Origin of the sequence: Dickeya sp. NCPPB 3274, from assembly GCF_000406205.1 — a bacterium.
GTDB classification, from domain to species: domain Bacteria; phylum Pseudomonadota; class Gammaproteobacteria; order Enterobacterales; family Enterobacteriaceae; genus Dickeya; species Dickeya fangzhongdai.
Window position 1 is genome coordinate 2,073,170 of the sequence record NZ_CM001979.1, and the last position, 57,671, is coordinate 2,130,840.

Annotated in this window: 47 protein-coding genes and 1 pseudogene (1 of these 48 cut by a window edge); 25 read left to right on the forward strand and 23 right to left on the reverse strand. The window is 56.7% G+C overall.

What is annotated here, in order from left to right; translation table 11 throughout:
* Window positions 1-52: 52 nt before the first annotated feature.
* The 3 genes from rplY to DXX3274_RS09525 form a co-directional block, all read right to left on the reverse strand.
* Window positions 53-340 (reverse strand): 50S ribosomal protein L25, encoded by a 288-nt coding sequence (gene rplY / locus DXX3274_RS09515; protein ID WP_038918788.1) that lies wholly within the window; start codon window positions 338-340, stop codon window positions 53-55.
* A gap of 157 nt (window positions 341-497) precedes the next feature.
* Window positions 498-2,288 (reverse strand): DEAD/DEAH box helicase, encoded by a 1,791-nt coding sequence (locus DXX3274_RS09520; protein ID WP_042859589.1) that lies wholly within the window; start codon window positions 2,286-2,288, stop codon window positions 498-500.
* Complete coding sequence (locus DXX3274_RS09525; RefSeq protein ID WP_013317604.1) at window positions 2,288-2,527, reverse strand: YecH family metal-binding protein; 240 nt, start codon at window positions 2,525-2,527, stop codon at window positions 2,288-2,290. Before DXX3274_RS09525 ends, DXX3274_RS09520 begins: the two co-directional genes overlap by 1 nt.
* A 265-nt stretch (window positions 2,528-2,792) precedes the next feature.
* Here DXX3274_RS09525 and rsuA point away from each other — a divergent pair, with 265 nt between their 5' ends.
* From rsuA to DXX3274_RS09540, 3 genes are all read left to right on the forward strand, one after another.
* On the forward strand, window positions 2,793-3,491 hold the full coding sequence (gene rsuA, locus DXX3274_RS09530; protein ID WP_042859590.1) for a 16S rRNA pseudouridine(516) synthase RsuA: 699 nt from the start codon (window positions 2,793-2,795) through the stop codon (window positions 3,489-3,491).
* Between the two features lie 156 nt (window positions 3,492-3,647).
* Window positions 3,648-4,772 carry a Bcr/CflA family multidrug efflux MFS transporter gene (locus tag DXX3274_RS09535; RefSeq protein ID WP_371206904.1) on the forward strand — a complete coding sequence of 375 codons (1,125 nt, stop codon included), beginning with the start codon at window positions 3,648-3,650 and terminating at the stop codon, window positions 4,770-4,772.
* 358 nt (window positions 4,773-5,130) lie between these two features.
* Window positions 5,131-5,475, forward strand: coding sequence for a YejG family protein (locus tag DXX3274_RS09540; protein ID WP_038918792.1), 345 nt, complete (start codon window positions 5,131-5,133; stop codon window positions 5,473-5,475).
* A 68-nt stretch (window positions 5,476-5,543) separates the two neighbouring features.
* Here DXX3274_RS09540 and yejF read toward each other — a convergent pair whose 3' ends face one another.
* From yejF to yeiP, 8 genes are all read right to left on the reverse strand, one after another.
* Complete coding sequence (yejF, locus tag DXX3274_RS09545) at window positions 5,544-7,136, reverse strand: microcin C ABC transporter ATP-binding protein YejF (protein ID WP_042859592.1); 1,593 nt, start codon at window positions 7,134-7,136, stop codon at window positions 5,544-5,546.
* Between the two features lies 1 nt (window position 7,137).
* The gene (locus DXX3274_RS09550) at window positions 7,138-8,163 is read right to left on the reverse strand and encodes an ABC transporter permease (RefSeq protein ID WP_042859593.1); all 1,026 of its coding nucleotides are present in this window, start codon (window positions 8,161-8,163) and stop codon (window positions 7,138-7,140) included.
* Window positions 8,160-9,254: a microcin C ABC transporter permease YejB gene (locus DXX3274_RS09555; protein ID WP_042859594.1), complete on the reverse strand. Its 1,095-nt coding sequence runs from the start codon at window positions 9,252-9,254 to the stop codon at window positions 8,160-8,162. The genes DXX3274_RS09550 and DXX3274_RS09555 overlap by 4 nt, the downstream gene beginning before the upstream one ends.
* A gap of 9 nt (window positions 9,255-9,263) precedes the next feature.
* Window positions 9,264-11,075, reverse strand: a complete 1,812-nt coding sequence (locus tag DXX3274_RS09560; protein ID WP_042859595.1) for an extracellular solute-binding protein — start codon at window positions 11,073-11,075, stop codon at window positions 9,264-9,266.
* A 251-nt stretch (window positions 11,076-11,326) separates the two neighbouring features.
* Window positions 11,327-11,902: a bifunctional murein DD-endopeptidase/murein LD-carboxypeptidase gene (gene mepS, locus DXX3274_RS09565; protein ID WP_042859596.1), complete on the reverse strand. Its 576-nt coding sequence runs from the start codon at window positions 11,900-11,902 to the stop codon at window positions 11,327-11,329.
* Window positions 11,903-12,325: 423 nt separating this feature from the next.
* Window positions 12,326-13,039, reverse strand: coding sequence for a phosphatase PAP2 family protein (locus tag DXX3274_RS09570; RefSeq protein ID WP_042859597.1), 714 nt, complete (start codon window positions 13,037-13,039; stop codon window positions 12,326-12,328).
* Between the two features lie 48 nt (window positions 13,040-13,087).
* Window positions 13,088-14,065, reverse strand: a complete 978-nt coding sequence (locus DXX3274_RS09575) for a GTP-binding protein (RefSeq protein ID WP_042859598.1) — start codon at window positions 14,063-14,065, stop codon at window positions 13,088-13,090.
* A gap of 67 nt (window positions 14,066-14,132) precedes the next feature.
* Window positions 14,133-14,705 (reverse strand): elongation factor P-like protein YeiP, encoded by a 573-nt coding sequence (gene yeiP / locus DXX3274_RS09580; RefSeq protein ID WP_038659537.1) that lies wholly within the window; start codon window positions 14,703-14,705, stop codon window positions 14,133-14,135.
* A 188-nt stretch (window positions 14,706-14,893) separates the two neighbouring features.
* On the opposite strand from yeiP, the gene DXX3274_RS09585 reads away from it, so the two are divergent.
* Complete coding sequence (locus DXX3274_RS09585) at window positions 14,894-15,148, forward strand: YkgJ family cysteine cluster protein (protein WP_042862010.1); 255 nt, start codon at window positions 14,894-14,896, stop codon at window positions 15,146-15,148.
* Window positions 15,149-15,153: 5 nt separating this feature from the next.
* Here DXX3274_RS09585 and DXX3274_RS09590 read toward each other — a convergent pair whose 3' ends face one another.
* The gene (locus tag DXX3274_RS09590) at window positions 15,154-16,335 is read right to left on the reverse strand and encodes a sugar efflux transporter (protein WP_042859599.1); all 1,182 of its coding nucleotides are present in this window, start codon (window positions 16,333-16,335) and stop codon (window positions 15,154-15,156) included.
* Window positions 16,336-16,671: 336 nt separating this feature from the next.
* On the opposite strand from DXX3274_RS09590, the gene fruB reads away from it, so the two are divergent.
* The 4 genes from fruB to DXX3274_RS09610 all read left to right on the forward strand — a co-directional run bounded on the left by fruB (window position 16,672) and on the right by DXX3274_RS09610 (window position 21,293).
* On the forward strand, window positions 16,672-17,814 hold the full coding sequence (fruB, locus tag DXX3274_RS09595; protein ID WP_042859600.1) for a fused PTS fructose transporter subunit IIA/HPr protein: 1,143 nt from the start codon (window positions 16,672-16,674) through the stop codon (window positions 17,812-17,814).
* Complete coding sequence (gene fruK / locus DXX3274_RS09600; RefSeq protein ID WP_042859601.1) at window positions 17,811-18,749, forward strand: 1-phosphofructokinase; 939 nt, start codon at window positions 17,811-17,813, stop codon at window positions 18,747-18,749. The genes fruB and fruK overlap by 4 nt, the downstream gene beginning before the upstream one ends.
* A gap of 16 nt (window positions 18,750-18,765) precedes the next feature.
* Complete coding sequence (gene fruA / locus DXX3274_RS09605) at window positions 18,766-20,460, forward strand: PTS fructose transporter subunit IIBC (protein WP_042859602.1); 1,695 nt, start codon at window positions 18,766-18,768, stop codon at window positions 20,458-20,460.
* A 122-nt stretch (window positions 20,461-20,582) separates the two neighbouring features.
* Window positions 20,583-21,293, forward strand: a complete 711-nt coding sequence (locus tag DXX3274_RS09610; RefSeq protein WP_042859603.1) for a hypothetical protein — start codon at window positions 20,583-20,585, stop codon at window positions 21,291-21,293.
* A gap of 65 nt (window positions 21,294-21,358) precedes the next feature.
* On the opposite strand, the gene nfo is transcribed toward DXX3274_RS09610, so the two are convergent.
* A complete protein-coding gene (nfo, locus tag DXX3274_RS09615; protein ID WP_042859604.1) occupies window positions 21,359-22,216 on the reverse strand; it encodes a deoxyribonuclease IV in 858 nt (285 codons plus the stop codon).
* A gap of 80 nt (window positions 22,217-22,296) precedes the next feature.
* Window positions 22,297-23,379: a YeiH family protein gene (locus DXX3274_RS09620; protein ID WP_042859605.1), complete on the reverse strand. Its 1,083-nt coding sequence runs from the start codon at window positions 23,377-23,379 to the stop codon at window positions 22,297-22,299.
* Between the two features lie 107 nt (window positions 23,380-23,486).
* Here DXX3274_RS09620 and yieE point away from each other — a divergent pair, with 107 nt between their 5' ends.
* Both yieE and DXX3274_RS09630 read left to right on the forward strand, forming a co-directional pair.
* Window positions 23,487-24,365, forward strand: a complete 879-nt coding sequence (gene yieE / locus DXX3274_RS09625; protein WP_038659514.1) for a DNA-binding transcriptional regulator YeiE — start codon at window positions 23,487-23,489, stop codon at window positions 24,363-24,365.
* A gap of 163 nt (window positions 24,366-24,528) precedes the next feature.
* On the forward strand, window positions 24,529-26,016 hold the full coding sequence (locus tag DXX3274_RS09630) for an amino acid permease (protein WP_038659511.1): 1,488 nt from the start codon (window positions 24,529-24,531) through the stop codon (window positions 26,014-26,016).
* A gap of 81 nt (window positions 26,017-26,097) precedes the next feature.
* On the opposite strand, the gene DXX3274_RS09635 is transcribed toward DXX3274_RS09630, so the two are convergent.
* Window positions 26,098-27,285, reverse strand: a complete 1,188-nt coding sequence (locus DXX3274_RS09635; RefSeq protein ID WP_042859606.1) for a sugar transporter — start codon at window positions 27,283-27,285, stop codon at window positions 26,098-26,100.
* A 750-nt stretch (window positions 27,286-28,035) separates the two neighbouring features.
* Here DXX3274_RS09635 and DXX3274_RS09640 point away from each other — a divergent pair.
* The 5 genes from DXX3274_RS09640 to DXX3274_RS09660 all read left to right on the forward strand — a co-directional run bounded on the left by DXX3274_RS09640 (window position 28,036) and on the right by DXX3274_RS09660 (window position 33,163).
* Window positions 28,036-29,061 (forward strand): 3-oxoacyl-ACP synthase, encoded by a 1,026-nt coding sequence (locus tag DXX3274_RS09640; protein ID WP_042859607.1) that lies wholly within the window; start codon window positions 28,036-28,038, stop codon window positions 29,059-29,061.
* Between the two features lie 317 nt (window positions 29,062-29,378).
* Complete coding sequence (locus DXX3274_RS09645) at window positions 29,379-31,127, forward strand: HAD family hydrolase (RefSeq protein ID WP_042859608.1); 1,749 nt, start codon at window positions 29,379-29,381, stop codon at window positions 31,125-31,127.
* 2 nt (window positions 31,128-31,129) lie between these two features.
* Complete coding sequence (locus DXX3274_RS09650) at window positions 31,130-31,369, forward strand: phosphopantetheine-binding protein (protein ID WP_038659498.1); 240 nt, start codon at window positions 31,130-31,132, stop codon at window positions 31,367-31,369.
* Window positions 31,347-32,093, forward strand: coding sequence for a 2-oxo acid dehydrogenase subunit E2 (locus DXX3274_RS09655; protein WP_042859609.1), 747 nt, complete (start codon window positions 31,347-31,349; stop codon window positions 32,091-32,093). Before DXX3274_RS09650 ends, DXX3274_RS09655 begins: the two co-directional genes overlap by 23 nt.
* Window positions 32,090-33,163 carry an alpha/beta hydrolase gene (locus DXX3274_RS09660; protein ID WP_042859610.1) on the forward strand — a complete coding sequence of 358 codons (1,074 nt, stop codon included), beginning with the start codon at window positions 32,090-32,092 and terminating at the stop codon, window positions 33,161-33,163. The genes DXX3274_RS09655 and DXX3274_RS09660 overlap by 4 nt, the downstream gene beginning before the upstream one ends.
* A gap of 184 nt (window positions 33,164-33,347) precedes the next feature.
* On the opposite strand, the gene DXX3274_RS09665 is transcribed toward DXX3274_RS09660, so the two are convergent.
* Together DXX3274_RS09665 and DXX3274_RS09670 are read right to left on the reverse strand one after the other, a co-directional pair.
* On the reverse strand, window positions 33,348-34,268 hold the full coding sequence (locus tag DXX3274_RS09665; RefSeq protein ID WP_231348873.1) for an ABC transporter permease: 921 nt from the start codon (window positions 34,266-34,268) through the stop codon (window positions 33,348-33,350).
* A gap of 83 nt (window positions 34,269-34,351) precedes the next feature.
* Window positions 34,352-35,863, reverse strand: a complete 1,512-nt coding sequence (locus DXX3274_RS09670; protein WP_042859613.1) for a sugar ABC transporter ATP-binding protein — start codon at window positions 35,861-35,863, stop codon at window positions 34,352-34,354.
* Between the two features lie 378 nt (window positions 35,864-36,241).
* Here DXX3274_RS09670 and DXX3274_RS09675 point away from each other — a divergent pair, with 378 nt between their 5' ends.
* Entirely contained in the window at window positions 36,242-37,330 is a 1,089-nt protein-coding gene (locus DXX3274_RS09675; protein ID WP_042859614.1) for an oxidoreductase, read from the forward strand.
* Window positions 37,331-37,379: 49 nt separating this feature from the next.
* Here the strand turns inward: DXX3274_RS09675 and DXX3274_RS09680 are convergent, their stop codons facing one another.
* On the reverse strand, window positions 37,380-37,592 hold the full coding sequence (locus tag DXX3274_RS09680) for a KTSC domain-containing protein (RefSeq protein WP_033568342.1): 213 nt from the start codon (window positions 37,590-37,592) through the stop codon (window positions 37,380-37,382).
* Between DXX3274_RS09680 and DXX3274_RS23705 the strand changes: the two genes are divergently transcribed.
* Entirely contained in the window at window positions 37,587-37,922 is a 336-nt protein-coding gene (locus DXX3274_RS23705) for a hypothetical protein (RefSeq protein ID WP_152495248.1), read from the forward strand. The genes DXX3274_RS09680 and DXX3274_RS23705 overlap by 6 nt on opposite strands.
* On the opposite strand, the gene fghA is transcribed toward DXX3274_RS23705, so the two are convergent.
* The 3 genes from fghA to DXX3274_RS09695 form a co-directional block, all read right to left on the reverse strand.
* Entirely contained in the window at window positions 37,923-38,768 is an 846-nt protein-coding gene (gene fghA, locus DXX3274_RS09685) for an S-formylglutathione hydrolase (protein ID WP_042859615.1), read from the reverse strand.
* Between the two features lie 20 nt (window positions 38,769-38,788).
* Window positions 38,789-39,910: an S-(hydroxymethyl)glutathione dehydrogenase/class III alcohol dehydrogenase gene (locus tag DXX3274_RS09690; protein WP_042859616.1), complete on the reverse strand. Its 1,122-nt coding sequence runs from the start codon at window positions 39,908-39,910 to the stop codon at window positions 38,789-38,791.
* A gap of 97 nt (window positions 39,911-40,007) precedes the next feature.
* Window positions 40,008-40,871, reverse strand: a complete 864-nt coding sequence (locus tag DXX3274_RS09695; protein ID WP_042859617.1) for a LysR family transcriptional regulator — start codon at window positions 40,869-40,871, stop codon at window positions 40,008-40,010.
* Window positions 40,872-41,552: 681 nt separating this feature from the next.
* Here DXX3274_RS09695 and DXX3274_RS09700 point away from each other — a divergent pair.
* The 7 genes and pseudogenes from DXX3274_RS09700 (at window position 41,553) to yeiB (ending at window position 54,327) form a co-directional block, all read left to right on the forward strand.
* Window positions 41,553-43,145 (forward strand): methyl-accepting chemotaxis protein, encoded by a 1,593-nt coding sequence (locus DXX3274_RS09700; protein WP_238556120.1) that lies wholly within the window; start codon window positions 41,553-41,555, stop codon window positions 43,143-43,145.
* A gap of 661 nt (window positions 43,146-43,806) precedes the next feature.
* Window positions 43,807-45,480: a methyl-accepting chemotaxis protein gene (locus tag DXX3274_RS09705; protein WP_042859619.1), complete on the forward strand. Its 1,674-nt coding sequence runs from the start codon at window positions 43,807-43,809 to the stop codon at window positions 45,478-45,480.
* A gap of 495 nt (window positions 45,481-45,975) precedes the next feature.
* A pseudogene (locus tag DXX3274_RS09710) lies at window positions 45,976-47,638 on the forward strand (methyl-accepting chemotaxis protein).
* Between the two features lie 793 nt (window positions 47,639-48,431).
* On the forward strand, window positions 48,432-50,093 hold the full coding sequence (locus DXX3274_RS09715) for a methyl-accepting chemotaxis protein (protein WP_042859620.1): 1,662 nt from the start codon (window positions 48,432-48,434) through the stop codon (window positions 50,091-50,093).
* A 379-nt stretch (window positions 50,094-50,472) separates the two neighbouring features.
* Window positions 50,473-52,161, forward strand: coding sequence for a methyl-accepting chemotaxis protein (locus tag DXX3274_RS09720; RefSeq protein WP_042859621.1), 1,689 nt, complete (start codon window positions 50,473-50,475; stop codon window positions 52,159-52,161).
* 200 nt (window positions 52,162-52,361) lie between these two features.
* On the forward strand, window positions 52,362-53,030 hold the full coding sequence (folE, locus tag DXX3274_RS09725) for a GTP cyclohydrolase I FolE (RefSeq protein ID WP_038659451.1): 669 nt from the start codon (window positions 52,362-52,364) through the stop codon (window positions 53,028-53,030).
* Between the two features lie 148 nt (window positions 53,031-53,178).
* A complete protein-coding gene (yeiB, locus tag DXX3274_RS09730; protein WP_193747066.1) occupies window positions 53,179-54,327 on the forward strand; it encodes a DUF418 domain-containing protein YeiB in 1,149 nt (382 codons plus the stop codon).
* On the opposite strand, the gene sanA is transcribed toward yeiB, so the two are convergent.
* Together sanA and rimO are read right to left on the reverse strand one after the other, a co-directional pair.
* Window positions 54,328-55,083 carry an outer membrane permeability protein SanA gene (gene sanA / locus DXX3274_RS09735; protein ID WP_038918829.1) on the reverse strand — a complete coding sequence of 252 codons (756 nt, stop codon included), beginning with the start codon at window positions 55,081-55,083 and terminating at the stop codon, window positions 54,328-54,330.
* A gap of 170 nt (window positions 55,084-55,253) precedes the next feature.
* Entirely contained in the window at window positions 55,254-56,657 is a 1,404-nt protein-coding gene (gene rimO / locus DXX3274_RS09740; RefSeq protein ID WP_193747067.1) for a 30S ribosomal protein S12 methylthiotransferase RimO, read from the reverse strand.
* A gap of 262 nt (window positions 56,658-56,919) precedes the next feature.
* On the opposite strand from rimO, the gene DXX3274_RS09745 reads away from it, so the two are divergent.
* Window positions 56,920-57,671, forward strand: the 5' portion of a protein-coding gene (locus tag DXX3274_RS09745) for a PQQ-dependent sugar dehydrogenase (protein WP_042859623.1). Its footprint extends 373 nt past the window's final position; only the first 752 of its 1,125 coding nucleotides appear in the window; it begins with the start codon at window positions 56,920-56,922; the stop codon falls past the right edge of the window.

A 57,671-nucleotide genomic window follows, 5' to 3' on the forward strand; every position in this document is an offset into this window, starting at 1 on the left:
ACGCGCAACATGTGCGGCGTTTTTGCTGGCTCGTCGAAGACGTTATGCGTGATTAAACGCGAACGAAGTCGATGTGAGTCAGTTTCGGCTTGAACGGGTGACGCTGAACAGCCTGGATTTTTACTTTGGTTTCTTTGCCATCGACAACCAGGACGATTTCACCGTACAGACCTTCGCTGTTACGATCTTCCAGGTTTTTAACGATATCGTGGTCCAGTTCGATGGAAACCGGTGCTTCGCTACCGCCGTAAACGATGGCGGGGAATTTACCGGTAGTGCGCAGGCGGCGGCTCGCACCCTTACCCTGCTCTTTACGTACTTCTGCGTTGATAGTAATCATTGCTTTCTCTACTTGATAAAATGAACCTGTTACAGGCGACCCAGCAACAGGCAGGATAATCATGCTTGTCATTCAAATAACGATGCTGTTATTCGAAATAAAAGCGGGCGAGATTCTAGCGGAATATGGCGGCGCGGGCAAATAAAACCGCCGCAAATTAGCCGCGTAGCTCATGGGCGCGGCGATAGCGGCCCTGATAATCGAAGATTTTTTCCCGCACCTGCCAAAATTTGCCCTGCAAACGGGCTACCACGAAATCCGGCGCACGCAGCAGCGCCTGCTGCGCGACTACATCGTCGGCACGCTGCCAGTTGAAGGGGACGCCGGGCGCGCGCTGGTGCGCTCGCAGAAAAACATGCGTAAAGGCGTTGCGCTGAGCGGCGGTGTGCAGCCGAAAACGTTCGCTGACGTCGGCGCCGTCTTCATCGTAGTAGGTGATGCGCAACCATTCGCCTTTGGCGTCGGCGCCGTGTTGCAGATTCATGCCGCTGCAACGCAGCACCAACGCGTCTTTCAGTTTTAGCGCCGCTTTCAGCATGTCGTCCGGATCGACCAGCACCGCTTCGCACGTCTGACAGCGCCGGGCGGCGATATCGTTTTCCGCACCGCAATGCGGGCAGCTTTTGAAACGGAAGCGGTAATCGCATTGTTGCCGCCGGCCCGATTCACCCGCCTGCCAGCCCTGACAACGGCGGCCATAATGCTCAATCACGCTGCCGTCATCGGTGCATTTTCCCCAGAACAGGTTGGCGAAGCCGCACTGTGGGCAGAACACCTGCACCGGCTGGCTGTCGCTGTGCGGTTTGCTGTGGCCGACTTCGGGCGTATAGAGGTCGAATGGGTTGCCGGCGTAGTCCAGAATCAGGCAGTCGGTTTTGCCGGGAAACAAGCGTAGGCCGCGGCCGACTATCTGCTGATAGAGGCTGACGGATTCCGTCGGGCGCAAAATGGCGATCACATCGACGTGCGGCGCATCAAAGCCGGTAGTCAACACCGATACGTTGACCAGATAGCGCAGCTGTTGCTGCTTGAAGGCGGCGATCAACGCATCCCGCTGCGGTGCGGGCGTTTCGCCGCTGATCAACGCCGCTTCGCCGGCCGGCAGCAGCCCTTCGACTTCCCGTGCGTGTTCAACCGTGGCGGCGAAAATCATCACGCCCCGTCGGTTAGCGGCGTACTCCGTAATCTGGCGGACGATGTGCGGCGTGACCCGTTGCTGACGCTTCAATTCCCGGTTCAGCTCAACATCGCTGAACGATCCGTTATTGAGCGATCTGTTATTGAACAGCCCGTTGCTGCGCGCCGCCAGTTGGCTGAAATCGTACTGCACCACCGGCATGTCCAGCCGCTCCGGCGGCACCAGAAAACCATGTCGGATCATGTAGCGCAGCGGCAGTTCGTAGATACAGTCGCGAAACAGGCAACTGTCGTCGCCGCGGATCATACCGTGATAGTGGTACTGATAGATCCAGCCTCGGCCGAGGCGATAAGGGGTGGCGGTCAATCCCAGCAACCGCAACTGGGGATTGGATTGCTGCAAATGCTGGATGATTTGCTGGTACTGGCTGTTTTCATCGTCGCTAATCCGGTGACATTCATCGACGATCAGCAGCGAGAAGGCGTCATCAAATTTGTCGGGGTGGCGCGCCACCGACTGTACGCTGCCAAACACCACCTTGCCTTCGCTGTCGCGCTGGTTGAGCCCGGCGGCGAAAATGTCTGCCTGTAGTCCCAGCGCGCAATATTTGGCGTGATTCTGCTCCACCAGTTCCCTGACGTGCGCCAGCACCAATACCCGGCCGCGCGCCAGCCGCGCCAGCTCGGCGATTACCAGGCTTTTGCCGGCGCCGGTGGGTAAAACGATGACCGCCGGGGCGGTATGCTGACGAAAATAGGCAAGGGTGGCGTCAACCGCTTCTTGCTGGTACGGGCGCAGTGTAAATGACATCAGTGGCGGCAGATTTTACTTTCATGTGTGGTAAACCCGTTATCTTGCGGAATGAATTTGCCTTTGTCAGCCAGAAATTGCACCAGCCCGGCGGCGGTCATGTCGGCGGCGGAGCAGGTGTGAAAACGGGCATCGCGGCCAAAACGCGCCTCAATAGCGGCAATCAGTTCATCGGTGGTAAAGGATCTGTTGGCGGCCACCATCATATGTAATACTTCATGACCGTGAATCGATGACATAATAGGGCTCCTGATAATTATCGGGCGATGAAATGCCGCCAATACGGCGAAACGTCGCGGTATACTCTCCTTTTCCTGTCCGGTGACGAGCAGGGCGGAAGAGCGGTGAAGAACAGTAAAGTTGCTTTTATTATGCTTTTTTAAACGGCGCAGAAGGGCGGGTTACATCAATATCCGGTGTGAAAGCCAGCGTCTTTTCCTATCAGGTGGCGCTCAGCGCCATGCCTGACCGGCAATTCGTGACGACCATAGGCAGTATTCATTAATGCGATTGGATAAATTTCTTTCCCAACAGTTGGGGATCAGCCGTTCGCTGATAGCGCGTGAACTGCGTGCGCAGCGTGTAACGGTAAATGGCGAGGTGGTGAAGAACGGCGCGTTCAAACTGCTGCCGGACCATGAAGTGGCGTTTGACGACAATGTGCTTGAACAGCAGAACGGGCCGCGTTATTTCATGCTGAATAAGCCGCAGGGGTATGTGTGTTCAACCGACGACCCTGACCATCCGACGATTTTATATTTTATCGATGAACCGGTGGCGCACAAGCTGCATGCCGCCGGCCGGCTGGATATCGATACCAGCGGTCTGGTGTTGCTGACCGACGACGGCCAGTGGTCGCACCGCATTACCTCGCCGAAGCACCATTGCGAAAAAACCTATCTGGTGACGCTGGAACAGCCGCTGGCGCCAGACACCGCGGAGCATTTTCAGGCAGGCGTGCAATTACACGGCGAGAAAGACCTGACCCGTCCGGCGACGCTGGAGCCGATTTCTGAGCACCAGGTACGGTTGACCATCAGCGAAGGTCGCTACCATCAGGTAAAACGCATGTTTGCCGCGGTTGGCAACCATGTCGTGGCATTGCATCGTGAACGCATCGGCGCCATTGCGCTGGATGACGCGCTGGAGCCCGGTGAATATCGGCCGCTGACGCCGGAAGAGGTGGCCAGCATCGGGCAATAGTCGCAAGACCGTTGGCTATCGCCTTGTTCTTTGTTAAGTCCTTTTGTCCGCCGCCGTCAGGTGGCGGGAAACCGTCGTCTACCTGGAGAACCGTTTTTCGTGCAACCACAATCATCCTCGCGCGTCGGTCTGATTTTTATTCTGGGGTTGATATCGATGCTGATGCCAATCGCCATCGATATGTATTTACCGGCGCTGCCGGTGATCGCAAAAGAGTTTTCGGTCGATCCGGGTCGGGTGCAGATGACCCTCAGCTCCTATGTGCTCGGTTTTGCCATCGGGCAGGTTTTTTACGGCCCGATGTCGGACAGTATCGGCCGTAGGCCGGTTATTCTGGGCGGGGTGCTGATTTTTACTCTGGCCGCCGCCGCCTGCGCGCTGTCGCAAACGGTCGACCAGTTGATTCATATGCGTTTCCTGCACGGCTTGTCGGCCGCGTCGGCCAACGTGGTGATCAACGCGCTGATGCGGGACATGTTCTCGAAGGATGAATTCTCGCGCATGATGTCGTTCGTGATCCTGGTGATGACGGTGGCGCCGCTGCTGGCGCCGATCATCGGCGGCGCATTGCTGTTCTGGCTCAGTTGGCACGCGATCTTTTGGACTATCGCCGCCGCGTCGCTGGTGGCGACCGTGCTGGTGTGGCTGTTTATCCGTGAAACCCTACCGGCGGAGCGGCGGCAGCGTTTCCATTTGCGTACTACGATGGGGAACTTTTTGCTGTTGGTGCGCCATCGTCGCGTCTTCAGCTATATGTTTGCCAGCGGACTGTCGTTTTCCGGCATGTTCGCTTTTCTGAGCGCCGGGCCGTTTGTGTATATCGACCTTAATGGCGTGTCGCCCCAGCATTTTGGCTACTATTTTGCGCTGAACATCGTGTTCCTGTTCCTGATGACATTGCTCAACAGCCGTATCGTGTCGCGTATGGGGGCGATGTTTATGTTCCGGCTGGGGCTGATTATCCAGTTTGTGATGGGGATATGGCTGGTCGTGGTCAGTAGTTTCCATTTAGGGTTTATCCCGCTGGTGATCGGTGTCGCGGCATTCGTGGGCTGTGTCGCCACGGTGGCGTCCAACGCGATGGCGGTGATTCTTGACGATTTCCCCCATATGGCCGGAACGGCGTCTTCGCTGGCCGGCACCATGCGCTTTGGGCTGGGCTCGCTGGTGGGAACGTTATTGTCGCTGGCGACGTTTCAGAGCGTATGGCCGATGGTGGGCGCGATGGCGTTCTGCTCGACAGGCGCATTCGGCTTATTCCTGTACGCGAGTCGGCGTTAAGACCTCTCTTCCGTTCTCCTCTTTCCCGCTTCTGCTGCCGGTACCTCACCGGCAGCGCTCCCGCCTGTTGTTCCTAAAATGTGAAAATATTGAATCAAAAGTGAACGATTTGAAGAAAATGATTGAGATATCGGGAATAAAAGGTTACATATAGCGCAAAACCAGTCAAAATCGTGATCTCGTTAACGTTTTGAACGGTTACCAATCTGAGCGCCATGCTTCTGGGACGGCCTCATTATGAAAACATGTTGCTTTTTTGTATCCCGATAGTGAGAAAGAAGGGTGTAGAGCAAAAAAGTTTGCTGATTTATGTTATAATTTTGTGAATTTTAAAGCAGCTTAGCTGAGGAAGACCGCTGTGAATACTCTTCAACTTTCGGTAGTTCATCGCTTGCCGCAAAGTTACCGCTGGTTATCCGGTTTTACTGGCATCAAAGTTGAACCGATTCCGCTTTGCAGCATGGATGACGACAGTTATCTGATCGGTTTTAAACTGCTCAGCCACGACGGCGAAGAAGCTCGTCAGATTATGCGCCACCTCAACCAGTCGCTGGATGATATCCAGCTGCAATGCGCAATAGTGGAGTGGGAGGGTGAGCCATGCCTGTTCCTGCATCGTCAGGATGAGAGCGCCGCCATGTGCCGCCTGAAAGACGTCGGCGTGGCGATCGCCGAATCCGTCTGCGCCCAATACCCTTTCTGAAGCGGCAGCATCGGTAACGATGCTGCTGTAACGCTTTTCCCCATGCTTTCCCGAGCGGGCGGCAATATTCAGGCCGAGAGTTGCAGTAACTGCCGGGTATAATCCTGCTGTGGGTGTTCAAACAGTTGCCGACATTCGCCTTGCTCCACCACTTCGCCGTGCCGCAGCACAATGACCTGATGACACAATGAACGTACCACGTGCAGATCGTGGCTGATGAACAGGTAGGCCAACTGGTGGGTCTGCTGCAGGGTTTTCAGCAGCGTCAGAATCTGCGCCTGTACCGTGCGATCGAGCGATGAGGTAGGTTCATCGAGAATCAGCAGTTCCGGTTGTAGGATCAGCGCCCGGGCGATAGCGATACGCTGGCGCTGGCCGCCGGAAAACTCTGACGGATAGCGATGGCGGCTGTCCGGGTCCAGCCCGACTTCCTGCATGGACTGGATCACTCGCTGCGTCTGTTCCGCCGGGCTTAACTGGTGATGCACCCGCAGCCCTTCCGCGATAATCTGCTCCACATTCAGACGGGGATTCAGCGAACCGTTTGGATCCTGAAACACCACCTGAATACGGCGACGTACCGGCAGCATTTGCTTGCGGTTAAAATGGTGCAGCGGCTGGCCGTCGAACCAGATCTCGCCACGACTGCGCAGCAGCCGCAGCAATGCCAGCCCGGTGGTGCTCTTGCCGGAGCCGGATTCGCCCACCAGCCCGATGCTTTCTCCGCGGCGCAGGCTAAAGCTGAGCGCCTGCAGCACCGATTTTTCCCCCACGGTACGACGCAGCAGACCACGCCTGATGGGGAAGCTGACGCCCAGCTCCCGAACATCCAGCAGCGTCGCGGCGGTCTGTTCCAGCGGCAAGGCTTCCCCTGTCGGCTCGGCATCCAGCAACTGCCGGGTATACGGATGCTGCGGCGCGCTGAACAGCTCACGGGTTTGGTTCTGCTCCACGCAACGCCCGGCCTGCATCACCGCCACCCGGTCCGCCAGCCGGCGCACAATGTTCAGGTTGTGGGTAATGAACAGCAGCCCCATGTTCAGTTCCTGTTTCAGCTCGTTGAGCAGATCCAGAATTTGCGCCTGTACGGTGACATCCAGCGCGGTAGTCGGTTCGTCGGCAATCAGCAAGGCGGGTTGCGTCAGCAACGCCATTGCGATCATCACCCGCTGGCGTTCGCCGCCGGAAAGCTGGTGGGGAAAATCCGCCAGCCGCCGCGCCGCCTGACGAATACCGACGCGCTCAAGACAGCCGACGATTTCGCCCCGCGCGGCTTCGTGGCGCATGCCCCGGTGCAGCGAGAGCACTTCCACCAATTGTTTTTCGATGGTGTGAAGCGGGTTGAGGGACACCATCGGTTCCTGAAAGATCATGGCAATCCGGTCGCCGCGAATCTGACGCAGCCGCTGCTCGCTGGCGTTCAGCAATGATTCGCCGGCAAACAGAATGTCGCCGTTCGGGTAGACCACCGGCGGCGAGGGCAACAAACGCAGCACCGACAGCGCGGTCACGCTTTTGCCTGAGCCGGACTCGCCGACCAGCGCCAGCGTTTCTCCGGCTTCAATGCTCAGCGAGACCTGGTCGACCACCTGCCGCTGCTGGCCGCCGTTGCGAAACGCAATGCTCAGGTCCCGGATTTCAAGTAAAGGTTGTGCGGACATATCAATGCGCCTTGCTAGGGTCAAAAGCGTCGCGAACCGCTTCGCCGATAAAGATAAGCAGTGACAGTACTACCGCCAGTACCATGAAGACCGTGATGCCAAGCCACGGCGCCTGCAGGTTGTTTTTCCCTTCCAGCAACAGCCCGCCGAGCGAAGCGGACCCCATCGGTAGACCAAAACCGAGAAAGTCGAGCGAGGTCAGGGTGGTGATGGAGCCGCAGAGAATGAACGGCAGGTAGGTGAGGGTGGCGACCATCGCGTTGGGCAACATACAGCGAAACATGATGGCGCGATCGCTGACGCCCATCGCCTGTGCCGCGCGGATATAGTCGAAATTGCGGGTACGCAGGAATTCCGCCCGCACCACGCCGACCAGCGCCATCCAGCCAAACAGCACGGTAATGCCCAGCAGCCACCAGAAATTCGGCTGGATCACGCTGGAGAGCAGGATAATCAAAAACAGCGTCGGCATCCCGGACCAGACTTCGATAAAGCGCTGTCCCCACAGGTCAACACGTCCGCCGTAATACCCCTGAGATGCGCCCACCACGATGCCGATCAGGCTGGACAACAGCGTCAGCGCCAGCCCGAATAGAATGGAAATGCGAAAGCCATACAGCACCTGCGCCAGCACATCGCGCCCCTGACTGTCGGTGCCGAGCAAATTCTGGCGCGACGGCGGCGACGGAAACGCGCTCTGGGTGGCGTAGTTGATGGTGTCGTAGCGGTAGTGAATCAGCGGCCACAGCGTCCAGCCGCCTTGCTCCAGCCGCTGCTCCAGCCAGGGATCGCGGTAATCCGCCGGCGTCGCCAACTGGCCGCCGAAGGCGGTTTCACTGTAGTCCACCATAAACGGCGCGTACCACTGCCCCTGGTAGCGCACCAGCAACGGCCTGTCGTTGGCGACCAGCTCCGAACACAGGGTAACGACAAATAACACCAGAAAAATCCACAGCGACCAGTAGCCGCGACGATTAGCGCGAAAGCGCGCCCAACGCGCCTGATTAATGGGGCTTAGACGGCTCATTGGCGCTCCTCGAAGTCGATACGCGGGTCAACCAGCGTATAGGTCATGTCGCTGAGAATGTTCAGCAGCAGGCCGATGAGGGTGAAAATGTACAGGGTGCCGAACATCACCGGGTAATCGCGCTGCAGGGTGGCGTCATATCCCAGCAGCCCCAGGCCGTTGAGGGAGAACATCACCTCAATCAGCAGCGAGCCGGTAAAAAACATGCTGATGAACGTGGCGGGGAAACCGGCGATCACCAACAGCATGGCGTTGCGAAATACGTGGCGATAGAGAATCCGCTTTTCATCCAGCCCTTTGGCGCGGGCGGTGACCACGTACTGTTTGCGGATTTCATCCAGAAACGAGTTCTTGGTCAACATGGTCAGCGTGGCGAAACCGCCAATCACCATCGCCAGCACCGGCAGCGCAATGTGCCACAGATAATCGGTAACCTTGTCAAACCAGGACAGACTGTCAAAATGCGGCGACACCAGCCCGCGCAGCGGGAACCAGTCGAGATAACTGCCGCCGGCGAACAGCACGATCAGCAGAATCGCGAACAGGAACGCCGGGATAGCGTAGCCGACGATAATCAGCGTACTGCTCCAGACGTCAAAGGCCGAGCCGTTGCGCACCGCTTTTTTGATGCCGAGCGGAATGGAAACCAGATAGATGATCAGCGTGCTCCACAGCCCAAGAGATATCGAAACCGGCATACTTTCTTTAATCAGCGCAATGACCGACGAGCCGCGAAACAGGCTGTTGCCGAAGTCGAACCGCATGTAATCCCAGATCAATTTGAAATAGCGCTCGTGCAGCGGTTTATCGAAGCCGTAACGTTTGGTGATTTCCGCGATGATTTCCGGGTCCAGCCCGCGAGCGCCGCGATAGGTGTTTTCCACCGACGGCTTGCCGCCCGGCCCACGCGCCAGCCCGCCGCCGCCGTCCCCGCCGGCGCTAAAACCGCTGCCCTGGCCCATTTCAATCGAGGCGATGGCCTGATCGACCGGGCCGCCCGGCGCGACCTGCACAATAAAAAAGTTGATGGTGATGATTGCCCACAGTGTGGGGATCACCAGCAATAGTCGACGTAACAGGTAAGTTCCCACATCGGCTCCTTATCGACGCGCTGCCGGCAGGGTGGCCGCTTTATCAGCGTCATACCACCAGCTGTCGATACCCAGCGTATAGGCCGGGCGGGTTGCAGGCATGGCAAATTTGTTCCAGTAGGCGAAACGGTCGTGATTGGAATACCACATCGGTATGGCGAACTGGTTCCAGGTCAGCACTCTGTCCAGCGCCGGTCCCAGCGACAATAGCGCCGGTTTGTCGCCCTGATGGCGAATAATGTTGTCAATCAGCTGGTCGATGGCGGCGTCCTGCACTCCCGGCGAGTTATAGGAGGAATTGATATACCCGGAACTCCAACTGACGGCAAGGTCGGAGCTGGGGTAGGGCATCGCCGGGTACAGCTTCGGGATCATGTCGAAATCGCGCTTGCGAAACCGGTTGTTGAACTGCGGGCTATCGACGCTGCGCACTTCCATGCGGATACCCAGTCGCGCCAGACTATGCTGGAGCGGCAGCACATAGATGGAGTTGGCGGCGCTTGGCAGCAACAGTTCGAAACGGAAAGGCTGACCGGTTTGTTTATTCACCAGCACCTGATTCTTCAGTTCCCAACCCGCCTGTTGCAGCAGTTGCAGCGCGTTAAGCAGGCCGGCGCGGTCGTAACCGCTACCGTCGGAGCCTTCCGGCCGGTATGCCGGGCCGAAGACTTCGGTGGGGATCTTGTCTTTCAGCGGCGTCAGCCAGGCCAGTTCTTCCGCCGATGGCGTTCCCTGCGCCGCGTACTCGGTGTTCTGGAAAAAGCTGTTGGGGCGCTGATAGCTATTAAAAAACAGCGCCTTGTTCATCCAGTTGAAGTCAAAGGCCAGCGCCAGCGCCTGACGCACCCGGCGATCGCTAAACTGCGGCCGCTGGATGTTAAACACCAGCCAGCGGGTATCCTGCGCCGCCTGATTGGTTTCATCTTTCTTTAGAATGTAGCCGCGGGCGAAATTGCCGCCTTCGTACTGGGTCGCCCAGTGCTTGGGTGAACCCTCTATGCGCAGATCAAACGCGCCGGCCTTGAAGGCTTCCAGCGCTACGCTGTCGTCCAGATAGTAGTCATAACGCAGCTGGTCAAAGTTGTAACGGCCGCGGTTGACCGGCAGGTCGGCAGCCCAGTAGTCGGTCACGCGCGAATAAATCACGTACTGGCCCATGCGGTAATCGGTAATGCGATAGGGGCCGCTGGCCAGCGGCGGGGTGTTCAGCGGGTCGCTGAGTTTGTGGTCGCGCCAAAATTTCTCCGGCATGACCGGCAAGGTCAGCATCCCCAGCATCTTTTCCTTGTCTGGCTCAGGGAAAGTAAAGCGGACGGTGTGCGAGGTGACGGCTTTGACTTCGGCGCCTTTGTAGTACAGACGGAACTGCGGCACGCCCTGCGTCATGAACATATTGAAGGTGAACGCCACGTCGGCGGCGGTAATCGGTGAGCCGTCATGAAAACGCGCGGCGGGATTCATTTCCACTTCAATCCAGCTGTAATCGCTGGCGTAACGCGCGGTAAGCGCAATCAACGGGTAGTAACTGGCGGGTTCGTCTTCCGAACTGACGTAAAGGGCGTCGTACAGGCTTTCGGTACGGGCGGCGGCCAGACCGCGCAAGGCAAAGCGGTTAAAGTTATCGAAGGTGCCCAGCGCGCTGAGTGTGGCTTTGCCGCCTTTGGGGGCCGATGGATTGGTGTAATCGTAGTGGGTAAAGCCCTGCCGGTATTTCGGTTCGCCCAGCGTGGCGAATGCATAAGTCTGCTGTGTGGTCGGTTCCGCATAGGCCAGCCAGGCGCAGGCAGACAGCAAGGCGGCGATAAGTGCACGTGTAAACATCGAAATGGCGGACTCCTGATAACCTCATGTTTCCCCGAACGAAAAGCCGGTTTACCGGAGAAAGTGCCTGAAATTCCTGGCAATCACGATGCCGGACGCTATGGTGTTCTGTTTTACCATGAAATAAGGCGTCAAACCTACTGTTAATCGATCCGAGTTGTTACCGGGAAGGAGAGTGACGCAATAAAAAACGCCGCTGTCTGACGAGCGGCGTTTTGAATTTGTTTGGACGACATCAAGGGAAAAGAAAATCAGCTGTGCGAATCCTGCTTCAGCACCCGACGCGCTTCGCGGTAACGGGGTTTCCAGTAGCTATCATCCATACTGGAAATGGTCACGCCAATGCTGGTGGACGCGTGGACAAACTGCTGGTTGCCGATGTAGATGCCCATATGACGGCCGGTAGAGCCGGCATGGAACACAACCAGATCACCCGGGCGCAGCTTATTGCGCTGGATTTGAACGCCAATGTCCTGCTGTTCATAGCTGGAACGCGGCAAATCCATACCGAATTGTTCACGGAAGGTTCGCTGAACGAAACCGGAGCAATCAATGCCTTTCCGGCTGTCCCCGCCGAGGCGATAACGCACGCCTTTCCAACTGGCGTATTGTTCAAGCAACTTGGATTTGACTTCCACGTTGCGAACCATCGCTTCGAATTCATCCTGAGAGGCTTGTAGTGAAGGGTCACCACCGTTAACCACACGCCTATCAGTTTGATTATTAACACTTGCAATATTGCCGGTACAGGCGGAAAGCATCACCGCTACCGCCACGGCAGGCAAGGCCCGCCAGATATATCTCAGAGTCGGTTGAGATTTGACCATTGTTGTTATGTTCCCTTGATGTCCTTAACGATTCAATCGCTATCGCTGTGTTTATGAACGATGTATCTATGCCAAACAAAACGAGTGTCAGACTAAAGCACTACTTTTAATGGGACAATTATCCGTCAACCAAATTGTGCAATAACGCACATTATTATTGGTGTGGCAACAGTTGTTTAACTGGCCGGATGTCTGCCCATAAATCATGAACCTCGGTGACCATACCTTAACGAATATCAGATTGCGAGTTTTTTTGTCTCTTTTGTTTATACGATTTCCTGATGAAATCTTTCACGCCAGCCCTATAAAAACCTGCGGTGGGAGAGAGGAACGAGAAAACGTGCGCAAAATGACCAAAAAAATTGAATAGGCGGGTAGACGTGACCACAGCGGGCGATACACGTTTGCTGTGGTCACCGCCAGTCAGGCTTGCCGACTGAGCGACTTTTTGCCAGGTAGCAGGCGGTCAATGCGGCTAATCAGGGCGTCGCAGGCAGGGGTCAACAACCACCAGCTTAACCCCACCAGCACCACCGATAGCGACCCGACGGCGACATCGGTAAACCAATGTGCGCCGATCATGATACGCGGCGTGGCGAACACCAGCAGAATCAGCATGCTGACGGCAAAGGCGGCCCGGCCAAAGTAGCGCAGCATAAATACGGCGAAGATCATCAGCATCATACCGTGATCGCCGGGGAAACTGTCGCTGGACGCATCTTTGGTGGGAATGCCGGTCAGCTCGCCCACCCGGTTGATGCCGCTGAAAAAGAGCGTCGGGCTACTGTGCTGCACCGGTATCAGATGCCCCAGTTGGTTGAGCACTACCGCGGTCGCCAGCATGGCCAGGCCGATAAGCAGCATCTGACGGCGTGCGTCATGGGAGCGACGCAGGTAATAGAACAGATAAAGCAGTCCCATCGCCAGCAGCGCGCAGGCGTCAAAGGCGCGATTGTTGGTAATCGCCACCAAATGGAGAAACGCGCTGGATGTCGCCAGGCGCTGGTTGAAATAGAAAAACAGCGATGTGTCTATGTCGAACCAGAACCCGTGCTGTGCTGGTAAATACCAGGAGAAGAACAGAGCAAAACCCAGAAGATTGAAGAATAGAATAAGTAGTGTATTACGCTTTGACATACATCCTGACTCACTGTCAAATTTGTCCAGGCGTGTAACTTACACCGCTTACATTAAACGGGAATTTAACAACTGCTTTTGCAACGTGTTCCATTCCGCTTCAGATTCATTAATGATTTCGATGCGGCTGTCCGGCGGCGGGGCCGATTGTGTTTCAATGCGCAGGTCGAATCCCTGGCGGTTGACCACCAGCGTGCCTTCCGGGATACGCATCACACCTTTAACGCGGCTTACCGGTGCCAGGCGCACCCAGTCAAGCAGACTGGCGGTGTTGAACTGGGTATCGCCATCGAAAATCCAGCCACAGGCATAATAGCCCTGGCCCTGATTCAAGGCTCGACGCCAGCTTTCACGGCCGGTCAGTTTCAGTGCGGCCAGCCCGGTTTTGGCGACGGCGGAGTGATGGTGGTGGCGGGCATCCGGCAGCGCATTGTGGTTTTCCCGCGGCAGGTCCAGCACCGCAGTATCCAACTGCCCCTGAGCTAACGTGATCAGGCGACGATCCTGCCCCTGCTGTTGATACCATGCCATCAGGGCTTCACGGTCGCTGTCCTGCCAGGTATCTTGCTTATTAGCGACAATCACGTCCGCGGCGGCCAACTGGTCGCGAAAGTTTTCATTTTCCAGGCAACGTTTGTCGCCGAGCTGACGCGCATCCAGCAGACACAGCGTAGCCTGCAACTGGAGCCACGGTTGATAGGCTTCTGCGGTCAGCAAGTTCAGAATCTGTTTTGGATGACCGAGACCGGTGGGTTCGATCAGCAAACGGTGGGGCTTTTTCTGCAGCAACATATTGAGCCCCACCTGCATCGGCAAGCCATTCACACAGCACATGCAACCGCCGGGGATCTCTTTGAGCAGTGCGCCGGTATCGCTCAGCAATGCGCCGTCGATACCGATTTCACCGAACTCATTGACCAGCACCGCCCAGATTTCGTCTTCGGGCTTACGAGATAGCAGGTGCTTGATGGTGGTGGTTTTGCCGCTGCCGAGAAAACCGGTGATCAGGTTTACTTTCGTCAACACAGGAGCCTCCTTGAGTCTGCGGGGAAGCGTCTGGCGTGCCCGCCAGACGCGGGTATCACCGGCGGGGTTAGTCCGCGCGACCCATGTAACGGCGCTCGGCGATATGAATACGAATTTTTTCGCCGGCGCTCAGGTATTCCGGCACCTGAATCACCAGACCGGTGGTCAGCGTGGCCGGTTTGTTGCGGGCGCTGGCGGACGCGCCTTTGATGCCCGGTGCGGTTTCCACGATTTCCAGATCGACTGTCTGCGGCAGTTCCAGCGCCAGCAACTGTCCGTCCATAGTTAATACCTGAATGCCCGGCATGCCGCCTTCAGGAATAAACAGCAGTTCATCTTCGATCTGCTCTTTCTTGAAGGTATACGGGGTATAGTCTTCCTCGTCCATAAAGATGTATTCGTCGCCATCAATATAAGAGAAGGTCACGGAACGGCGGGTCAGGGTGATGGTGTCCAGGATGTCATCGCCCTTGAAGCGTTCTTCCACTTTCAGACCGGTGCGGACATCGGAGAAACGCATTTTGTACAGCGTACTGGCGCCGCGGGCGCTGGGGCTCTGGATATCGATATCTTTTACCAGCAGCAGCTTACCGTTGTAATTAACGGCCATGCCGCGTTTGATCTCATTCGCTCTTGCCATGAAACATACCTTAAATAAAGAAGAGAAATTTTTGTGGCGACACGTTACCCGTCAGGATGGGTTCAGGCAAGCGGGATTTGCGGCAGCCGGACGCCAAACAAACCGGCGGGAAATATTGGCCTTGCGAGCGACAGCCTGTTAGGCTCTGCGGCCTGAAAGAGTAACGGGAATCCCCGGAGGTTATGCTGATGGAATGTCGTCCTGATTGCGGCGCCTGCTGCACCGCGCCTTCTATCTCCAGCCCGATTCCCGGCATGCCGCAGGGAAAACCGGCCAATACGCCCTGCATCCATCTGGATGAACGTATGCGCTGCGGCCTGTTCCATTCGCCGTTGCGCCCGGCGGTGTGTCGTGGCCTGCAACCGAGCCGCGATATGTGCCGAAATCACCGTGATGAAGCGATGCTGTACCTTATTCAACTGGAAGAGGCTACCGCGCCCTGACGGAATCAGGCGTCGCGGATGCGCCACATGCAGACGGCGGCGCCGGCCAGCATGACGATGGCGATGACAAAGCCCGCATGGTAACTCCAGACTTCGGCCACGATGCCCGCCAGTGAACCGGAGATGATCCAGCCTACCCGGGTGGTGTTGGTGAACAGCGTCGTGGCGGCGCCCGCCTGACCCGGCATCAGATCCTGAAAATACAGCATCCCCATCCCGGCCAGAATGCCGATGAAAATCGCGTTCAGCAGTTGCAGCGCCAGCAAGGCCCACGAACCGTTCAGCAGCGTCAGCCCGACATAAAAAATCAGCCCGGCGATCACCGCCAGCCGCATCAGCAGGCGCTTGCCTAACCGACTGGTCAGGTAACCGGCCAGCAACATCACCGGAATTTCCAGCCCGGCGGCGGTGCCCATCATGACCCCGGCCAGCTTTTCGGGTAACTGCAATTCATTGACCAGATACAACGGCATATTGATCAGATAGATGCCGTTGCAGGTCCACATCAGCGTACAGGCGGTAAACAGCAACAGCGTGTCGCGTCGGTTCTGGCGGGGCGATTCCAGCGTCGCGGCGGATTTAACCCGGGTTTTGGGCATTGACGGCAACAGCAGCCACACCAACAGCCCGCACAGTACGAATACCACCGCGGCCGTCAGATACATCGCCGGGAAACCGAAGCCCAGCACCAGCGCGAAGGCGACCGGCGGCCCGATCACCCAGGATAACGAAATCTGCGCCCGCATCACCGAACTGAACATGGCTGCGCCGCGACCGGTGCGGTCGGCGTGTTCCCGCGCCAGCGCAAACAGTTGCGGGTTGGCGGTGGAGCCGAAACTTGACAGTAGTACGCCGATAAACAGCAGAACAAAATAGTTGCGGTTCCAGGCATACAGCAGACACGACAGCGCGCCCAACAGGCAGCACTGCAATATCAGCGTTTTGCGGTCGCCCTGACGATCGGAATAGGTCGCCAGGATCTGGCTGACGACGATGCCGATCACCGCGCTGCCGGTATAAAACAGCCCGACCATGAACGGACGTACCTGTACTTCCGTTGATAAAAACAGGCTGAGCGTAGGAAGCTGCAGCGCACCGGCAATCCCGGTCAGAAAAGCAATGACCAGAAACGCCGAAGACGTCAGGTCGGGCAGGCGTCGGGCCGCGCGGGCAGAAGAAATTGTCATGCTGAATTCAGGTTAAAAAAGAAGCAGGAAGGAAACTGAACGCGCTATCTTACGCTGATGGAATAGAAACGAAAGTCCGTTTCAATTTTTTTTTCTTCAGCACCTATTCAGCATTGGTGTGTCAAAGTGTTACAGATTTTGGCGTTTCGTGGTGAAAATGTGCGTGACCTCTAAGATCTGTCATTTTATCTGTGCAGAATGCTTGCATACATATAGTGAAAAACGCAGAATTTTTGAAACGTTTCAGCGAGGTTTTGCTGAAACCACCCTGAGAGAGTCAGCAAATTATTTCTCATAAAAGCTGAAACGATTCAAGTTCAGCAAGAGAGGAGCGTTATGTTTCAGTTGTCACAGCACGACATTCATTTAGGTGCTTCCGCCGGCAGTAAAGAGGAGGCCATCCGTCAGGTGGCTGCCGCACTGACCGAAGCCGGTTGCGTGAGCGAGGGCTATGTCGAGGGGATGCTTCAGCGCGAGCAGCAGACCTCTACCTATCTCGGCAGCGGTATTGCTATTCCGCACGGCACCACCGATACGCGCGATCTGGTGCAGAAAACCGGTGTTCAGGTGTTCCAGTTCCCGCAGGGGATCGCGTGGGGCGAAGACCAGACCGCGTATGTGGTGCTGGGGATTGCCGCCCGTTCCGATGAGCATCTGGCGCTGCTGCGTCAACTGACCCACGTGCTGAGCGATGATCGCGTCGCGGCCCGTCTGGCCAGCACCACGTCAGCCGACGAACTGCGCGGGTTGCTGATGGGCGAACAACTGGCGGGCGCGTTCCGTTTTGATACCTCGCTGATTAGCCTGAATGTGGCGACCGACAACCTGATGACGCTGCAGGCGCTGAACGCCGGCCGTCTGCAACAGATTGGCGCGGTCGACGCCAGCTTTGTCAGCCATGTGGTCGGCAATAAGCCGGTACATCTGGGGCAGGGCGTCTGGCTGAGCGACAGCCTGAACGGCAATCTGGTGAGCGCGCTGGCGGTGAGCCGCCCGGCGGAGCCTTTCGCGGTGGATGGCGAAAACGTGGCGCTGCTGCTGACGGTCTCGGCGGCTGATGAGCAGGTATTCGCGTCGCTGGATTATCTCAGCAAGCTGCTGATCGCCGGCAAGGCCGATCGTCTGTTGTCCGCTGACGAAGCCACGCTGCTGGCGCTGCTGACCAGCGAAGAAGAGGACGAAGAAGAAGAGAGCAACGCGCTGGTGGCGGAATTTACCGTCCGCAACGAGCACGGTCTGCATGCCCGTCCGGGCGCGATGCTGGTTAACGTCATCAAACAGTTCTCCAGCGAGATCACCGTGGCGAACCTTGACGGCACCGGCAAACCGGCTAACGGCCGCAGCCTGATGAAAGTGGTGGCGCTGGGCGTCAAGAGCGGTCACCGTCTGCGTTTTACAGCCAACGGCAGCGATGCTGAAGCGGCGCTGAAAGCCATCGGCGAAGCTATTCAGTCCGGCCTTGGGGAGGGTGCAGCATGAGCAGGCGCGTTGCCACCATCACCCTGAATCCCGCCTATGATTTAGTAGGGTACTGCCCGGAAATCGAACGCGGCGAAGTCAACCTGGTTCAGACCACCGGCCTGCATGCGGCAGGCAAGGGCATCAACGTCGCCAAAGTGCTGAAAGACCTTGGGATTGATGTCACCGTGGGCGGCTTTTTGGGTAAAGACAATCAGGACGGTTTTCAGCAGCTGTTCAGCGAACTGGGCATCGCCAACCGTTTTCAGGTGGTGTCGGGGCGTACTCGCATTAATGTCAAACTCACCGAGCAGGATGGCGATGTAACCGACCTGAACTTCTCCGGTTTCGAGGTAACCCAGCAGGACTGGCAGCGTTTCGTCAACGATTCGCTGAGCTGGCTGGGACAGTTTGACATGGTCGCCGTTAGCGGCAGTCTGCCGAGCGGCGTTGACCCGGATGCGTTTACCGACTGGATGTCGCGCCTGCGCAGCCAGTGTCCGTGCATTATTTTTGACAGCAGCCGCGAAGCGCTGGTGGCAGGCCTGAAAGCCTCGCCGTGGCTGGTGAAACCCAACCGCCGGGAGCTGGAAATCTGGGCCGGACGTAAGTTGCCCACGCTGGCGGATGTGGTGGATGCGGCGCATGCGCTGCGTGAACAGGGTATTGCCCATGTCGTGATTTCGCTGGGAGCGGAAGGCGCGCTGTGGGTTAATGCGTCTGGTGCCTGGTTGGCGAAGCCGCCGGCCTGTGAAGTGATCAGTACGGTAGGTGCGGGTGACTCCATGGTGGGGGGATTGATTTATGGCTTATTGATGCGTGAGTCCAGTGAACACACGTTGCGCCTGGCCACGGCGGTGGCAGCATTGGCCGTCAGCCAGAGCAACGTAGGCATTAGCGATCGTCCGCAGCTGGCTGCGATGATGGCGCGTGTCGATCTCAAACCATTTAACTGACAGCAGGAGATAAACAATGAAAACGCTGCTGATACTTGATAAATCACTGGGACTGGCGAAAAGCCGTCTGGTGAAAAATTTGCTCGGTGCTGCTGCAGCTAACGCAGGACTTACCCTCACTGAGCAGTTTGCCGACGCGGAGCTGGCCATCGTGCTGGGCGCGCCCGTACAGGCAGACAGTGGTCTGAATGGCAAAAAAGTGTTTGCCGGGGATAGTGAACTGGCGCTGAGCCAACCGGCGGTGTTTCTGGAACAAGCCAAAGCGCAAGCGCAGACGTATCAGGCGCCTGCCGCAGCTGTTGCCACTGCAGCGGCTCCGGCTGCCGCCAAACGCATCGTGGCGGTAACCGCCTGTCCGACCGGGGTGGCGCACACCTTCATGGCGGCGGAAGCGATTGAAAGCGAAGCGAAAAAACGCGGCTGGTGGGTGAAAGTGGAAACCCGCGGTTCCGTGGGCGCCGGCAACCCGATCAGCCCGGAAGAAGTGGAGCAGGCGGATCTGGTGATCGTGGCGGCGGACATTGAAGTCGACCTCGGCAAATTCGCTGGCAAAAAGATGTATCGCACCTCCACCGGTCTGGCGTTGAAGAAGACGGCGCAGGAGTTTGACAAGGCGCTGTCCGAAGCGACGGTGTTCCAGCCGTCCGCCCAAAGCGGTGCGGCGGCCGGCGGCGAGTCCGCCAAGAAAGGCGGCGCAGGTCCGTACCGTCACCTGCTGACCGGCGTGTCCTACATGCTGCCGATGGTGGTGGCCGGCGGTCTGTGTATCGCCCTGTCGTTCGTGTTCGGTATTACGGCGTTCAAGGAAGAGGGGACGCTGGCTGCCGCGCTGATGAAGATCGGCGGCGGGTCGGCTTTTGCTCTGATGGTGCCGGTACTGGCCGGTTATATTGCGTTCTCGATTGCTGACCGTCCGGGTCTGACGCCGGGTCTGGTCGGCGGTATGCTGGCCGTTAGCACCGGCGCGGGTTTCCTCGGCGGCATCATCGCCGGCTTCCTGGCCGGTTATCTGGCGCGCGCCATTAGTAACCATGTGACGCTGCCGCAGAGTATGTCGGCGCTGAAACCGATCCTGATTATTCCACTGGTCGCTACGTTAATCACCGGTTTGATCATGATCTACGTGGTGGGTACGCCGGTAGCGAAAATCCTGACCGGTCTGACCGGCTGGCTGCAGTCCATGGGCACCGCCAACGCGGTCATCCTGGGCGCGATTCTGGGCGGCATGATGTGTACCGACATGGGCGGCCCGGTGAACAAGGTGGCCTACGTGTTCGGCACTACGCTGCTGAGTAGCCAGGTGTATGCGCCGATGGCCGCCGTCATGGCTGCCGGTATGGTGCCGCCGCTGGCGATGGGGCTGGCGACCTTCATTGCCGGTAAGAAATTCACTTCCAACGAACGTGAAGGCGGCAAGGCGGCGGTGGTGCTGGGGCTGTGCTTCATCTCCGAAGGGGCCATTCCTTATGCTGCCCGCGACCCGATGCGTGTGCTGCCGTGCTGTATCCTGGGCGGCGCGCTGACCGGTGCGATCTCCATGGCGATTGGCGCTAAGTTGATGGCGCCGCACGGCGGTCTGTTCGTGCTACTGATTCCGGGTGCGATTACGCCGGTACTGGGTTACCTGTTCTCCATCGTGGCCGGTACGGTAGTGGCTGGCGTGCTGTACGCCGTGCTGAAACGTCCGGAAGAGCAACTGGCCAAAGCCTGATAGTTGCGAACCTGATGACAAACGCCAGTCTTGCGACTGGCGTTTTTTTTATGTTTTTTCCGCCGAGTCGGGTAATAGCGGTATGATTTTACATTGCTGTGAGGGAATAGAAGGAGAACCGTATGCCGCGTCACCATGCCAGTCGTGGAATTTTGGTGCTGGAATCGCCCTGGGAACTGGATGAGCACGATGCCAACCGTTCATCCGTAGTGCCGTTTATTGAAGGCATTGCCAAAGTCGCCGGTGATACCGAGGTGTATTACGCGAATTTCTACGATAAGAAGAGTTTTCGCACCGCACTGCATTGCCTGTGCAAGATCCCGTTCAAAAACATCATTATTTATGTCGCCGCGCACGGTCAGGGAAAAAAGCTTGGCGGTACGCATATCCGGGATGTTCTCGTCCCGGTTGGTGAATTGTCCCATCATTTCAATATTACCGGGCTGCTGCTCGGCGCTTGTTTCGTGGGCGCCCATACCGACTTGATGGAAACGTTTACCAGCGGCAATCATCTGCGCTGGTGCGCCGGATATGCCTCAGAAACCGAATGGCTTACCGGCACGCTGATTGACTGCGCCATCATCAATCAGATGCTGTCGCTAAAAAAGAAGGCATTCGCCGATCGCGATACTATCGTCGAGAACCTGGCGCTGGCGATTTCGCCCTTCCACGATAAATACGCGATTGGGCGGGATACGCACGGCAAGCCGATGCAACTGCGCGATGCCTTTCAGTGTGTGGTGCAACCCAGCGGCCAGGGGCATAAGCCGCGCACGGTATCGGGCAAAATATTCCAGTGGGCGGGGCAATTGCGGCGGCAGGACGTCGAGTAGTTGGACGTCGAACAGTTGGAAGTCGAGCAGTTGGGCGGCCTAAAAACAGGCCGCGATATGAGTGTTCAGGCGATGTCGGCAGACGATTGCTGTGACTTCAGCCAGGCGATCTCCTGCGCCCAGATATCCGGGTTGATGGTTTCCAGAATCAGCGGAATACCGTCAAAGCGCGGGTCGCGCATAATATAGCTGAACACGGTTTTACCGATGTTGCCTTCTCCCAGGCTGTGGTGACGGTCGACCCGGCTGTTGAATTCGCTTTTGGCGTCATTCAGGTGCATGCCGCGCAAGTAGCGGAAACCGACTATGCGCTCCAGCTCGGCAAACGTGTGCTCGCAATCGGCCTCGGTGCGCAGATCATAGCCGCCGGCAAAGGCGTGGCAGGTATCGATGCAGACGCCGACCCGGCTTTTGTCTTCCACCTGATCGATGATTTCCGCCAGATGTTCAAACCGAAATCCCAGGTTGCTGCCCTGACCGGCGGTGTTCTCGATCACCGCGGTCACGCCGACGGTGGCGTCCAACGCCAGATTGATAGACTGGGCGATACGGCTCAGGCAGGCGCTTTCGTCGATCTGACGCAGGTGACTGCCGGGATGGAAATTCAGCAGCGTCAGCCCCAGTTGCTGACAACGCGACATTTCGTCGATAAACGCCGTCTGGGATTTCTGTAAGGCGTCGTCGTCCGGGTGCCCCAGATTGATCAGGTAACTGTCGTGCGGCAGAATCTGAGCCGGGGCGAACTGATACTGCGCGCAGGCGGCCCGGAAACGATCGATGACATCCGCCGTCAACGGCGGGGCCTGCCACTGGCGCTGATTTTTGGTAAACAGCGCAAACGCGGTGGCGCCGATGTCATGGGCGCGGGCAACCGCCTGATCCACGCCGCCCGAGGCGCTGACGTGGGCTCCGACATATTTCATGCTTTTCTCCTTTTCATGCCCGCGCATTATGACATTACTGCTTAGCTGGCTGTAGCCTTGTTTCACCCATGTCGTTTCGCTCAGGCGAAGAGATGCTGTACCGCCAGATTGATGGCCGCGCCGCCCGCCACCAGCCAGATAAACAGGACCGCCGCCAGCAGCAACGGCTTGATGCCGGCCTGCCGCAGCGTGCTCAGGCGCGTAGCCAACCCCAGCGCCACCATCGCCATGGTCAACAACGCATTATCCAGTTGCGTCAGCATGGCGACCCAGCCCGCCGGTAGCCAGTTCAGCGAATTAACTCCGCACATCAACACAAAACCCAGGGCGAACCACGGATAACCAGCGGTGGCGGACGCGGCGGCCTGATGCGCGGGTTGACGCTGTTTCAGCCACAGGCCGAGGAGAAACAGGAACGGCGCCAGCATCATCACACGCAGCATCTTGCCGATAACCGCCGTATTCTCGGTCTCCGGGCCAATGGCATGACCGGCGGCCACCACCTGTGCGACTTCATGCACCGTTGAGCCGAGGTAGAGTCCGAAAGTCTGCGGGGTAAATAACCAGCCGCTATACTGGATAAAATGTTGGTACAGCCACGGGTAAAAAAACATGGCGGTGGTGCCGAACAGCACCACGGTCGATACCGCTACCGCCACCTTGTCGGCGCTGCTTTTCAGCACCGGCGCGGTGGCCAGCACGGCGGCGGCGCCGCAAATGCTGCTGCCCGCGCCGATCAGCAATACGGTGTGACGATCCAGCCGGAACCAGCGTTGTCCCAGCCAGCAGGCGAGCAACAGGGTGGAGGTGAGCGTCAGCAGGTCGATCACCAGACCGGCGGCGCCGATGGCGGTGATTTGCTGAAAGCTGAGTTTGAAGCCGTACAGGATGATGCCCCAGCGCAGCAGATGATGCCGGGACCACTGAACGCCGGCGTCGCACCAGGGTTGCAGATGTGCGTAGACGGTATTGCCCAGTATCATGCCAACCAGTATTGCCAGCGTCAGGGAACCCAATCCTAATCCGGTTATCGTTGGCTGGCCGGATAACCATAACACGCCTCGGGTCAGCAGGCCGATCAGGATGATGCCGGTCAGCAGATGGCCGACGGCGGACAAAGGGGAAAAGCGTTGTACCCTGGAAGAAAATGAAAACATAGCCATACCCACTCTGGATGATAGAGGTTGAGGGCACAGCCTATGATCAGCACACTTAAAATAGAAATTGATTATATATTTATAACCTATAGATATTTACGATAAGAGCCCCTATGCATATTACGTTACGTCAACTGGAAGTGTTTACCGAAGTCCTGAAAAGCGGTTCAACAACGCAGGCATCGGTGGTGTTGTCGCTGTCACAGTCGGCCGTCAGCGCGGCGCTGGCTGACCTTGAAAGTCAGTTGGGGGTGCAACTGTTTGACCGCGTCGGCAAACGGCTGGTGGTCAATGAGCACGGTCGCCTGCTGTATCCCAAAGCGCTGGCGCTGCTGGAACAGTCGGCTGAAATCGAGCAACTGTTTCGGCGCGATAACGGCGCGCTGCGCATTTATGCCAGCAGTACCATCGGCAATTATCTGATGCCGGCGATGATCGCCCGCTACCGTCAGGATTTTCCGGCCATTCCGCTGGAGCTGTACGTGGGCAATACGCTGGATGTGGTCAATGCCGTTTCTGAGTTCCGGGTCGATCTGGGGCTGATTGAAGGGCCGTGCCATCATCCCGATCTGATCACCCAGCCCTGGCGGGAAGATGAACTGGTAGTGTTTTGTGCTCCGGGCAATCCCCTGATTGATCATGAGTTTACGTTGCAGATGCTGGCGGATGCTCCCTGGATCCTGCGTGAGCACGGTTCGGGAACGCGCGAAGTGCTGGACCACCTGCTGCTGGCGCGCCTGCCGCATTTCCGGCTGGTGATGGAGCTGGGCAACTCGGAGGCGATCAAGCACGCGGTGCGGCATGGTATCGGCATCAGCTGTCTGTCGCGCCATGTGATCGCCGATCAGCTTGATGCCGGCACGCTGGTGGAACTGCCGGTTCCTTTGCCGCCGCTGAACCGCACGCTGTATCTGGTGCACCACCGTCAGAAACATTTATCCGGCGTGCTGCAATGTTTTCTGGGGTACTGTCAGGGCGATGACGGTATCTAAACAGACTGGCAACACCAATGTAACGAACCGGGTCTTAAGTCAGAGGGATTTCTTATGATGCCGGGTGAGTTATGAAGGTCTCTTATAATCCGCGCTGTGCGCTATTCAGCGGGTAGCGGATTGCCTACAATCCGCCCTCAAATTTTCAAGGGCATGGATTGTAATGGCTCAACATGACACTCACTCCGCCGAACAGCGGGGAACCACACTGCGCCGTGAGCTGAAAGCGCGGCATTTGACGATGATCGCCATTGGCGGTTCGATCGGAACCGGATTGTTTGTCGCCTCCGGCGCGACGGTGTCGCAGGCCGGCCCCGGCGGCGCGCTGCTGTCCTACGCGCTGATCGGCCTGATGGTCTATTTCCTGATGACCAGTCTTGGCGAGTTGGCGGCATTCATGCCGGTTTCCGGCTCGTTCTCCACCTATGGCGCGCGCTATGTGGAAGAAGGGTTTGGCTTCGCGCTGGGCTGGAACTACTGGTACAACTGGGCGGTGACCATCGCGGTCGACCTGGTGGCTGCTCAACTGGTGATGGGATACTGGTTCCCGTCGGTGCCGGGCTGGGTGTGGAGCGCGCTGTTCCTGTCGCTGATGTTTTTGCTGAACTACATCTCCGTCAAAGGGTTTGGCGAAGCGGAATACTGGTTCTCGCTGATTAAGGTCACCACCGTAATCCTGTTTATCGCGGTCGGGCTGATGATGATCTTCGGCATTCTGCGCGGAGGCGAGCACGCGGGCTGGCATAACTGGCAGATTGGCGATGCGCCGTTCGCCGGCGGTTTTTCCGCCATGATCGGCGTGGCGATGATTGTCGGCTTCTCGTTCCAGGGCACGGAGCTGATTGGCGTGGCGGCGGGGGAATCAAAAGATCCGCAGACCAACATTCCGCGAGCGGTTCGTCAGGTGTTCTGGCGTATTCTGCTGTTCTATATTTTCGCCATTCTGATCATCAGTCTGCTGGTCCCTTACACCGACCCGAACCTGCTGCGCAATGATGTGAAAGACATCAGCGTCAGCCCGTTCACACTGGTGTTCGAGAACGCTGGTCTGCTGTCGGCGGCGGCGGTGATGAATGCGGTGATCCTGACCGCGGTACTGTCGGCGGGCAATTCCGGCATGTACGCGTCCACCCGCATGCTGTTTACGCTGGCGCAGGAAGGCAAAGCGCCGGCCTGCTTCGGCAAGCTGTCTAAAGGTGGGGTGCCGCGCAACGCGCTGTACGCCACCACGGTGGTGGCGGGCCTGTGCTTCCTGTCTTCCATGTTCGGCAACCAGACGGTGTATCTGTGGCTGCTGAATACTTCCGGCATGACCGGGTTCATCGCCTGGCTGGGGATTGCCATCAGCCACTACCGTTTCCGCCGCGGCTACGTTATGCAGGGGCGCGATCTGAGCTCGCTGCCGTACCGTTCCGGTTTCTTCCCGCTGGGCCCGATCTTTGCCTTCGTACTGTGCCTGATTATTACGCTGGGCCAGAACTATCAGGCGTTTCTGGCTGACAAGATCGACTGGTCCGCGGTGACGGCGACTTACATCGGTATTCCGCTGTTTCTGGTTATCTGGTTCGGCTACCGGTTAGTAAAAGGTTCGCGGGTGGTGAAATACAGCGAGATGACTTTTCCTGAACATATATCCCAGGAACATAACTAACCGTTTCGTAAACAAAAAAGCCAGTCGGATTAGCGACTGGCTTTTTTTATGAACGCGCTTTATGAACGAAAGAGACGGAACTCAAACGCGGGAATGCACCAGCCGTACGTTGCGGTAAACGCTGAGCAGGGTGGCGAACAGCGCCGCCAGCACCAGCGGCGCGCCGACATAACCGATTTTGTCCATCCCCAGATGCAGGCTGACCTGACTGCCCAGCAGCGCGCCGCCGCCGATGCCGAGGTTGAACAACCCGGAGAAAATCGACATGGCGACATCGCTGGCGTCAGGCGCGAGCGACAGCACTTTGGCCTGCATAGCCAGCCCGATGGACATCATCGCCAGACCCCACACCAGACACAGCAGCGTCAGGCCGAACGGATAACCGGACAGCGGCATCAGCAGCGTCAGACAGACCAGCAGCAGCAACATGGCGGTCACCAGAAAGCCAATCGGGAAGCGTTCGCTGTAACGGCTGTAGAGCATACTGCCCACGATCCCGGCGCAGCCGAACAACAGCAAAATCAGGGTAGTGAAGTTTTCCGGCAGACCGGCTACCGTCTGGATAAACGGTTCGATATAGCTGTAGGCGGTGAAATGCGCGGTCACCACCACCACGGTCAGCAGGTAGATGCCGACCAGCGCCGGGCGGCGGAACAGCTTCGGCACGCTGGACAGCGAGCCGGAATGCTCGCTTGGCAGCAACGGCAGCAAGCGCGCCAGCATGATCATGGCGACCGTGGCGCCGGCGGCAATGGTCAGGAAGGTCACGCGCCAGCCGAGGTACTGACCAATCACCCGCCCCAGCGGTAGCCCCAGCACCATCGCCAGCGACGACCCGGTGGCGATCAGCCCCAGCGCCTGCGCGCGTTTGCCGGGCGGCGCCATGCGAATCGCCAGTGAGGCGGTAATCGACCAGAATACCGAGTGCGCCAGCGCCACCCCGGCGCGGGAAATGACCAGCACGGTAAAATTCCAGGCCACGGCAGACAACAGGTGGCTGACGATAAACAGGCTAAACAGGCCAATCAGCAATTTACGACGCTCAATCCCGCTGGTCAGCAACATGCAGATCAGCGAAGCCACCGCCACGATCCAGGCATAAATAGTAATCATCAGACCGACATCTTCGGTTTTCATGGCAAAGGTGTTGGCGATGTCGCTCAGCAGCCCCACCGGAATAAATTCCGTGGTGTTGAAGATAAACGCGGCCACAGCCAGCGTCACCACGCGTAACCAGGCGGTGGAGCGTGAGGGGGAAGCGGATGTCATAGTCAGGTTCCAGTCGGGTATTACAAATTGCGGACGGCCTATTGTAGTCAATCGTGGGTTAAAATGCGATTACGATCACATTTCAGCCAGGAGACGCCGCGCCTGAATCGTGGCTCGACGCGCGGCTTTCGACGATCCGCGCCGATAGCCGGCACCGCTGCGAAGACCGCTATAAGCTAGGGTGTTCGTCATGTGCAAGACCGATATGCACCAGGCGGGTTGGCATTCGCCACGGCGTGTGAGCGACGGCATGCTGCTTATTATCGTAGATAGCATGATGCCGCCAATAATTGGTGTTCAAATTTATGCGACAGAATGAATATTATTAGTTTGTTATATTTGTTTATTTTAAATAAGCTACATAAATAAATATTATTTGTTTTCTTTGGTGTTTGGCTATTGTGGCGCAACGAAAATATTAATTATGAATATCCTTTGGATGCGAAGCTATGACACTATTCTTACGCTTTATTTTTTCAAAACGAATATCATATATTTTACTTTTGGCAGGGGTTTATAGCTTCTGTTCAGTAGCCTTTCTATTTGTTTTATGGGCTTTTTACTATTTCCTTATGTCTGGCAATAGAAAAAGAAATTGCTGTGCCTAAGAATTACCCTGGTAATGTTTTATTTCACAGAGTGGTAACATATATAAGGTAGAATAGTTTTTTATAATGATGCATAAAATTGCAGTTGCAAAAGAAAAACAATTGTGAGAGCTTTATCACAAGCTTCGATGAGGGAACAGCAATGAGCGTATATATTAATGCGGTGGAAACCTATTTGCCTGGTCCGATTATTAGTAATCAGGAGTTAGGAAATAAAATTGGATTTAAACCTGAGTTAATTAAAAAGCTTTTCGGGAATACCGGTCGGCATTTTTCCGTTAATATGAATACCGGTAAACCTATCGCGTCGTCAGCGGAATTAATTACTATCGTAATCAAGAAACTTCTCTCCAGTTCCGGTATAAGTAAAGAACGTATCGATTTTATTATCGTAGCGTCCGCCACGCCTGATACGCTCTTGCCAAGTAGTGTAAATCAGGCGTGTCATGCTATGGGGTTTGGGCAGATAGAAACCTACCAGATTGTTTCGGGCTGTTCCGGTGCGGTACAGGCGCTCAAGCTGGCTCGCGAGCTGGTGGCGGCGCCGGACAATGGTCTGGACAACGGTCTGGTCATCGGGGTTGAGACAGCCTATAAATTCCTGGATGTTTTTGATGAACATGCCGGTAAGAAAGAAACGAAGGAACTGGTGAATTATACGCTGTTTGGCGACGGCGTCGGCGGATGCCTGATTTCCAATCAGTCATCCGCATCCAGTATTGAGATTGAGCATATTTCTTTTAAATATCTGGGCATTGATGAAACGGTCGGGCAACTGGCAAATTGGCGTGGCTCCCGTAATGATATTGATTATGGCGCTTTGCTGAATGAAGAATATAAATTGATTGAAAAGCTGGTGCCGGTTATTACCCAGGATACGGTCAATGCATTAACGGATAAATTAGGCGGGCGTCCGGACTGGCTACTGCCGCCGCAACTTTCCGGTTCGATGCTGGAGAAAATTTTATCCGATATCGGTTATACGGTAGATGAGATATTCAGCCTGGTGGATGAAATCGGTAATACTGCCAATGCTGCGTTATTTTTTCAGATAAAAGAATTCAGCGATATCTCCCTTGCCAATGAATGCGCCATCGGTATTTCTGTTGAGTCATCGCGTTGGCTGGCAGGTGGTCTGATTCTAAGAAACAGGAAAGGCCTTTTATAGCATCATGTAAAAAGACTTCTTATCTATATCCGAAATGATTCGAGTTGCAGGCAACCGACAGGCGTATTGCGCAATGTAATGCGTTTGCTTTTCAGGGCAAGGCTCGTCATGAGCCTTGTGACACGACAATAGCGTGAATCCTTAGGTGGTTATATCAGTAAATAACCAGGGGTACGCCAACGCGGTCATAAACCATGTGGAATGAAATCTACTGTAGCCCAAAGAGAAAAGGCCAATAGGTGCATTGATGGCCGAGTCGTGACGCGGATACGCCTGCAACCTGAAATCTGATAAGGATAAAGAGAATAAGGACATTTATGAAACAGGATAATGCATTAAGTCGGATCGCCGCCTCGAAAAAAATCGCAGTGGAAGGAAAGCGCATCGTCAACATCGCCACTTTCAGTAATTTTAATCATAAGGCATTGAATGACCTGATTACGTTCAACCTGAATGACCTGGGTTGTTATCCATCCTTTTATGACGGTATTTACAGCGACTATTTTCCCCACGTTTTGGGTAATGCCGCCGACATCAAGACGTTCGGAGCGCAATTTCATTTTTATGTCCTTGATTCCTCCTTTATCGAAAACGACATTGGTTCGCTGCTGCCGGCGGACGATATCCGCGAAAATATCCGGGAGCACAAAAGTCGGCTGGCGTATCTGCTGAATTTTTCCGCTACCGGCTGCGATGCCCACATTGTGCTGAACACCGTTCATATCGCTGAATCGCAGCTCAAACAGATTATCGCGCAGGACCAGCGGGCGGCGTTGAAGCAGCTGATCGGCGAGTTCAACACGTATCTTTTGGCGCTGGGGCAGACGGAAGATCGCGTGACGGTGGTCGATCTTCAGGAAAACGGCGGGATAGTGGAGGATTCTGCCACCCGCCGAACGGCGCAGTTACTCGGGCTGGGCGTTGGTCTGGATGCGCTGGACCTCATGGCGCGCGCCGGCGTCGCCGCTATCCGGCAAGCGCTGGGGAAAACGCTGAAATGCGTGGTCAGCGATCTGGATAACACGTTGTGGAAGGGCATTTTGGCCGACGACGGCGTCGACGGCATCCTGATGGCGGATAAACATATCGGCACGGGGCACCTGCGCTATCAGGAGTATCTGCGTAATCTGTACGATCAGGGCGTCATTCTGGCCATTTGTAGCAAAAACAATCTGGAGAATGTGGAGGAGGCGTTTAAACGCCGCGCCGACGAGATGCGCATTTCGCTGGACAAGTTTTCCGTGGTCAGCGCCAACTGGCAGGGGAAAAGCGGCAACATCCTGAACATCGCCAACGAGTTGAACATCTCCCCGGAACACATGCTTTTTATTGACGACTCGGCGTTCGAATGCGCGGAAGTCAAGGCCCACATTCCGGCAATCACCGTGCTGGAATTTTCCGGCGATGTGGCGGAGAACGTCGCCGCGCTGATCGCCGCCGACTATTTCCTGCGTCCGACCATCAGCAGCGATGATCGTATGCGCAATCTGAGCTATGCGCAGAATAAACTCCGCACGGAGCTGCAAAAAGAATTTGCGGATGACCACGACTTTCTGGCCAGCCTGGGTATGACGCTGACTATCCTGCCGGTGGAATCGTCCACGCTGGATCGCGTATCGCAACTGACGCTGCGCACCAACCAGTTCAATATGACGACGCAACGGATGACCACGCAGGACGTGGCCGGCTACCTCGCACGGGAAGGGCATTTGGCGGTTACGCTGGCGTGCCGCGACCGAGTCGGCGACTACGGCACCATTGGCGCGATATTCCTGCGTTTCGACGGCGATGGCTGTCACATCGACAATTTCATCATGAGCTGCCGTATCTTCGGGCGTCAGGTCGAGTTCGCGGCGATGCGCTGGCTGTTTGGCTTGTGCCGGGCGCGGGGTGTCGACCGGATTACCGCCGCGTACGTCCCGACCGAAAAAAATAGAAAATTCCAGCGCTTTTATCCGGATTGCGGGTTCGCCGAAACCGCAAGCAATGTGTTCACCGTTATCGACCCGGCGCCCGCGTTGCTGGCCGAAAACAGTAATACCGTCACTGTCAAAGAAGGGGAATGACCATGAAACTGGACGATTTTATCGGCTTTATCAACACCAAAACCGGCATGGCGCTGGCGACCGAACAGGCGCAGGAAGATTTGACCAATCTTCCGGAGTGGGACTCGTTGACCTTCGTCTATCTGTTGATGGAAATCGAAAAACAGCAGAGCGTCAAAATCGATGTCGAGAAGGTATTGCAGTGCACCACGCTGAATGACATTTACAGGGTCGTGAGCCATGAAGTTACTGAAAGTTTCTAGGGAAAGACGCCAGACGCTCTCTTTTCTGGCGATATCCAGGGGCATTCCGGCCATTACCGTCATGCGCGAGATAGATGTTTCGCGCATTGTGGCGGGTGGGCTGCAGCGCAGCATGACGGCGATTACCATCAAGGCGATCAGCGAGGCGCTGCGCCAGTTTCCGCAACTGAACGCGATGATCAGATTCGGCAGCGACAGCACGCTGATTTGCCCGGATAACATCAGTACCCGGGTGACGCTGGAAAAGGCGCTGAACGGCGTGTCCGGGGTGTATTCACGGGTGATCAGAGACACGGATCGGCTGTCTGTCGTCGATATCGAACGAGCGCTGCAGCAGTTCAAGCAGGAGGACGCCGCTACCAGCGAGCATTACGAGAAAATTCGCTTTATTCAGCGTTTGCCGCCGTTACTGGCCGGCCTGCTGCTGCGGCTGGCGATGTTGTCGCCGAAACTGCAGGCGGAAACCTGGGGCAGCTTCACCGTGACATCGCTGGGGAAAAACGGCCCCGACGCCTGTATCCCCATTTCCGGCTCCACGTTCACGTTTACGCTAGGGTTGATTAACGAAAAGTTGTCGCGACACTCGCATGACGTGGCGATGTCGCACGTGGCGAATCTGTCGATGATTTTCGACCACCGCGTGTTGGACGGCCGGCTGGCGTCAGCATTTTTGGCGCAGATAAAAAGCAACATGGAAGGTTTTGCGCTGGAGTCATCATCATGATGCTTGATGAGCTCAAGAATTTTGTGCTGCTGCACAGCAATGTGCTGAATGTCGGCGCGGAAACCCGCGCCATCCTGCCGGATATCCATCATCTGGGTGACGATTTGCCGCATAGCTGGAGTCAGGTATTTTACCGTCAGGCGCAACATCACGAAAATAAAGGCGAATTACTCAAAGCGTGTTCGCTTTACAATCTGGCGCGTTTCCCCTACCCGGAAACACCGCTCCAGCATGAGAGCAACCGGCATTGTCAGCGGTTGTTCCGCCAGCAGTATATCGAGAGCGGAGCGGTGACCAGGGTGAGTCTGTCGCAGGGGCGGCAGGTGTGCTACGTCAGAAAAAAGAACACCGGCAACGTCGTCATTATTAATGGGGGCATTATCTCGCTGAAAGAGCAGTGGGTGCATCTGGTGGGGCTGTTCGAACGTTTCGATGTTACCGTGGTGTTGACGGAAATGCCGGGGGTGGGGGAAAACCAACTGCCCTACAACGAACAATCCTTCCGCATGTACAGCGATGTGCTGGATTACCTCGCACAGGATCGATCCGACATCCGGTGCCATATTTTCGGCCTGAGCTTCAGTGGGTTTATCGCGTACAAGAACAGCCTGACTGATAGCCGCATCGTGGGCATCACCATGGCGGGTACGCCGCTGGATTCGTTGTACCACGATCGGGATGTCTATCGGCGGCTGCCTTACGTTACACGGCTGGTTATCGGGCATAACGTGGGGAAAACGCATCCGGAACTGGATGACGACGACAAGGTATTTGGTTACCTCGATACAACGTTCGTGATGCGCCAGGAGGATATCAACCATAGCGTCAGGCTGTATTACGTTCAGAGCCTGCGCGACGAAGTGATCCCGAACGTTGAAGCGGACACGATCCGCCGGTTGTCCCGGCAGCACCATATTCTGTCGCTGGATGACGTGCATGGATCGCCCGGGTACGGCAAAACCGTGCGGGTTTATTTGCTGTGGTCGTTGCTGGATTCGTTGCGCCTGTCGCGGGTTCTGCCCAGCGTCGCCAGGCTGGGTTTTTGCGTCCTGCGGCGCCTGAAACGATAGGCGGCGTCTTGCCAGGATTCGCGTGCCGACGCGGATCCCAAACGCGGCGATCGTCGTACCGAGCGGGCCGGTACGCGGAGTCGGCAATACCGGAAGCGGCGTGTTGGGGCGGTAATACCGGCCCCATTTTTTATATGCCAGCCGTCTCGTCGGTCGGCGTGAGGGAAACGTTGCGCTGCAGGCGTCAGCGTTTCTGGAAATAGGTCATCGCCAGCGCCAGCGCCAGCACCAGACCTTTGATGATATCCATGGCGTAGTAAGGCACGGACAGCATCACCAGCCCGTTTTGCAGCACGCCGAGGATCACCGCGCCGACCAGCGTTCCCAACGCATTGGGTTTGCCGGAACCGGCCAGCGAAAAACCGATATAGGCGGCGGCCACCGCGTCCATCAGGTAACCACCGCCGGCGTTAACCTGCGAAGAGCCGATACGGGATGCCAGCAGGATGCCGCCCAGCGCGGCCAACAGCGACGACAGCAGATAGGCCAGCACGCGGTAGCGGGCGGTGCGAATACCGGCCAGCCGCGCGGCTTCCGGATTACCGCCAATCGCGTACATGCGGCGGCCGTGCTTGGTCAGCGACATATACAGCTGTACCAGCACCGTCACCACCAGCATGATTACCACAATCACCGGCACCTGCCCCAGCGTGGCGAACACCTCGGGGATCACGCCTTCCGCCATCTCGCCGCTTGGCAACAGCATATTTTGGGTGATGGAGCCGCCGTAACTGTAGGTCATGGCGACGCCCTGAATCACAAACAGGCTGGCCAGCGTCGCCAGCATGTCGGGGATCCGCAATATCACAATCAAAAACGCATTGAACAGCCCCACCAGCAGACACAGCGTCAGCGTCAACACAATCGCGCCGGTGGTGCCAAACCCGTGCCAGACGAACAGCGAGACAACCAGCGCGTTCGCCAGCGAAGCGGTCGACCCGACCGACAGGTCGAAACCGCCGACCGACAGCGAGATGGAAACGGCTATCGCGATCACCGTGACGATGGCGATGGAACGCAGGATGTTGATGATGTTGTTCGGATCCAGGAAATTGTCCGACGCCAGCCCGAACAGGGCGATCAGCGCGACGACGGTAATCAGCATCCCCCATTTGTAGAACAGGTCAAACAGGCGGTGATGAAAGGAGAGCGCTCCGTTGGGCGCGTCGTTGGATGCAAGTGGCTGACTCACGCGGGAGTTCCTCCGGTTGAATAAAGTAACAACGTTTCTTCGTCGGCGTCGGCGCCGTTCAGTTCGGCGACGATGCGCCCGTCCCATAGCACGCAGATTCGGTCGCACAGGCCCACCAGCTCGGAGAACTCGCCGGAGGCGTAAATCACGCCTTTACCCTGCTGCGCCAGCGAATCGATCAGGGTAAACAAATCCTGTTTGGCTTTGATGTCTACGCCTTTGGTGGGCTCATCCAGAATCAGCACCTGCACGTCGCTGCGCAGCCATTTGCCGATCGCCACCTTTTGCTGATTGCCGCCGGACAGACGGCGCAACCGCTGCTGCGGCCCGCTGGTGCGGATGGTTAGCCGCTGGATCAAATCGCGGGCCCAGGCCAGCGCCTGACCGTGCCCGAAAACGCCGTAGCGGGAAAAGCTGTCGCTGGCGCTGATGCTGAGATTCATGGTGACGGATTCGTCGATAAATATGCCTTCTTTGCGCCGTTCTTCCGGCACCAGCGCGATACCCTGCTGGACCGCGTCGGCCGGCGAGGTAGGGCGCCAGGATTTCCCCTGATAGCGCCCGGAATCGATGCGGCTGCGGGCGGCGCCGAACAGCGCCTTGCACAACTCGGTCTTACCGGCGCCGGCCAGACCGGCGATGCCGAGAATCTCGCCTTTACGCAGCCGGAGCGAAATGTTGTGCAGCAAGGTGTCGTCATGTAGGCCGTCTACCTGTAACAGCGGCTCTGCGTCAGTGAGCGTGCGGCGCGGCGGGAAAATATCATCCAGCCGGTGACCCAGCATCCGCTCGACAATTTCCCCGCCGCTTAGCCCCTGCATTGGGCCGCTGCTGACAAACTGCCCATCGCGCAACACGGTCAACGTATCGCAGATGGCTTTCAGTTCGTGGATACGGTGCGAAATGAAGACGATGCCGATACCGTCCTGCTGCAGACGGCGCACGACGGCGAACAGCCGGGCGCTTTCTTCCTGGTCGAGCGGGGCGGTGGGTTCGTCAAGAATCAGAAACCGGCAGCGGTGGGAGAGGGCGCGCGCCAGCAGGATTTGCTGTTTTTCCGCCAGCGTGCACTGTTCCAGCCGCTGGCGGACGTTGATGCTGACCCCCAGTTGCACCAGCAGCGCTTGCGCCTGCTGGTAAAGCGCCGACCAGTTGAGCACGTGGCCGCTCTGTGCTAACTGGTCCAGCATGATATTTTCCGCCACCGACAGCGTAGGGACCAGCGCGGCGTCCACTTCCTGCTGAACCAGATGAATACCGTGGCGTTTGGCGTCGCGGGGAGAATGAATTGCGACTTTTTCGCCATCCAGCAGGATATCTCCGCTGTAATGGTCATAAGATCCAGAAAGAATCGCCATCAGCGTGGATTTTCCCGCGCCGTTGGCGCCGGTCAGCGCGTGGATAGATCCACCTTCCAGCGTGAAATTCACCTGTCTGAGCGCCGGGAATCCGGCAAAAGAGATGGAAATGTAGCGCATTTCCAGACGCGAACGCGGGTTTATGGACATAATTGACAACAACGGGTTCTTAACAGCGATAATGACGGGAGGTCGACGTTGAAAAATATCATATTAACCGCAGAATGGAATGCCTGAATGGGCTTGCGGACGCCCCAGAGAAGAAATGAAAAAGCATAACTTAAGCAAAAACGTTATTAAGACCCGCGCCGGCTATCCCTAAAGAGGGCTTTTCCGCGCAGGATTCCAGATTAAACAGCGCATTATCTCTACCCGTCATGCTTTACGTTGCCGGTGCGTCGACCGCCCTCGTTCACCTCGGTCACTGATCCATGTAATCGCCTGGGCATTTACACGGTTGCCGTCTGACCGCAACTCGAATTATTTTGTGTGACGACAAGAATTTATTCAGACAGGAATGTATCCGTAATGAGTAGCACTGATATTCGGGTCCAGGTGGGACCGGCCAACTATTTTTCTTTCCCGGGGGCTATCGACAAGCTGAACGAATTTTATCCGGACGAGGTGCTGGCCCGCGCATTCTGGATACACGGTGAACGCGCGCTGGCGGCGACGCGCGCTTATCTGCCGGCGGCGTTTTCCGCGCCGACGGCCCGGTCGGCCGGTTTTTCCGCACACTGCAGCGAAAATGAAATTGCGCGGTTGACGGCGGCGGCGGGCGATGACCGCACCGTGGTGATTGGCGTGGGCGGCGGCGCGGTGCTGGACACCGCCAAGGTGGTGGCGCGTCGTCTTGGTCTGCCGCTGGTGGCGATTCCGACCATTGCCGCGACCTGCGCCGCCTGGACGCCGCTCTCGGTCTGGTACAACGAGGCCGGGCAGGCGCTGCGATTCGAGATTTTCAACGATGCCAATCATCTGGTGCTGGTGGAACCGCGTATTCTACTGGCGGCGCCGGTGGAATACCTGTTGGCGGGGATCGGCGATACGCTGGCGAAATGGTATGAAGCCGTGGTGTTAAGTCCGCAGCCGGAAACCCTGTCGCTGACCGTGCGTCTGGGTTTGCAGACCGCGCAGGATATCCGCGACGTGCTGCTGAACCAGAGCGAATCCGCGTTGAAGGCGGCGCATGACGCCACGCTGAACCAGGATTTTCTGGATGTTGTCGACGCGATTATCGCCGGCGGCGGCATGGTGGGCGGGTTGGGCGAGCGTTACACCCGGGTGGCGGCGGCGCATGCGGTGCACAACGGTTTGACGGTACTGCCGCAGACGGCGCATTTTCTGCATGGCACCAAAGTGGCCTACGGCATTCTGGTGCAGTGCGCGCTGCTGGGGCAAACCGATACGCTGCGTCAGTTAAAAGCGGCGTTCCGGGTCTTCGGGCTGCCGGTGTCGCTGGCCGAACTGGATGTGGATATTAGCGATGAAGCGGCATTGCGGGCGGTTATCGCCCGTACCTTGCAGACCGGCGAATCCATTCATTATCTGCCCGGCCCGCTGGACGCTGACACGCTGCTGACCGCGTTCCGGACAGTGGAACTGGCGAACGGCTAATAAAGCAACGGGGCGGTTTTTTTAAACCGCCCCGTCATTGAGGGTTGTGTTATTGCAGTTTGTCATACGGAAAGGAATTCCTGATGTAACGTGCGTAATAACGCGCTTTGGCGTTAGAGGCCATCAACTCCTCATAAATCATTCGTGCTACGTTTTTGTACTGATACAGACTGCCGTTCAGTAATTCTACTTCTAATGTGCTGGTTTCCGAATCGTAACCTACGGCAAACAGCTCGGTGGAAGATACACGTTTGCGTTGCAAAACAAATTGCTCCCTGTTGATGGTTGCGATGTAACGGCAATGTTACTTGCTGTGTTTTTTTTGGTCAATGTCGACGCCAGAGGGCCGAAAAAATCGTCAGCAAAGCAGACGAAAGAATACAAGAAAAGCTTATTATTTCCCTATTTCACCTGCACATCGGCAGATGATGCCACGTTTGCAGGAATCTATCCGTCAGTCAACGATCGGCTGTCAGGATGGATTCCCGTTTTGGTGGCGATCACGTTTTTAATGTCATACCGGCACATTCCGCGATGGTTCAATCTGAACCGGCGGTTGTGCCGGGTTTATCGCATTATTAAACAACTCTGATCAGTTCGACTGCAAGTGCTTTGCATGAAAACGCAGATGATCGTCGATAAAGCTGGCGATGAAGTAGTAGCTGTGGTCATAACCCGGCTGAATACGCAGCGTCAGCGGCCATTGCCGAGCGCTGGCGACGGCTTCCAACTGCTCGGGCTGAAGCTGGACTGGCAGGAAGTTGTCGCCGTCGCCCTGATCGATCAACGTCGGCAGCGGCGCGTCGCTGTGAGCAAGCAGGTGACAACTGTCGTACTGCAACCACTGCTGGCGGTCGTCGCCCAGATAGGCGCCGAAGGCTTTCTGCCCCCAGGGCACCTGCGTCGGGTTGACGATTGGCGCAAAGGCCGACACCGAACGAAAACGCCCCGGATGGCGCAGCGCCAGCATCAGCGCGCCGTGCCCGCCCATCGAATGACCGCTGATGGCGACCCGATCGCTGGCGCTGACGTGCTGGCGCACCAGCGCCGGCAGCTCGTCGCTGAGATAGTCGAACATCCGGAAATGCCGGTCCCAGGGCGATTGCGTGGCGTTGACATAAAAACCGGCGCCTTTGCCCAGATCGTACTGGGCGTCGTCCGCAACCTCATCGCCGCGCGGACTGGTGTCCGGCATCACCAGCGCCAGCCCCAGTTCCGCCGCTACCCGCTGGGCGCCGGACTTGAAGGTGAAATTCTCGTCGTTGCAGGTCAGCCCCGACAGCCAGTACAGCACCGGCGGCGCAGCCTCCCCGGCGAGGGGAGGGTAATACACGCTGAAGGTCATGTCGCAGTTCAACGTGGCGGAGGCATGGCGGTAACGCCGCTGCCAGCCGCCGAACAAGCGGTGTTCCTCCAGCAATTCCAGTGACGCAGTCATGGTGTGCGAGTTTCCTGTCATCAGTTGAAATGAACCACGGAGCGAATGGATTTGCCTTCGTGCATCAGATCGAATGCCTCGTTGATCTGCTCAAGCGGCATGGTGTGGGTGATGAAGTCGTTGAGCTGGAATTCACCGTCCAGATAGCGTTGAACGATCCCCGGCAACTGACTGCGGCCTTTGACGCCGCCGAAGGCGGAACCGCGCCATACGCGCCCGGTCACCAACTGGAACGGACGGGTGGCGATCTCTTCGCCTGCGCCTGCCACGCCGATGATGACCGACTCGCCCCAACCTTTATGACAACATTCCAGCGCGGAACGCATCACGTTGACATTACCGATACATTCGAAGGAGAAATCCACGCCGCCGTCGGTCATTTCGACGATCACTTCCTGAATCGGCTTGTCGTAGTCTTTCGGATTGACCAGATCGGTCGCGCCCAGTTTGCGGGCCAGTTCGAACTTGCTGGTATTGAGGTCAATACCGATGATGCGACCGGCGCCCGCCATTTTCGCGCCGATGATGGCGGACAGACCGATGCCGCCCAGACCGAAGACCGCCACGGTGTCGCCCGGTTTCACCTTGGCGGTGTTGGTCACGGCGCCCATGCCGGTGGTCACGCCGCAACCCAGCAGGCACACTTCTTCCAGCGGCGCTTCCTTATTGATTTTCGCCAGAGAGATTTCCGCCACGACGGTGCGTTCTGCAAAGGTAGAGGTGCCCATGTAGTGGAAAATCGGCTTGCCGTCTTTGAAGAAACGGGTGGTGCCGTCCGGCATCAGGCCTTTGCCCTGGGTGGCGCGGATAGCCTGACACAGGTTGGTTTTGCCGGAACGACAGAATTTGCACTCGCCGCACTCCGGGGTGTACAGCGGAATGACGTGGTCGCCGACCGCCACGCTGGTCACGCCTTCGCCCACCGCTTCCACGATGCCGGCGCCTTCATGGCCGAGGATCGCCGGGAAAACGCCCTCCGGATCCTTGCCGGACAGGGTGTAGGCATCGGTATGGCAGACGCCGCTGGCGAGGATGCGCACCAGTACTTCGCCTTTCTGCGGCGGCATCAGGTCCACTTCTTCAATGGACAGCGGCTGGTTGGGACCCCAGGCGACGGCGGCGCGGGTTTTGATCATTTGCATGGTGAAGCTCCTTATTCAGAGTGGCGCAGCCGCCGGAATGACGCAGCGGCTGCCAGGGATAATGCGGCATTGACATCGAATGCCGACAGGGAATGCATCAGGCGCCGATTTCAATCATCAGTTTTTTCAGCGCTTCGACATTGGGACCGAAGGCGTCCCGCCGCCAGATAAGCCAGGTGCCGACCGATGCGATATCGGTAGGCAGGTGATGGACCTGAACCTGCTGACCGGCAGGCAGGGCTTCCAGTACGCTGAGCGGTACCATCGCCACGCCGCTGCCGCCGGCCACGCCCGCCAGCAGGGCGCTATACGACGGCATTTCCAGCACGGCGGCGGGGGAGATGCCCTGCCCGCGAAACCAGCCTTCCAGCCGCTGGCGGTAGCCGCAGCCGGACGCGAAGGCCAGCAACGGCAGATTACGCACCTGCGCCGCCTGAGAAACCGGCGGTATGCCGGCGGCGGTAATCAGCGCCAACTGCTGTGAAAAGACCCGGCAACTGTTGACGGCGTCATGATTAATCGGCCCGGTCACCAGCGCCGCAGCCAGTTCGCCGGCGTTCACGGCATCCAGCAACGCGCCGCAGGTGTCGCTGCGCAACGCTAACTGAACCTGCGGGTAGCGGCGGTGGTACAGCGCCAGCAATTCGGGCAGCGCGGTGATCAGCAAACTTTCCACCGCGCCCAGCGCGAACAGGCCGGCGGGTTCGCTGGTGTGCGCCATCGCCAGCGCTTCATCGCTCAACGCCAGAATACGCTGGGCGTAGCACAGGAAATTATGGCCTGCCGGTGAAAGACGAACGCGCTGGCGCTCACGAATAAACAGATCGGTACCCAGTTCCTGTTCCAACTGGCGCAGCCGGGTGGTGAGATTGGAAGGCACACGGCCGAGCTGCGCGGCTGCGCGCACCAATGAGCCGGTTTCCGCCACCAGACAGAACATACGTAATTGGGTTAGATCCATATATTCTCTTTTCGTGAATAACTTGAATTGAGTTGTTTATTTTTATTGAGTGTAACGGTTGTGTCCGACGCTGGCAACCCGGTTGTTTGCCTGTCCGCTGGTAAAGCAGGCAAAAGCAGTGGGGAATAAACGATGTCCGGTCGTTTCGCCGGCGGCGCCATAGCGCATTGGTGCAGTAATACGGTGACTCAGTTATATTGAAAGGCAATATTTTGCTATCAGGTTATAGATAAACATCGGCTGTACGCCGACGCCGTTTTTATTTTTTGTGACATTTAAATCCGCCGCTGGGTAATAGCGCGGCTTTTTTTTTATCGCCGAGTAAGGATAAGATGGGATTCGGGTTTTGGCACGGAGCCTGTTTATTCCTCTTTTTTTCTTTGTGACATCCTATGGACGACACAGACGGTCAGAACTGACTGATCTCCTACCCGTTATACCCGCCATATTTCAATTGCGGATGTGTTGGTCGCTTTCCCTGACTCCCGTCTCTTACCCGTGTAGGCGACCGGGGAGCCGCTGGATTGCCGCCTGCGCGCGACTTGAATTATTTAGGGTAAATAGCTCCATGCATCCTTGCGCCATCGCGTTTGCTGCGCTGCGGATGAGACATTATTCAAATCAGACACACACTATCTGGATATCATGATGCGCATTTTAAAAAATATCACCATCAGGGCCATGCTGTTAATCATACTCATCGGATTCACCTTAATCTGGGGAGGCAGCGCGATTACCACTATCGTGTCATTAAATAAAATCGAGTCCTTATTGGACACCAATCAGACCGAGAAAAAAAATTACACTATTCTGTCCAACGGCCGCGAAGCCTTTACCCAGTCCATCGCGCTGCTTAACCGCAGTACGCTGTTCCAGCAACGGGGGGATACCGCTCAGGCTCAGGCGCTGCTGCAAAAAGTGCAAAGTAACGTCGACAGCACCCGAACCCTGCTGACCGCCTTTCGCGCCGCCGGCCATGACGGCATCAACGCTACGCTGGCGGGACAAATCGCCGACTCGTGGGATAACGCCATTTCCCAGGCGCTGACGCCGATGCTGAACGCCAGCCGCGCCGGCCGCTTCGATGAATACCAGCATTATTATCTGGACGTTTACCCCGCGCTGGCGCAGGCGTTTGGCAACAACGTGGCGCAGTACGGCGAGGCGATACAGGTCGACGATTCGTTGAGCAAAGCGAATCGTCTGGCCTCCATCAGCCGGGATGTGCTGAGCGCCGCCCTGATTTTGGGGCTGCTGGCGCTGCTGCTGTGCGATCGCTATCTGGTCAACTATTTGGTTAAACCGGTAGGGGATATCAAGCGTCATCTGACTGCTCTGACGGAGGGGCGCCTTGGCGCGGATTTGCAGGAGTTCGGCCGTAACTGCGTCGGGCAACTGATCCCCTACATCCGGCAAATGCAGAGCAATCTGCGTGATACCGTGAGCGTGATCCGCGATAGTTCAGCGGCGCTGCACGTTGGCGCGAGCGAGATTAAAAGTGGCAACGACGAGCTGGCCAGCCGGACGGAAGAACAGGCCGCGGCGTTGCAACAGACGGCCGCCAGCATGGAACAGTTGAGCGCCACGGTTATCCAGAACGCGGATAACCTTAAGCAGGCGAGCAAGCTGGCGCAGGAAGCCACCGAGCGCGCGCTCAGCGGCGGTGAAGCAGGCAAATCGCTGGAATCGATGATGAAGGGGATTTCTGACAGTTCACGTCAAATCAATGACATCATCACCCTGATCAACGGCATCGCTTTCCAGACCAATATCCTGGCGCTGAACGCCGCGGTGGAAGCGGCGCGCGCTGGCGAAGCAGGACGCGGTTTCGCCGTGGTGGCGGGCGAAGTGCGTAATCTGGCTCAACGTAGCGGCCAGGCGGCCAAGGATATCGGCGCATTGATCGGCGATTCCGTTCAGCGCGTCGAAGCTGGCTCCATCCAATTGACGCAGGCTGGTGCGGCAATGAGCGATATTATTAACAGCATCATGAGCGTGGATGCGCTGATCCGCGATATCGCGTCGGCGTCTGAAGAGCAGAAGAATGGCATCATGCAGGTCAGTCAGGCGGTGACGGAAATGGACAGTGTGACCCAGCAGAATGCGGCGTTGGTGGAGGAAGCGGCATCATCGGCGGCATCGCTGGAATCCCAGGCCCGGCAACTGTCGGACGCCGTCACCGTATTCAGCCTGTCGGAGGAGGAGCATCGCTATTCCGCCAACGGCATGCTGCCTTCTTCACCACTGGCATTGAGCGCATCGCCGTCCCGGTAATATTAATGGCCGTGTCGTGAACGCCACGGCGTCTTGTTCACCGATCGCGTAATAAACACCACCTGTCCAGTACCGGTGGTTTTTTTATGGCTGGCGCCGCCTGCATCATGCCCCATCATTTTGCAGGTTGTCCGCGTCGGCGGCCCTGTATCCCCTTCCTCGGCTTTGCCTTTTCGGCATGGCGGCGCATTTGCTTAAGGCTTTCCCGTCATCCGCTTAATTTAGGTTATAACGATGACAACAATAGGTATCTTTAATGGAGAGGAAAATAGCCAGCAATATTAATGGGGAAGTGCATGGCTATTTTATAATGTGAGCGCTGACGGAATTATCTTTTTTAGTTTAAGGCTGGCTTAATTTTTACCGGGTAATCTTTGAAATGAAGATTGTCGGGTTCTCGGATTATTTTTCTGAGCAACGAAAACGATAAACTGGAGTGCTATTTCACTCGTTTAATTGGCAATAGTTTATACCGGAAAGATTAGTGCTGTGACTGATTTTCAGCATTGGCTTTGCCGGTTTGACCAGGGTTTTTCTTGTCACGATGCGAAGATAAGTAAGCGGCGGTAAAGAATACGTCTGATTACATGGGTAGCAACCAACGCAGGTGACTATGACTACTATACGTGCCATGCACGCAGAAAATGATTCGGAGCCTGTTATGAATTTCTTAAAAAATATTACCGTCAGAAGAATGATGTTAATTATCCTGGCGCTATTTACGGTTGTGTGGGGAATGGCCTCCTCGTTTACCCTGTATTCACTTGGCAATGTCAATGGTTTATTAAGTGACAATCAGGATCAGAAGAAAAGCTATTCGATTCTGGTTCGCGGCAACGACCAATATTCCCGTGCGGTAATGCGTATGTCGCGCATACCGGAATTTATACAGCAAGGCGATATGGATAATGCCCAGAAAACGTTGAGCTCTGCGGCGGATGCGCTGAACAATGCCAAAGAGTCATTGGCGCAGTTTAAGCGCAGCCGGCAGGTCGGCGTCAGCGATGAGCAGGTTCAGCAACTGACCGCATCGTGGGAACAGATTATCAGCAATGCGGTCGAGCCAATGATGAGCGCGCTGAAAGACGGGCGAATGGATGAATTTAAACGCATTTTCCTGAAACAATATCCGCCGATGAGCGTGGAGTTCGGCGAGTTGACAGAAAAATACGCCGCCGCTATCCAGTCCGACAATACCATTATGAACGTGGAACACTACATCACGATTAGCAGAAACGTATTACTGGCCGCGCTGATTATCGGGATTACCATACTGTTCCTGAGCGACCGCTATCTGGTCAGTTATCTGGTGACGCCGATTGGTCAGATTAAACGTCATCTGGAATTGCTGACCAGCGGTAAACTCGGCGTGGAACTGAATGAATTCGGCCGCAACTGCGCCGGCCAGCTGATCCCCTACATCCGGGCGATGCAGCACAGCCTGCGCAATACGGTGCAGACCATCCATGCCAGCTCGTCGGTGATTTATACCGGCACCAGCGAAATCCGTCAGGGTAATGACGAGCTGTCGCGTCGTACCGACCAGCAGGCCGCGGCGTTGCAGGAAACCGCCGCCAGCATGGAAGAGCTGACTTCGACGGTGAAAAACAACGCCGACAACGTGCGTCAGGCGCGACAGATTTCGGAAGACGCGCAGCAGATGGCCCGGCAGGGCGGCGAGATTACCGACAATGTCGTGACCACCATGCAGAGTATTTCCGACAGTTCCCGCAAGATTGCCGATATTACCAACGTGATTAACGGCATCGCCTTCCAGACCAATATTCTGGCGCTGAACGCGGCGGTGGAAGCGGCGCGGGCCGGCGAGCAGGGGCGCGGCTTCGCGGTGGTGGCCGGGGAAGTGAGAAATCTGGCGCAGCGCAGCGCGCAGGCCGCCAAAGAGATTGAGACGCTGATCGGCGAATCGGTCAGCCGGGTGAATACCGGCTCTGGACTGGTGCGGGAAGCGGGCAACGCCATGGAAGGGATTATCTCCTCGGTATCGCGGGTGCATGACCTGATGGGCGAGATTTCGGCGGCGTCCGACGAGCAGAGCCGGGGCATTGCGCAAATCGGTCAGGCGGTAACGGAAATGGACGGCGTGACGCAGCAGAACGCGGCGTTGGTGCAGGAAGCCACCACGGCGGCGGCGTCGCTGGAGGATCAGGCGCAGAGTCTGGCGGCGGCGGTGGCGGCGTTTGATCTGGGCGATGCGCAGACGGCGCTGAACGCTCCGCGTGTTAGCGCACCGGCGCTGAAACGGCCTGTACTGACGTCTTCGGTGAGCGCGCGGCCGGTCGCGGCGTCCTCTCAGGGGGACTGGGAAACGTTCTGATACGCTGCTGGTTCTCTCGTGTTATCTCAGAATGCACCGGCTTGCCGGTGCATTCTGTTTTATGGCGATGGATTAAATTTTTATGCGGGTGGTTGCCGTCGAGATGGTTACCCGGTATTCAATAACGGAGGGAATTAAAAAATAAACAAGGCGGGAATGAAATAACGTGATCCGGGTCGATTTTACTTTTTTATTTTAAGGCTCACTTAATTTTCAATCTGTAGTCTTAAAGATGAAGACACATAGAACGTGTTGCCGGTGATGAGAGTGAACGCGGGGCGCTAAAAAGGAATGCGGATTTATTTAACCGTAATTCATGCCGGAATAAAAATTGTTATTACGTTGTTGAAAATAATTTTATTGAGCCAGGGTTTTTCTTGTCACAATGCGCAGCACAGTGGTGAGCGATGCATCTATTTACACTGGGGAATACCAATCGCAGGTGGCTATGACTAAGCAAGCGCTGAATGCGCGACTAATTATCCGGAGCCTGTTATGAATATTTTAAGACACATCACTGTCAGAAGGATGATGTTAATTATCCTGACACTGTTTACCGTCATCTGGGGAATTGCCTCCATTTTTACTCTGAACTCATTTAGCAGCATGAGCGATTTGCTGAATGACAACATGGCGCAAAAGAAGAGTTACTCGATGCTGGTCAAAGGCAACGATCAATATTTTCGTGCGGTAACCCGGATGCTGCGTGCGGTGGATTTCCTGCAGACCGGCGATACCGATAATGCGCAGAAAACCCTGAGCTCAGCCGACAGCGCGCTGAAAAATAGCGAAGAGGCGCTGGCGCAGTTTAAAAGCAGCGAGCATATCGGTGTGGACAAAGATGTAGTGCAGCAGATGACCGATGTCTGGGGCCGGTTGCTGCAAAGCGGAGTGGAGCCGATGCTGACGGCGGTTAAAGACGGTCGGATGGACGATTTCCGCCAGCTGTTTCGCAAGCAGTATCCGCCGTTGAGTGTGGAATTCGGCGGCGTGGCGGATAAATACGCGGCGGCAATTCAATCTGACGACGCCATCATGTCGGCATCGAAACACATTGCCATCAACAAAAATGTGCTGCTGGCCGCCCTGATTATTGGCGTTATCATACTGTTCCTGAGCGACCGCTATCTGGTCAGTTATCTGGTAACGCCGATTGGTCAGATTAAACGTCACCTGGAATTGCTGACCAGCGGTAAGCTTGGGGTGGAACTGGATGAATTCGGCCGCAACTGCGCCGGCCAGCTGATCCCCTACATCCGGGCGATGCAGCACAGCCTGCGCAATACGGTGCAGACCATCCATGCCAGCTCGTCGGTGATTTACACCGGCACCAGCGAAATCCGTCAGGGCAATGACGAGCTGTCGCGTCGTACCGACCAGCAGGCCGCGGCGTTGCAGGAAACCGCCGCCAGTATGGAAGAGCTGACTTCGACGGTGAAAAACAACGCCGATAACGTGCGTCAGGCGCGGCAGATTTCGGAAGACGCGCAGCAGATGGCCCGGCAGGGCGGTGAGATTACCGACAATGTCGTGACCACCATGCAGAGCATTTCCGACAGTTCCCGCAGGATTGCCGATATTACCAGCGTGATTAACGGCATTGCGTTCCAGACCAATATTCTGGCGCTGAACGCGGCGGTGGAAGCGGCGCGGGCTCGCGAGCGAGGGGCGCGGCTTCGCGGTGGTGGCCGGGGAAGTGAGAAATCTGGCGCAGCGCAGCGCGCAGGCGGCCAAAGAGATTGAAACGCTGATCGGCGAATCGGTCAGCCGGGTGAATACCGGCTCTGAACTGGTGCGGGAGGCGGGCAACGCGATGGAAGGGATTATCTCCTCGGTGTCGCGGGTACATGACCTGATGGGCGAGATTTCGGCGGCGTCCGACGAGCAGAGCCGGGGCATTGCGCAAATCGGTCAGGCGGTAACGGAAATGGACGGCGTGACGCAGCAGAACGCGGCGCTGGTACAGGAAGCCACCACGGCGGCGGCGTCGCTGGAGGATCAGGCGCAGAGTCTGGCGGCGGCGGTGGCGGCGTTTGATCTGGGCGATGCGCCGACGGCACTGCGCTCCCCGCGTGTTAGCGCTCCGGCGCTGAAACGACCGGCTGTGAAAGCGTCTCTGCCGGCCAGTTCGTCCCACGGCGACTGGGAAACGTTCTGACGTATTGGCGACATCTGCTTTATCTTCTTCAAATGCACCGGCCAGCCGGTGCATTTGTTTTTTTCACGCCGTATATACCTCACCACGACACCCGACATCTGGCTGGAACGGATATTGACCGTCAATCGGACGTCTGCGCACTTTAATAATTTCTTATCGCTTCTATACTCGATTGAAACAACCTGAAACATCTGGAAACCAGATGTCGGTCGTCAGCGATATCGACGGGTCTCTGCAGCTAGCTCCGGTGTCGAGTCAGCAGAACCACGCTTTTGAGCATCGGGCAGAGGCGTCACTTGGGGAGGCGATAACGCGTGGCAGGATAGGGATAAAGGGGTGAAAAACTGAACAGTTGTCATATGGGATGATTGTCTTAAACTCAGTAACGGGAGAAATTAAAGTGTAAGCAAGCGAAATGAGAAGGCGTGATCCTGATTGGTTTTATTCCGTTTAGATCAGGATTCTCTTGGTTTTTACCGTATTTTTTTGCTTTTACCGTATAATTTTAGCGACGTGAAAACCATTGAAGGCGTTATCGGTCATGGCTGACTAAATAGATCGTCGTCAACGCTGGCGTGTTGCTTTGATTTTTCAGTAATCATTCGTACCAGAAACATAAATGTTATTACTGACTTCTTCCCGATGATTTTTGTTGAGCCAGGCGCTTTTTTGTCATGGTGCGAAGCGGATGGCTGTGGCGATGGATGCGTCTGGCTACAGTCGGGGTCAACCAAACGCAGGTGGCTACTATCAAACATGTGCTTAACGCGCGATTAATTGTCCGGAGCCTGTTATGACTTTTTTAAGAAATATTACCGTCAGAAGAATGATGCTGGTGATTCTGGCACTGTTTACCGTTATCTGGGGTATCGCCTCTATTTACACACTGAACTCCTTCAGCAGCATGAACAACCTGCTGGATGACACGATAGATCAAAAGAAAAGTTATTCGAATCTGGTCAAAGGCAATGATCAGTATTTCCGCTCGGTAACGCGGATGATGCGGGTGGTGGATTACCGGCAGGCCGGCGATACCGACAATGCGCAGAAAACCCTGCTCTCGGCCACCACCGCACTGAAAAATAGCGAAGAGGCGCTGGCGCAGTTTAGAAGCAGCGGGCATGTCGGCGTGGATGAGGCGCTGGCGAAGCAGATGGTCGATGTCTGGAGTCGGCTGCTGCAAAACGGAATGGCGCCGATGCTGGCGGCGGTTAACGAAGGCCGGAACGATGATTTCCTGCAGCTTTATCGCAAACAGTATATGGCGCTGAGCGTGGAGTTTGGCGATGTGGCGAATAAATACGTCAATGCCATCCAGGCGGACAATACCATCACGGCGTTGAAGGAACACATCGCCTTCAATAAAAACGTGTTGCTGGTTGCGCTGATTATCGGCGTTATCGTGCTGTTCCTGAGCGACCGCTATCTGGTCAAGTATCTGGTGACGCCGATTGGTCAGATTAAACGTCACCTGGAGTTGCTGACCAGCGGTAAGCTCGGCGTGGAACTGAATGAATTCGGCCGCAACTGCGCCGGCCAGTTGATCCCCTATATCCGGGCGATGCAGCACAGTTTGAGCGATACCGTACAGACCATTCATACCAGCTCGTCGGTAATTCATACCGGCACCAGCGAAATTCGCCAGGGCAATGACGAGCTGTCGCGCCGTACCGACCAGCAGGCGGCGGCGTTGCAGCAAACCGCCGCCAGCATGGAAGAGCTGACTTCAACGGTGAAAAACAACGCCGACAACGTGCGTCAGGCGCGGCAGATTTCGGAAGAAGCGCAGCAGATGGCCCGGCAGGGCGGCGATATTACCGACAGCGTGGTGACCACCATGCAGAGTATTTCCGACAGTTCCCGCAAAATTGCCGATATTACCAATGTGATTAACGGCATCGCCTTTCAGACCAATATCCTGGCGCTGAACGCGGCGGTGGAAGCGGCGCGGGCCGGCGAGCAGGGGCGTGGCTTCGCGGTGGTGGCCGGGGAAGTGCGCAGTCTGGCGCAGCGCAGCGCGCAGGCCGCCAAAGAGATTGAAACGCTGATCAACGAATCGGTCGGCCGGGTGAATACCGGTTCTGGACTGGTGCGGGAAGCGGGCAGCGCCATGGAGGTGATTATCTCCTCGGTGTCGCGGGTGCATGACCTGATGGGCGAGATTTCGGCGGCGTCCGATGAGCAGAGCCGGGGCATTGCGCAAATCGGTCAGGCGGTAACGGAAATGGACGGCGTGACGCAGCAGAACGCGGCGCTGGTACAAGAAGCCACTACGGCGGCGGCGTCGCTGGAAGAGCAGGCGCAGAGTCTGTCGGCGGCGGTGGCGGCGTTCGATCTTGGCGACAAGCAGACCGTGTTTATTTCTCCTCGCGCCGCCGTGCCGGCGTTGAAACGACCGGCGCTGAAAGCCTCCCTGCCGGCCAGTTCGTCTCACGGTGACTGGGAAACGTTCTGACGCGTTTCGGACTTCCGTTTTATCGTCGAATGCACCGGCTTGCCGGTGCATTTTTTGATCATAACGTCGGCGGGGTGAACGCTGTATCGGCATTTTTTCCGGTACGGTTTTTAGGCGAATAGCCGGATGAGCCATCTCATTTTTTTCTATCCCTGCCTATACTTGCTGGTAATCAGAACGCACTTGACCAGATATTGATTCTCCTGCTTATAACCGCCGGTTGGCGTTACTTTTGCTTTTTCTATGCATGACATGTCTGCCGTTGGGGTGTGGCAACGTTAGCGTTCCGATATTTATGTATTGCCGTATTAAGGGGTGAAGGATGCTCTGCTAATCAGTGAATCGTGGAAAAACGTCAAATAACGATCTGGAGTTAACTATGACTTTTCTAAGAAATATCAGCATAAGAGTGATGATGTTATTTATTATGGGGTTTTTCGTGGTTCTATGGGGAGGGGCATCCGGATTCAGCCTTTATTCCTTAAAACAGGTCACTACGTTATTGCACGACAGTTCGACTCAGGGGCGGACCTATACTTATCTGGTTTATGGTAATGATCAATATTTCCGCTCGGTCACTCGTATGGCGCGAGTTCTGGATTATTCGCAGTTTAACGATGTCGAGAATGCTAAAAAAACGCTGGATTCGGCACAGATAGCGATCAATAACACGAAAAACGCGCTGGAAAAGTTTAAAGCGGCCGACCAGGTAGGTGTAGATAAAGCGCTGGTGGATAATATGGTTACGACCTGGTCAGCATTGATCAGTAATGGTATTGAACCCATGTATCGGGCGTTGCAAAGCAATAATCTGGATGAGTTCCGCCGTATTTTCCGCACAGTCTATCCGCCAGCCAGTGTGGCGTTTGGCGAAGTGGCGCAGAAATATGCCGGCGTGGCGACCAACTCGGATTATATTGATACGGTTAATGCTCATAATAACTGGACTCGAAATGTATTGATTCTGGCGCTGGTTATTAGCGTGGCGATTTTCCTGGTCAGCGAACGCTACCTGACCGTGTATTTGGTTAATCCGATTGCGGTGATCAAGGCACACCTTGGAAAACTGATCGCTGGCCGGCTCGATCAGCATCTGGCCGAGTTTGGCCGCAACTGCGCCGGGCGTATTATCCCTGATATCAAACAATTGCAGCACAGCCTGAAGGATACCGTGGCGTTGATCAGCAGTACCGCCGAAGCGATTTATCAGGGGGCGACCGAAATCAGGCAAGGCAATAACGATTTATCCAGTCGTACCGAGCAGCAGGCGTCCGCGCTGCAGGAAACCGCCGCCAGCATGGAACAGCTTAGCTCCACCGTGCAGCACAACGCTGAAAACGTACATCAGGCAACCAAGTTGGCGCATGAAGCCACCGATGCGGCGAAGCAGGGCGGGAAAATTACCGATAACGTGGTGGAAACCATGGACAGTATTACCGCCAGTTCCCGCAAAATTGCCGATATTACCTCGGTCATCAACGGCATTGCCTTTCAGACTAATATCCTGGCGCTAAATGCCGCGGTGGAAGCCGCACGAGCCGGCGAGCAGGGGCGGGGATTCGCGGTGGTGGCGGGGGAAGTGCGTAGTCTGGCGCAGCGTAGCGCGCAGGCGGCCAAAGAGATCGAGGGGCTGATTGCGGAATCGGTATCCCGGGTGGATATCGGCTCATCGCAGGTCAAACAGGCGGGGGAGGCGATGGGCACGATTATCACCGCCGTATCGCATGTCAGCGATCTGATTGGCGAGATAGCCTCGGCATCGGATGAACAGAGCCGGGGGATTGCGCAAATCGGGCAGGCCGTCAACGAAATGGACGGCGTAACCCAGCAGAATGCCACGCTGGTGCAACAGGCGATGGCGGCGATTTCCTCGCTGGAAGAACAGGCGCGACAGCTGACGCAGGCGGTAGAAGTGTTCCACCTCGGCACTGAACACAAGACTGCAGCCGGGCGCGCGCCAAACCCGGCGGATAACATGGCGCTAAAGCGCCCGGCGCTCAGGGGAACGACGCCGGCTTTGCCGCCTGCCCGTAAGGCCAACGAGCAGGATAACTGGGAAAAATTCTGATCCTGTCCGATCGCCCGCCGTGTTCGTGGTAACGGATACGGCGGGCGTGGTGTTTGTCGTGGTAAGCGCCGTGGCAAGTTGAAGTCTTTTCATCAGCCATGACACACAATCACTGGATAATCTTCAGGCACTCCATTAGAGTTGTGGCCGGCGTTGGCCCTGGGCAACGTCAGACTGAGAGACACCTGCTGGAGAAAAACATGTCGGCTGTATTAACAAAAGAAGCGGCCCTGGTTCACGAGGCGCTGTTGGCGCGTGGCCTGGAAACCCCACTGCGCGGCAAGATGCTGGAGAGTGAAACCCGTAAGCGCCTCATCGCTGAGCACATGACGGAAATCATGAACCTGCTGAATCTCGATCTGGAAGACGATAGTCTGGCGGAAACTCCTCACCGCATCGCCAAAATGTACGTGGAAGAGATCTTTTCCGGTCTGGATTACGCCAATTTCCCGAAAATCACCATTATCGAAAACAAGATGAAAGTGGACGAAATGGTGACGGTACGTGATATCACCCTGACCAGCACCTGCGAACACCACTTTGTGACTATCGACGGCAAAGCCACGGTGGCGTACATCCCGAAAGAGGGCGTGATTGGGCTGTCCAAAATCAACCGTATCGTGCAGTTTTTCTCCCAGCGCCCACAAGTGCAGGAGCGTCTGACCCAGCAGATTCTGGTGGCGTTGCAGACGCTGCTCGGTACCAACAACGTGGCGGTGTCGATTGACGCGGTGCACTACTGCGTCAAAGCGCGCGGTATTCGCGACGCCACCAGCGCCACCACCACCACGTCGCTGGGCGGCCTGTTCAAGTCCAGTCAGAATACCCGGCAGGAATTCCTGCGCGCGGTACGTCATCATCACAACTGATCGTCCCGGTCGGTTGTCCTCCGGCGGCCGGTGTCGGCCGCCATAAAATCATGGGCATTTGCCGTGGCAGTCACTACAATTCGCTGATACTTCCCTGTATTTGCTAAAAGCCATGTCGCCACCGCCTCATTCTTCATCCCGTATTCCTATGTTGGACTTCGCCCGTGGTCTGGCGATGCTCGGCATTCTGTTAATGAATATTATCTCGTTCGGTCTGCCGCACGCGGCCTACCTCAACCCGGCGTGGCAAGGGCCGCCTTCCGCCGCGGATGCCTGGACGTGGGCGCTGATGGATATGGTGGCGCAGGGGAAATTTCTCACCCTGTTTGCCCTGCTGTTTGGCGCTGGGTTGCAGCTGTTGTTAAAACGCGGCAAGCGTTGGATCCATGCGCGATTGTTCTGGCTGATGGTGTTCGGTCTGTTGCACAGCATTTTTATGTGGGATGGCGACATCTTGCTGGACTATGGCCTGATCGGACTGGTGTGCTACGGCCTGTTGCGGCACGCCGACAGCACCCGCATGTTGCTGCGTACCGGCGTGGTGCTGTACCTGATGGGGCTGGCGATGCTGGTGGTGCTGAGTCAGGTGCTAAGCCCGGACGGCGGCAGTTTCTGGCAGCCGGGGCCGGCCGAGGTCACCTATGAAGCCTGGTGGCTGGCGCAAGGCGGGCCGGAAGCCTGGCGTAATCGACTGTCGTTGCTGAATGAAAGCCTGTTGTCGCTGGGCATCCAGTATGGCTGGCTGCTGGCTGGGTCGATGCTGATGGGGGCGGCGCTGATGCGCAGCGGCTGGCTACGGGGGCAGTTTAGCCAGCGGCATTATCGCCGCGTCGCGCTATGGCTGCTGCCGTTGGCGTTGCTGATTGATGGGTTGGGCGTCGCCGTGCAGTGGCAACTGCAATGGGACTACCGCTGGTGTGGTTTGCTGTTGCAAATCCCGCGGGAAGTGGGCGCGCCGCTGCAGGCGATTGCGTATCTGGCGCTGTGCTACGGCTTCTGGCCGACGCTGGCGAACTGGCGGCTGACTCGCTGGATTGTCGATGTCGGGCGTATGGCGTTAAGCAGCTATCTGTTGCAGACCCTGATTTGTACCGCGCTGTTCAACCGCCTCGGCTGGTTCATGCAGTTGGATCGCTGGCAGCTATTGCTGGTGGTGCCGCCGGTATGGCTATGCAATTTGCTGGCGGCGCGTATCTGGTTGGGCGCTTTCCGGCAAGGGCCGCTAGAGGGCGTATGGCGCTGGCTGACGGCCTGGGTTGCCGGACCGGTTTCAGCGCAATCCGCGCACGAACCCTGATCAGCGGGATGCCGGCGGCGACGGTTTCTGCCGCAGCGGCGGCTCCACGCGCGAATCCAGGTCGTTCATGAATTCAGGCGGCACCGCCGGGTAACTGGGCTCGTCATCCGAAATCTTGTACTCGGATGGAATCGGCACCTGCGGCCCCAGAAAGCGGGGTTCGCGCTTGAGAATGTAGAGATCGAACAACGTACCCAACCGGGCGCCGAACTCCCGCATACGTACCTGCCAGATATCCTTGGGCGACGGCACCGCGAAGCACTGCGCCTGAATACCTTTGTGCAGCGCGATAAATAGCGCACGCTCGCAGTGGAATCGTTGGGTAATAATGGTGAAATCGTTGGTATCGAACACTTTGCGGGTGCGCACGATGGAGTCCAGCGTACGGAATCCGGCATAGTCCAGCACAATATTGGTGGGAGGAACCCCGGCGGCGATCAGGTCGCGCCGCATGGTCATGGGTTCGTTATAACTTTGCTGGGCATTGTCGCCGCTCAGCAGCAGGTAGCTGACCTTGCCGCTGTTGTAGGCATTGAGCGCGCCCTGAATCCGGAACAGATAATACTGGTTGATGACGCCGGCGCGATAATACTTGGCGGTGCCTAACACTACCCCGACCTGACGCGGCGGCAGATCCTGCACATCCTCGTAAATGTAGGGCGCGGTGCGCCAGCTGATACAGCGGTCAAGCAGAAAAGCGCCGCAGGCCATCACCAGAATGGCGGTGAAAAGACCAAATATCAGGCGTTTCCACATGCTGCTGCCTTCGTCCGCATGGAGTAGATAGTCATGAGGCAAGGCTACTTGAGGCGCTGGAACGACGCAAGGCGAACTGTCCGGAAGCGATAAACGTTGCTGGTTTTTTGGTCAGAATGACGGGGTGGAAAGCACCAGCCGGGTTATCAACCCGACTGGTTTGGACGGGATCAGACCAGGCTGCCCCACAGGTCGTATTCGTCGGCGTGTTCGATTTTCACGGTAACCAGGTCGCCCACTTTGACCCGTTTTTCGCCGTTCAGATAGACCGCGCCGTCGATCTCCGGCGCATCCGCCATGCTGCGGCCGATAGCGCCTTCTTCGTCGACTTCATCGATCAGCACTTTCAGTTCGCGGCCCACTTTGGCTTGCAGACGCTGGCTGGAAATCTGTTGTTGTATCTGCATGAAACGGTGATAACGCTCTTCTTTCACCGCTTCCGGCACCTGATCCGGCAGGTCGTTTGCCGTCGCGCCTTCTACCGGGCTGTAACGGAAGCAGCCCACGCGATCCAACTGCGCTTCCTGCAGGAAGTCCAGCAGCATCTGGAAATCTTCTTCGGTTTCGCCGGGGAAGCCGACAATAAAGGTTGAACGCAGCGTCAACTCCGGGCAAATCTCACGCCAGCGCTTGATGCGTTCCAGCGTTCGCTCCACCGCACCAGGGCGCTTCATCAGCTTGAGGATTTTCGGGCTGGCATGCTGCAGCGGAATATCCAGATACGGCAGCACCTTGCCGGCCGCCATCAGCGGAATGATGTCGTCCACGTGCGGGTAGGGATACACATAGTGCAGGCGCACCCACAGCCCCAGCGTCGCCAGTTGCTCGCACAGGCTGGCCATGCTGGTTTTCACCGGCTGTCCGTTCCAGAACCCGGTGCGGTGTTTGACGTCGGCGCCATAGGCGGACGTGTCCTGGGAGATGACCAGCAGTTCCTTCACGCCGGCATCCGCCAGCCGTTTGGCTTCATCCAGCACTGAACCGATCGGACGGCTGTCCAGGTCGCCGCGCATCGACGGAATGATGCAGAAAGTGCAACGGTGATCGCAGCCTTCGGAAATTTTCAGATAGGCGTAGTGGCGCGGCGTCAGTTTCACACCCTGCGCCGGGATCAGGCTGGTGAACGGGTCGTGTTCCGGTTTGGGAACGTAGTGGTGCACATGGTTAAGCACCTGCTCGTAGCTGTGCGGGCCGGTGATTTCCAGCACTTTGGGGTGCACTTCGCGGATCTGATTCTCTTTCGCACCCAGACAGCCGGTCACAATCACCTTGCCGTTTTCGTTGAGCGCTTCGCCAATCGCTTCCAGCGATTCCTGCACCGCGCTGTCGATGAAACCGCAGGTATTGACGATCACCAGATCGGCGTCATTGTAACTTGGCACCACCTGATACCCTTCGGTACGCAGTTCGGTCAGGATGCGCTCAGAGTCCACCAGGTTTTTCGGGCAACCGAGGCTGACAAAGCCAATCTTGCGGGACAGGTCTTTGCCGGCGCCACCGGAGTGATCGCTCAGGGCTTTTTGCGGTGCCGACAGCGTGGTGGTCTGGGATGGATCGAAGGTGTTAACAGTCATAGCGTCTCATACATCGGGTTGGGGCGGAAAAATGCGGCGGATTATACCTGAATCATCGTCAGGAAACAGTCCCGTATGATTATAAAACAATCAGCGAGAACCGGCTGCAGACGGCTGGCGCGGTTTGGTGGAACAGGGTGCAAATTTGAGTAAATTTTACCTGGCGGTCTGGTTCAACATGCTATTAGTTTTTACATTCTGTGTCGTTCGTGTGTTACATGTGGTGATTTCATCGCCATGACCCACAACAGGGAGAACCTGCATGTTTTTTCCCCGCGTTCGTTTTCTTACCCTGCCGCTGCTGGCGGTAGGCTGGCTGTTTTCCATGAGTCTGTTTGCCGCGCCGACAGTCACGGTGCTGCAGGATAATCTTGATCATCCGTGGTCGCTGGCGTTTTTGCCGGACGATCAGGGATTGTTGCTGACGGAACGCTCCGGCCAGTTGCGGTACTGGCAGGCTGGAAAAGGGTTGTCGGCGCCGCTCGACGGCGTTCCGGCGGTGTTTGCCCGTTCGCAGGGCGGTTTGCTGGATGTGATGCTGTCGCCGAATTTTCGGCTGGATCGCCGCGTATACCTGAGTTATGCCGAATCGGGGCCGGAAGGGCTGGCGGGAACGGCGGTAGGATTTGGCGTTCTATCGGATGATATGCGGCGGTTGAACAATTTCACCGTGATTTTCCGGCAACTGCCGAAGCGCTCGACCGGCGCCCATTTTGGCGGACGTATGGCGTTTGACCGGCAGGGGTACCTGTTTATCGCACTGGGCGAAAATCAGCAGCGTATGTTGGCTCAGGATCTGGGCAGTTTGCAGGGCAAGCTGGTGCGACTCACCCCGGAGGGCGAGGTACCGGCTGATAACCCGTTTGCTAACCACTCGGGCGCCAGACCGGAAATCTGGTCCTACGGATTGCGCAATCCGCAGGGGCTGGCCCTGAATCCGTGGTCCGGCGATATCTGGGAAAGCGAACATGGGCCACGAGGCGGTGACGAGGTGAATATTCCCCGGCCGGGCGA

What these genes read in the sequence shown, in the direction of transcription:
- rplY (WP_038918788.1), bottom strand. Translation starts at nt 340, where the DNA reads ATGATTACTATCAACGCAGAAGTACGTAAAGAGCAGGGTAAGGGTGCG.
- DXX3274_RS09520 (WP_042859589.1), bottom strand. Translation starts at nt 2,288, where the DNA reads ATGTCATTTACACTGCGCCCGTACCAGCAAGAAGCGGTTGACGCCACC.
- DXX3274_RS09525 (WP_013317604.1), bottom strand. Translation starts at nt 2,527, where the DNA reads ATGTCATCGATTCACGGTCATGAAGTATTACATATGATGGTGGCCGCC.
- rsuA (WP_042859590.1), top strand. Translation starts at nt 2,793, where the DNA reads ATGCGATTGGATAAATTTCTTTCCCAACAGTTGGGGATCAGCCGTTCG.
- DXX3274_RS09535 (WP_371206904.1), top strand. Translation starts at nt 3,648, where the DNA reads ATGCTGATGCCAATCGCCATCGATATGTATTTACCGGCGCTGCCGGTG.
- yejF (WP_042859592.1), bottom strand. Translation starts at nt 7,136, where the DNA reads ATGTCCGCACAACCTTTACTTGAAATCCGGGACCTGAGCATTGCGTTT.
- DXX3274_RS09550 (WP_042859593.1), bottom strand. Translation starts at nt 8,163, where the DNA reads ATGAGCCGTCTAAGCCCCATTAATCAGGCGCGTTGGGCGCGCTTTCGC.
- DXX3274_RS09560 (WP_042859595.1), bottom strand. Translation starts at nt 11,075, where the DNA reads ATGTTTACACGTGCACTTATCGCCGCCTTGCTGTCTGCCTGCGCCTGG.
- mepS (WP_042859596.1), bottom strand. Translation starts at nt 11,902, where the DNA reads ATGGTCAAATCTCAACCGACTCTGAGATATATCTGGCGGGCCTTGCCT.
- DXX3274_RS09570 (WP_042859597.1), bottom strand. Translation starts at nt 13,039, where the DNA reads ATGTCAAAGCGTAATACACTACTTATTCTATTCTTCAATCTTCTGGGT.
- yeiP (WP_038659537.1), bottom strand. Translation starts at nt 14,705, where the DNA reads ATGGCAAGAGCGAATGAGATCAAACGCGGCATGGCCGTTAATTACAAC.
- DXX3274_RS09585 (WP_042862010.1), top strand. Translation starts at nt 14,894, where the DNA reads ATGGAATGTCGTCCTGATTGCGGCGCCTGCTGCACCGCGCCTTCTATC.
- DXX3274_RS09590 (WP_042859599.1), bottom strand. Translation starts at nt 16,335, where the DNA reads ATGACAATTTCTTCTGCCCGCGCGGCCCGACGCCTGCCCGACCTGACG.
- fruB (WP_042859600.1), top strand. Translation starts at nt 16,672, where the DNA reads ATGTTTCAGTTGTCACAGCACGACATTCATTTAGGTGCTTCCGCCGGC.
- fruK (WP_042859601.1), top strand. Translation starts at nt 17,811, where the DNA reads ATGAGCAGGCGCGTTGCCACCATCACCCTGAATCCCGCCTATGATTTA.
- fruA (WP_042859602.1), top strand. Translation starts at nt 18,766, where the DNA reads ATGAAAACGCTGCTGATACTTGATAAATCACTGGGACTGGCGAAAAGC.
- DXX3274_RS09610 (WP_042859603.1), top strand. Translation starts at nt 20,583, where the DNA reads ATGCCGCGTCACCATGCCAGTCGTGGAATTTTGGTGCTGGAATCGCCC.
- nfo (WP_042859604.1), bottom strand. Translation starts at nt 22,216, where the DNA reads ATGAAATATGTCGGAGCCCACGTCAGCGCCTCGGGCGGCGTGGATCAG.
- DXX3274_RS09620 (WP_042859605.1), bottom strand. Translation starts at nt 23,379, where the DNA reads ATGGCTATGTTTTCATTTTCTTCCAGGGTACAACGCTTTTCCCCTTTG.
- yieE (WP_038659514.1), top strand. Translation starts at nt 23,487, where the DNA reads ATGCATATTACGTTACGTCAACTGGAAGTGTTTACCGAAGTCCTGAAA.
- DXX3274_RS09630 (WP_038659511.1), top strand. Translation starts at nt 24,529, where the DNA reads ATGGCTCAACATGACACTCACTCCGCCGAACAGCGGGGAACCACACTG.
- DXX3274_RS09635 (WP_042859606.1), bottom strand. Translation starts at nt 27,285, where the DNA reads ATGACATCCGCTTCCCCCTCACGCTCCACCGCCTGGTTACGCGTGGTG.
- DXX3274_RS09640 (WP_042859607.1), top strand. Translation starts at nt 28,036, where the DNA reads ATGAGCGTATATATTAATGCGGTGGAAACCTATTTGCCTGGTCCGATT.
- DXX3274_RS09645 (WP_042859608.1), top strand. Translation starts at nt 29,379, where the DNA reads ATGAAACAGGATAATGCATTAAGTCGGATCGCCGCCTCGAAAAAAATC.
- DXX3274_RS09650 (WP_038659498.1), top strand. Translation starts at nt 31,130, where the DNA reads ATGAAACTGGACGATTTTATCGGCTTTATCAACACCAAAACCGGCATG.
- DXX3274_RS09655 (WP_042859609.1), top strand. Translation starts at nt 31,347, where the DNA reads ATGAAGTTACTGAAAGTTTCTAGGGAAAGACGCCAGACGCTCTCTTTT.
- DXX3274_RS09660 (WP_042859610.1), top strand. Translation starts at nt 32,090, where the DNA reads ATGATGCTTGATGAGCTCAAGAATTTTGTGCTGCTGCACAGCAATGTG.
- DXX3274_RS09665 (WP_231348873.1), bottom strand. Translation starts at nt 34,268, where the DNA reads ATGCTGATTACCGTCGTCGCGCTGATCGCCCTGTTCGGGCTGGCGTCG.
- DXX3274_RS09670 (WP_042859613.1), bottom strand. Translation starts at nt 35,863, where the DNA reads ATGTCCATAAACCCGCGTTCGCGTCTGGAAATGCGCTACATTTCCATC.
- DXX3274_RS09675 (WP_042859614.1), top strand. Translation starts at nt 36,242, where the DNA reads ATGAGTAGCACTGATATTCGGGTCCAGGTGGGACCGGCCAACTATTTT.
- fghA (WP_042859615.1), bottom strand. Translation starts at nt 38,768, where the DNA reads ATGACTGCGTCACTGGAATTGCTGGAGGAACACCGCTTGTTCGGCGGC.
- DXX3274_RS09690 (WP_042859616.1), bottom strand. Translation starts at nt 39,910, where the DNA reads ATGCAAATGATCAAAACCCGCGCCGCCGTCGCCTGGGGTCCCAACCAG.
- DXX3274_RS09695 (WP_042859617.1), bottom strand. Translation starts at nt 40,871, where the DNA reads ATGGATCTAACCCAATTACGTATGTTCTGTCTGGTGGCGGAAACCGGC.
- DXX3274_RS09700 (WP_238556120.1), top strand. Translation starts at nt 41,553, where the DNA reads ATGCTGTTAATCATACTCATCGGATTCACCTTAATCTGGGGAGGCAGC.
- DXX3274_RS09705 (WP_042859619.1), top strand. Translation starts at nt 43,807, where the DNA reads ATGAATTTCTTAAAAAATATTACCGTCAGAAGAATGATGTTAATTATC.
- DXX3274_RS09715 (WP_042859620.1), top strand. Translation starts at nt 48,432, where the DNA reads ATGACTTTTTTAAGAAATATTACCGTCAGAAGAATGATGCTGGTGATT.
- DXX3274_RS09720 (WP_042859621.1), top strand. Translation starts at nt 50,473, where the DNA reads ATGACTTTTCTAAGAAATATCAGCATAAGAGTGATGATGTTATTTATT.
- folE (WP_038659451.1), top strand. Translation starts at nt 52,362, where the DNA reads ATGTCGGCTGTATTAACAAAAGAAGCGGCCCTGGTTCACGAGGCGCTG.
- yeiB (WP_193747066.1), top strand. Translation starts at nt 53,179, where the DNA reads ATGTTGGACTTCGCCCGTGGTCTGGCGATGCTCGGCATTCTGTTAATG.
- sanA (WP_038918829.1), bottom strand. Translation starts at nt 55,083, where the DNA reads ATGTGGAAACGCCTGATATTTGGTCTTTTCACCGCCATTCTGGTGATG.
- rimO (WP_193747067.1), bottom strand. Translation starts at nt 56,657, where the DNA reads ATGACTGTTAACACCTTCGATCCATCCCAGACCACCACGCTGTCGGCA.